Origin of the sequence: Salmonella sp. NW722 (genome assembly GCF_051702785.1) — a bacterium.
Taxonomy (GTDB): domain Bacteria; phylum Pseudomonadota; class Gammaproteobacteria; order Enterobacterales; family Enterobacteriaceae; genus Salmonella; species Salmonella enterica.
Genome location: NZ_JAMMIN010000009.1, coordinates 1 through 57671 on the forward strand (window position 1 = coordinate 1; position 57671 = coordinate 57671).

Sequence of the window (57671 nt, forward strand, 5' to 3'; positions counted from 1 at the left end):
TCTGTCGGTGAGCACTCTCCTGAGGAGGAGAAATCCGCCGGGAGCGGATTTGAACGTTGCGCAGCAACGGCCCGTAGGGTGGCGGGCAGGACGCCCGCCATAAACTGCCAGGCATCAATGTAGTGAAGAAGCCCATCCGTCAGGATGGGCTTTTTTGCGTGTGCGGCAACCGTAAAACCGTAGGCCTGATAAGCGCAGCGCCATCAGGCAACCTGCACCGCCGGATGGCGGCTCCGCCTTATCCGGCCTACAGGAATTATCCCGCCTACGAAGCTGGTGCTCTTGTAGAACCGATAAGAGCACAACCCACCCAATCGTTAACGATGAACTATCCTTTACACGTGCTTATATAAGCAGTGAGGATTTTCATTGGCTATCAAACCTTTTAACTACCAGCAGGACTTTTCCAGCATCGACTTCCGCCAGCAGCCTGAATTGTATCAGGTTGGACGAGGCGAGCAGGGGGGGCTACTGGTTGAACCCTACAAAAGCGAAATTCTTCCTTTCTGGCGCTATAAAGATGAAGCATCGGCGATGAAATCCGCAGAACAGATCTACCAGTTGTTCGAAGCTTACCGGCAGCAGGATGATTTCGTTGGTATGGACATGGCGCGTAAATTTATTCAGATGGGATACACCCGCGCCAGGCGATACGCTAACTATAAAGGCGGTAAAAAGTATGCAGAAGACGGCAGCCTGAATACACGGGGTAATGATCCTATTAAGGCCGCGGCGGCAACGGTTTTCAAAGGTTGGTGGGATAAAATCCGTCAGGACGAAGACTATCTGAAACGGAAACGCCAGCATCAGGCACGGTGGGGATAAAAATTAGCAAACAAATAATTAACACTTTATTTACTTTTGGGTCTCGCGTAATCTGAATCTCCAAAATAAAAGGCCGATTAAGCCTGGCAACAAGGAGAACAGTATGGCAGAAATTATTCAGCGTATAGATAAAAACAACGCTGAGGCTCCGGAGATGCGGCGACGCATATGGGCTATCGTGGGGGCCTCTTCCGGAAACTTAGTGGAATGGTTTGATTTCTACGTCTACTCTTTCTGCTCGCTCTATTTTGCACATATCTTCTTTCCTTCTGGTAATACCACTACTCAGCTTTTGCAAACGGCAGGCGTCTTTGCCGCCGGTTTTTTAATGCGGCCTATCGGTGGTTGGCTGTTTGGACGCATTGCCGATCGACGCGGGCGCAAAGCCTCAATGTTGATTTCGGTGTGCATGATGTGCATGGGGTCGCTGGTGATTGCCTGCTTACCTGGTTACGATACCATCGGCACCTGGGCACCGGCGCTGCTACTTATTGCAAGGTTATTTCAGGGGCTCTCGGTAGGGGGAGAGTATGGGACCAGCGCGACATATATGAGTGAAGTTGCGCTTGAAGGTCGTAAGGGATTTTTCGCGTCGTTTCAGTACGTTACGCTTATCGGTGGCCAACTACTGGCATTGCTGGTCGTTGTGATTTTGCAGCAGGTTCTGGAGGATGCTGAGCTTCGTGCCTGGGGATGGCGTATTCCCTTTGCGCTGGGCGCCGTGCTGGCGGTTGTGGCGTTATGGCTACGTCGCCAGCTGGATGAAACCTCGAAGCATGAGACTCGCGCATTAAAAGAAGCCGGTTCGTTGAAAGGTTTGTGGCGTAATCGCAAAGCCTTTTTGATGGTGCTTGGTTTCACCGCGGCAGGCTCGCTGTGCTTTTATACCTTCACCACCTATATGCAGAAATATCTGGTAAATACAGCAGGTATGCATGCCAATGTCGCCAGCGGCATTATGACGGCTGCGCTGTGTGTTTTCATGTTGGTGCAGCCGTTATTCGGCGCGTTATCCGATAAGATTGGCAGGCGCACCTCTATGCTATGTTTTGGCGCACTCGCGACGCTTTTCACCGTTCCAATTCTCTCCGCGTTGCAGAATGTGACGTCGCCTTATGCCGCATTTGCTTTAGTGATGTGCGCGCTATTGATTGTGAGTTTCTATACCTCGATTAGCGGGATCCTGAAAGCGGAGATGTTTCCGGCGCAGGTTCGCGCCCTGGGCGTCGGTTTATCTTACGCGGTAGCAAATGCGTTATTTGGCGGCTCTGCGGAATATGTCGCGCTGTCGCTAAAGTCTGTCGGTATGGAGAGTTCGTTCTTCTGGTATGTTACCGCGATGGCCGTTCTGGCTTTCCTGGTTTCGCTGATGTTGCACCGTAAAGGAAAGGGCTTACGCCTTTAGTATCGCGCCATTTGCCAGATAGCGTAACCGGTTGTCGCGCCAGCGACATCCCAGACAAAATCTTTCCAGCTCCAGCCGCTGCCTTCCGGGCGGCTGTCCCAGAGTTCTTTTGAGGCTCCGAGACTCAAAGAAAACATCAGCCCTATCGCTGCGCTGCGGTCAGGGCTTACTCCCTGGTGACGCGCATACTCATTACCGGCTGCCGATAGCATCGCTGATGCCATAAAATGTTGGGCTTTATCCTGACCGCTCCAGTGGTCGTTAGCCAGATGGCTGCACCCGGAGAGAAACAACACCGTAAAAGGAATCAACACGCGCACCAGTTCACTCCTAAGAGAAAACCCCGTACAGGACGGGGCTTCGATTACAGGATACGGCTAATTAATCTGTCGATGCGGATCCGGCGCAGACGGCGAATCAATTTACGCACTTTTATCGGATAGTCGGCAATGCTCTGCAGGTCACGATAATGTTTTACGATGGTTGTGTGCGTTCGGATAAGTTCCAGCTCTTTTTCCCGCTGAGGGGCAAGCTCTTGCTTAGGATCGTGGATCAGAATGGCGTTTTCCAGATCCAGACGCCAGGCGCGAGGATTCAGGTTGTTGCCGGTGAGTAGCATCCATTTATCATCTACCCACATCCCTTTCAAATGATAGGTATTGTCGTCATCTTTCCACAGACGCACCACAAGCTGATCGGTATTGACGTAATACTGTAAACGGCTCAGGAAGCGGCGCAGGTTAATCTCATAGAGATAGGGTAACGCGCCAATGATCTTGAACGGTTCATCTTCCGGAATGTAAAAATCATTCGCGGTTTTATCGCCAACAATGATTTCGACTTTCTTTCCGTCGCGCAGTAGCTGAATAATATTCCGCACCAGCACCGCTGGTAGATTGAAATAAGGGGTACAAATGGTGAGCTTATGCTCCGCACAGGGCATGAGATGGAAAATGGTTTTGTTCAGCAGACTGGATTTTCCAAGCCCGACCAGCGGCGTAACGGAGAGCTGCTCGTCATTAGCGTCACCCTGAAAATGATATGACGCATCACGCAGCTCCTGACGGTATAAGCGGATATCGTTTTTAATCTCCGGGCTTTTCGGCCGCTGGGTATTATCCAGACGATTCACACCACGACCATTCATCAGATTTTGCGTCACCCAGTCAAACATGATGTCTGCCATTTGCCGATTGCGAATCAGCTGGTAGCGATCGTAGCGATATTTGTCATGCTGATGGAGATAGACATCGTTCAGGCTGGCGCCGCTGTACAGGACGCTATCATCAATGATAAAGCCTTTAAAATGCAGTACGCCAAGCGCTTCTCGCGTATTAATCGGTACGCCGTAAACCGGGACATCAATGCCGGGGTTTTCCTGCGCCAGTCGGCAATACCAGTCTGCATTGGTATTCGAGGCCGCTGCGCCAATGCGCCCGCGTTGCGCGCGATGCCAGTCGACCAGCACCCTCACGTCCAGTTCAGGACGCTGCCGTTTAGCCGCATAGAGCGCGTCGAGTATACCTTTACCCCCATCGTCCTGTTCCAGATACAGGGCAACGATACAAATACGCTGCGTCGCGCTGGCGATTTTCTCCAGCAGTGTCTCCCGAAAAGTAGCAGGAGTATAAAAGAAATCTACATCATCAACTGACTGAGAAATCTTAGGGAGTTGGGCAAGGTGTTGTTGATGTTTATTACGCTTAAATTTTGACAACATCACAGTGCATTTCTTCTCTGTTCATTGAAGGGTCCTCTGTGCTATGCAGACGACATAAGCGAGCAATAATAACATCAGTACCCGTTAAAGTGGTCAACATTTCCAGTACATTACTCACGATTCATCACATTTGGCCAGATTCAGCGTCAATCCCACGATGCCCTCTTCGAGCTGAATATCGACCTGAAATCCCAGTTTTCTGGCCAGCGCGACCATGCCGCGATTGTTTGGCATCGTAATACCGTTCAGCCGCTTCAATCCGTGATCGCGAGTATAGGCAATCAATTTCTCCATTAAACGGCGTCCTAAACCCAACCCTTTAAGATCTGAACGCACCAATACGGCAAATTCGGCATCTACGTTGTCAGGATCGGAGATCGCGCGCGTTACGCCGAGGATCTCTTCAGCGTTGTCCATCCGCCTCACGGCCACAAAGGCCATTTCTCGATCGTAGTCGATCTGCGTCATGTTGGCTAAATCTTCATGGGTGAATTCGTTGATCTCGCTGAAATAACGGTAGTAAAGATCCTCTTTGGTGACCTGGGCGATGAATTGTTGCAGCTGGGGCTCATCTTCCGGCAGGATCGGACGGAACAGGCAGCGATCGCCGTTTTTCATCTCCACCCACTCTTCGAGCTGGTGAGGATAGGGGCGTACCGCAAGTCGACTTTCGTTATCGCCATCAAACGGGGCAATATCCAGCGTCACATCCAGCGCGGTAAACTCACTGGCGGAAGCCAGCAGCGGATGGATATCCAGACGCTGAATTTCCGGGCAGTCGACAATCAGGTTTGAAACCTGGACCAGCAGCTGGCTTAAACCGACAATATCCAGCGGACGCAGCGCGCTACGGGCGCGAATTTTCCGCTGTTTAATGCCCTGAATCACCAGATAGCGCGCCAGATTCATGTTGAGCGGCGGCAGCGCGACGACAGCCTGCTCTTCCGGACGCCACTCTACGCCGCCTTCACCCAACATAATCAAAGGACCAAACACCGGATCGTGCTCGACCACCACACGCAGCTCCTGTGCGCCGGCGCGGTTAGCCATGCTTTGTACCAGTAAACCGTGAATCCGCGCCTGCGGCCAGGCCATCTTTACACGATCGAAAATGGCGTTCGCGGCCTGTTGTACCTCGCTTGCGGTTCGCAGGTAAAGCATGACCCCCTGAACTTCAGATTTATGCGGAATGTCGGGCGAGCGCAGCTTGAGAGCTACCGGATAGCCTATCTGTTCGGCGATATGCACCGCTTCAGCGCTGTCGCTGGCAATCCAGGTTGGGAGCGTATGCAGCCCATAGGCGTGTAAAATCGGCTGTACTTCATGGGTATCCAGTGAGGTGGCGCCTTCCGCAATCGCCCGCTGTAACAGATTATGCGCCTCAGCGGTATTGGACGTCAGGTTACTCGGCAACGCTGGCGTTTCCCGCAGTTGCTTCTGGTTACGCCGGTATTCCACCATATGCATAAACGCGGTAATCGTGCCTTCCGGCGTACGGTAGGTTGGTAATCCGGCTTCGCTGAATAGCCGTCTTGCCTCCTGAGACGAGAACTCGCCGCACCAGTTTGTCAGCAGCGTAACAAACTTGCCTCTGGGGTGGCGCTTAATCGTCTCGATCAGAGCATGGGCGCTTTCCGTACCCGGCGCGGCAGCGCTGGGAGAGTGGATAACCATAAGCGCGTCAAAATCCTGACTGGCGAGCAGGATATCCAGCGTTTTGACGTAATGTTCGCTGCTGGCGTCATCACACAGATCCAGCGGATTGGCAATATCTATGTGCGCGGGAAGCGCCTGCCGTAGTTGCAGGCAGGTCTCTTCGCTCAACGTCGCCAGCTTGCCGTTACGCGACCACAACTCATCTAACGCCAGCGCGGCAGGCGCGGCGCCATTGCTGATGATCATCAGTCTGTCGCCGCGTAGCGGACGCATATGGCTCAGTGTTTCGACGGCGGAAAAAAGCTCGTGCGTATCCTGGACTCGCAGCAGGCCTGCGCGCTGGATGGCCGCATCCCACGCAGGGTCCATTCCCGCGCTGGTATTAAGTAAACGCTGGGCTGCCGGGCTTCGGCCGCTTTTAATCACCAGAATCGGTTTGTTACGTGAAGCGCTACGGGCGGCGGAAACAAAACGGCGGGCGTCGCTTAACTGTTCCAGATAGAGCAAAATCGCGCTGGTCTTGCTGTCGCGCGCCAGATAGTCCAGTAGTTCATCGACATCAATATCCAGGCTATCGCCCAGCGCGATAAAGTAGGAAAAGCCCATTTCACGCTGTTGCGCCCAGTCAAGAATAGTATTGGACACGGCGGCAGACTGGGAAATAAAAGCGAGCTTGCCCTGTTTAATCGGGACGGGAGAAAAGCTGGCATTCAGCCCTTGCCACGGCGCGAGGAGCCCAAGACTGTTTGGACCCAGCAGACGCATTTTATAATGCCGGGCACAGGCAAGAAGTTCTTCATGTTGCGACGTGGGAGCAGAAAGGATAATGCACGTTTTACACCCTTTCGCGCCAAGCGCGTCCAGTAACGCCAGGTTACGGCTGGCGTTAGTGCATAAAATAGCCAGATCGGGGGTGAAAGGAAGACTGGCGATATCCGGCCAGGCCATGACGCCTAAAACGGCTTTCCAGGCGGGCGTCACGGGAAGGACGGGGCCATTGAATCCGCCCGCCAACAAGTTACGCATCATCAGGTAACCCGCGCGGTGGGGCTTCATTGATGCGCCAATCACCGCGATCGATTTTGGTCGCAGTAGCGCTTCCAGTCCTTGCTGGCTCATACCGGTTTCCCTTACACAGAAGTGACCGGATAATTTTAAACGCTTTCGCTATTTTATGCTGTGACGTTTCCCGGATGTTGCGTTTTTCCTGCCAGATAGCGCGTTTTGAAACGGGTAAAATGTTCACCTAAACTGGTTGCCGCCTCGGTATCTCCCGCCAGATCTAACAACGCTATGGCGACTTCGGCGGTACAATATTGCCCTTCGGCATGGATTTCACGCAGACGATAAGCTGAAAGACGCGATAAATCGACGGAAATGACCGGCAGATGATCCAGATAAGGGCTTTTACGAAACATTTTACGTGCTTCGGGCCAGGTGCCGTCCAGCATAATAAACAGCGGCGGTTTCCCGGCGGGCGGGGTGGAAATGACCTCGCGCGCTTCGCCGGCGTAGGACGCAGGAAAGACCACTATCGGTTGATAATCCGGATGCTGTACCAGCTCCAGCAACGCCTGCGGCGGCTCGGTACGCGACCACTGAAACGCCGCGGTATCCGGCAAAATATCGGCTATCAGCCGGCCGGTATTGCTGGGTTTCATCGGTTCAGTGTCAAACATGACCAGACAAAAACGGCTTTTCGCCTGAGAAGGCGTTAACGTATCACACAGGCAAGATTTTAGCGGCAGCAGGCAGCGTTGACAGCGGCGAACCCGATTGCCTCTGGCAAGAAAAGGGCGAGTAGCGCGCGCAAGCCGTTCGGCGCGTAACTGAAGGACAGCGTTATTGGTCATAGAAAGCGTTTGCGGAGAAAAACGCTATTGTGGCAGAGGTGAAAACGGGGCACAAGATGCGCCCCGTGGCGTTTACAGCGCTTCGTTCAGCCAGCTGTCGAAAGGCGCTTTAGGCACTGCGCCATTAAGCATATCGACCACCTGTCCATGTTTAAAAATCATAATCGTCGGGATGCTGCGGATACCGAAACGGGCGCTGAGTTCCCGTTCCGCCTCGGTATTCACTTTGACGAAACGGACTTTACCGCTGCGCTCTTCTGCGACATCCTCGAAGATTGGCGCAAAGTTACGGCAAGGGCCGCACCAGGGGGCCCAAAAGTCGATCACCACTGGAAGATCGTCCTTCAACAGTTTGTCCAGCGTTTCGCCGGTCGCATTAATGACTTCTCCGTCAAACAACTCATGACCGCAGCGTCCACATTTTGCCGCATCCTGAAGCCGATCGTCGGGGATGCGGTTAATGGCCTGACAATGGGTACAAACGGTGTTCATAGCTAACCTCTGAATACGTCGGAAGACGTCCCGCTACGCGCGGGATGTTTCTATAATGTTACATATTATCGAGGAGTCTGTGCTAAACAACAATGTGTTTTATTCAATGAGTACAATAGTCGCAAGCTTTTAAACGAAATCATGGCTAACCGGATGCACATCGGGTAATCTTCGCGCTTCGCGCAGCGCTGGTGGAGAAAAGCATGAACGATGAATTAAAAAACAAAAGCGGCAAAGTCAAAGTGATGTATGTCCGTAGTGATGATGACTCTGATAAACGCACCCATAACCCGCGTACCGGGAAAGGGGGAGGCCGCCCAGCAAAGTCTCGCACTGACGGTGGACGTCGCCCCGCCCGTGATGAGCGAAATAATCAGAGCCGTGACCGTAAACATGAAACTTCGCCGTGGCGCACCGTGTCCCGCGCGCCAGGCGATGAAACGCCTGAGAAAGTCGATCATGGTGGTATTAGCGGTAAAAGTTTTATTGACCCTGAAGTTTTGCGTCGCCAGCGTGCGGAAGAGACGCGCGTCTACGGTGAAAACGCCTGCCAGGCGCTATTCCAGAGCCGTCCTGACGCCATCGTGCGCGCATGGTTTATCCAAAGCGTAACGCCGCGTTTTAAAGAGGCGCTGCGCTGGATGGCGGCGAATCGTAAAGCCTACCATGTGGTGGATGAAGCCGAACTGGCAAAAGCTTCCGGGACTGAGCACCACGGTGGCGTGTGTTTCCTGATTAAAAAGCGTAACGGTACGACCGTTAAGCAATGGGTAAAGCAGGCGGCGGATCAAGACTGCGTGCTGGCGTTGGAAGATGTCGCTAACCCGCATAATCTGGGCGGCATGATGCGTAGCTGCGCGCACTTCGGCGTGAAAGGCGTGGTGGTACAGGATGCGGCGTTGCTGGAGTCCGGCGCGGCGATTCGTACCGCGGAAGGCGGGGCGGAGCATGTCCAGCCGATCACTGGTGAAAGCATTGTTGACGTACTGGATGATTTTCGTCAGGCGGGGTACACCGTGGTGACGACGTCCAGCGATCGCGGTCAGGCGCTCTTTAGTACGACCCTGCCGGAAAAGATGGTGCTGGTCTTAGGCCGTGAATATGACTACCTGCCGGAAGCGGCGCGCGAACCCGACGATCTGTGCGTGAAAATTAACGGCACCGGGAACGTGGAAAGCCTGAATGTGTCGGTTGCGACAGGCGTACTGCTCGCCGAGTGGTGGCGACAGAATAAAGCGTAAGGGCTGCAGCCCGGTGACGCAACGCGCGCCGGGCCAATGATGTACTTTCTACCGCCCGGTCAGACAAGGCGCTTTCGCGCCGTTATCCGGGCGATAAAACGGCGAGTCGCCAACGTTATTCACTCTCAGCCGGTAATACTGGCGTCCAGTCGATAGTTTTCTCGCCGTGTTGTTCCAGCCATTGGTTCGTTAGCGCAAAATGGTTACAGCCAAAAAATCCGCGGTGCGCAGAGAGTGGCGAGGGATGCGGAGCTTTCAGAATATGGTGGCGCTGTGGATCAATAATCGCGCCTTTCTTCTGGGCGTGCGAGCCCCACAGCAGGAAGACGACCCCTTCGCGGTGTTGGTTAATCAGGCTTATCACTTTATCCGTAAAGGTTTCCCACCCCAGGCTGGCATGAGAATGCGCCTGGCCTGCCCGTACCGTGAGCACCGTATTCAGTAACAGTACGCCCTGGCGTGCCCAGCTTTCCAGATAACCGTGCGCGGGGCGGACAAAGCCGGGAATGGAGGCTTCCAGCTCTTTGTACATATTCACTAATGACGGCGGGGGAGCGATCCCAGGACGCACGGAAAACGCCAGACCATGTGCCTGGCCGGGGCCGTGGTAAGGATCTTGTCCCAGGATCACCACCTTAACGTCGCCCAGTTCCGTGAAGCGAAAGGCGTTAAACACATCTTTTTGCGGCGGGTAGACCGTGATACCCGACTGACGTTCGCCAGCAACAGTGTGAAGCGTATTGATAAAGTAAGGTTGCTGTTTCTCATCAGCCAGCACATCGTGCCAGGTTAACTCAGTCGCCATCTCGCTCTCCTGCGAATTTCCAGTTCCCTTAGCTTAACTGCTTCTTTCTGCAGTGCAAAATCCTGCGTGCTACAAAAACGGTTACCTACAAAAGATAGTTGAAAATTTATGTAAAAAGTTTATAGGTCTGAATGGTGTAAGTTGATGTAAAACAATAAATTCCCTTCATCACCCTTTTTATGGTGTGGTTTTTATTGATTTAAATCAAAGAATGAAGGGTGATCGAAGGGTATATATACACTCAAGCAACAATGGTTTTACCAATTGGCCGGGATTAGGCCGACCGAAATCAAATAATTTTGCCTGGGGAGGCATCACATGATTACAGGTATCCAGATTACTAAAGCCGCTAACGACGACCTGCTGAATTCCTTCTGGCTGCTGGACAGCGAAAAAGGCGAAGCGCGCTGCATCGTTGCAAAATCCGGCTTTGCTGAAGATGAAGTTGTGGCTGTCAGCAAACTGGGCGAGATTGAATACCGTGAAATTCCGATGGAAGTTAAACCGGAAGTACGCGTTGAAGGCGGTCAGCATCTGAACGTTAACGTTCTGCGTCGTGAAACTCTGGAAGATGCGGTTAAGCATCCGGAAAAATACCCGCAACTGACTATTCGTGTTTCTGGTTATGCGGTGCGTTTTAACTCCCTGACGCCGGAACAGCAGCGCGACGTTATCGCTCGTACCTTTACCGAAAGCCTGTAAGGCTTATCCGGTAATAACAAGCGGAAGAGGCCGGGCCTTTTCCGCTTTTGTTTTATTTGGGTCAGTAAAAAATCCGCACCGCGCAGTACACCAGCAGTAACGCCAGAATGATATTTAACTGGCGACCATAATGGCGAAACGCCCGCTGAAACAGATGTCCCGCCAGCGCCCAACACACATTACCGAACGTGCCGATCAATGCCAGCAATATACTGACGCCGATGACCCAGTTCAGCGCCTGCGTTTGCGGTAAAACAAATGTAGACAGAGCGGTAATGCCGTACAGAATAATTTTGACGTTCACAAACTGCAGGCCAAAGCTTACCCAAAAGCCAACCGGTTTTGGTCTGACCTTCTCATCCGCCGCTGGACTGGTGGCAATTTTCCACGCCAGCCACAGGATATACGCAGCCCCCACCCAACTGAGTAAATGAATGATTGCCGGATCGATAACCGCAAGGGAAAACGCGATCCCGGCGCACAGCAGCATGACGACCAAAAATCCCAGACTCATACCTGCCAGTACACGAATACTCTGCCGAAAACCATGTGCAGTTGCTGCGCTAAGCGCGAGAATATTGTTAGGGCCGGGGGTAAGGGCGGTGATTAATGTATAAGTCCAGAAAGCGCTTAAAAGCATCGGTGTCACTTGTCATCTCCTCTGTTTTAGCAGACAGTACCCGATATGAAATATTTAAAAAAATGAATGTTTTTTAATTCTGAATTCGAGATTTTCGATAGGTTGGTGGTTATGGATCTGCGTCGGTTTATTACGCTGAAAACGGTAGTGGAAGAGGGCTCGTTTCTGCGGGCTTCGCAAAAGCTGTGCTGCACTCAGTCGACAGTAACTTTTCATATTCAACAGCTTGAACGTGAGTTTTCCCTGCAACTGTTCGAGAAAATAGGGCGCCGAATGTGCCTGACCAATGAGGGGAAAAAGCTGATGCCGCATATCCATGAACTGACGCGTGTGATGGAGTCGATTCGTGAAGCCGCAAGACAGGATGCGGAACCCGGCGGAGAGCTGCGCGTGGCGACAGGTGAAACCTTACTGGCGTACAAAATGCCGCAGGTTTTACAACGTTTTAAGCTGCGAGCGCCGAATGTCAGATTGTCGCTACAGTCGCTGAATTGCTATGTGATACGTGATGCGTTGCTGAATGACGAGGTCGATCTGGGCGTTTTTTATCGCGTAGGTAATGATGACGCGCTCACGATGCAGCAACTGGGGGAGCAGTCGCTGGCGCTGGTGGCCTCTCCACTGCTACAGGATGCTGATTTTACGCAGCCAGATCAGCATATCCCCTGTAGCTTCATCATCAATGAACCGCAATGTGTCTTCCGCCAGCTGTTTGAAAGTACGCTACGGCAGAGGCGGATTACGCTGGAAAACACCATTGAACTGTGGAGTATTGAAAGCATTAAACAGTGTGTGGCTGCTAACCTGGGCATCAGCTTTTTACCACGTTTTGCCGTTGAACGAGAACTTAGTACCGGTCAGTTGAAAGAGCTGCCGTTTGGCGCGCCGTCGCTATCGATCATGGCGCTGTGCGCCCATCATGCCGGGAAAGCGGTCAGCCCGGCAATGCAGATATTTATGCAGTGTATGGAGGCGTGTTTTACCGTGGAAGATAAAAAAATGCCGGGTTAACGAACCCGGCATTATCATCACTCTTCGCTGGATTGCTCCTGCATTTTCGTACCGCTTGGCTTGCGGCGCTTACCGATATTTTTTGTATCGCGGTGACGTTTCTTCACGCGCGGCTTCTCTTTTTCTTTCTCTTTTTTCTTCTCGGCGCGTTTCGCCAGCACTTTTTTCGACGGTTTGCCGGTCAGCTTTTCGCTGGGCGCACGCGTGGTCGGGCGAAGCTCATCAATGACGCGCGCTTTTAGCGGCTCTTCGATGTAGCGACCGATTTTCAGCAGCAACAGATGGTCGTGGGCTTCTACCAGCGAGATTGCAGTGCCTTTGCGGCCAGCACGGCCTGTACGACCAATGCGATGCAGATAGGTATCGCCACTGCGCGGCATGTCGAAGTTAATGACGTGGCTGACGTCAGGAATATCAATCCCGCGTGCCGCGACGTCGGTCGCGACCAGCACGTTAACGCGGCCGTCGGTGAGACGCTTAATACCTTCGTTACGTTTGATCTGCGCCATCTCGCCTTCAAGATAGCAATTGTTGATCCCTGCCAGACGCAGCGTTTCAGCCAGTTCATGGACGCGTTCACGTTTACGTACAAACACGATAGAACGGGTTGCATCGTCTTGTTTTAGCAGGTGCTTCAACAGCGCAACTTTATGTTCGAAATTGTCGGCACGGTAGTACCACTGGTGAATTTTCTTACGCTCGCGGGTTGACGGATTGGCGGAAACCTCAACCGGGTCTTCCAGCAGACGCTCGGCAAAATCTTTAATCGCATCGCCTTCCAGCGTGGCGGAGAACAGCATCGTCTGTTTACGCCAGCGGGTCTCACCAGCGATATGTTCAATGTCCTGAGCGAAGCCCATGTCGAGCATCCGGTCAGCTTCGTCAAGGATCAGTGTTTCAACCGCCCGGCAGTCAAAGTTCTCTTCTTTTATATATTGCAGCAGACGGCCCGTCGTGGCGACCACGATATCCTGGTTTTCGCTAAACACTTCAGCATGGTTCATATAGGCCACGCCGCCGGTAATCGTGGCGATATCCAGATGAGTATGCTTAGCCAGTTCACGAGCGTGATCGGCAACCTGCATTGCCAGTTCGCGGGTTGGCGTCAGGATCAGAATGCGCGGCGGCCCCGATTTTTTACGCGGAAAGTCGAGCAGGTGCTGCAACGCCGGCAGCAGATATGCCGCCGTTTTACCGGTGCCTGTCGGCGCAGAACCGAGTACATCACGGCCATCGAGCGCAGGCGGAATGGCGGCAGCCTGAATGGCGGTCGGGCGAGTGAAACCTTTATCCTGGAGGGCATCCAGCAGGCTTTCGTCGAGTTCAAGTTCGGAAAAAGTCGTTACAGTCATGTTCTACCTCTGTGTGGGGCGCTGATTATAGACGTTACGGCCGCAATCTTCATCTGTTTGTATGGATATCCCTTCTCAGGTATTGTTTTCACCCGGCGCTGTCGCCGTTTTTTGCAAGGTTGTTTTTACATGTCTCAGTCTGGCTCCGTTCTTCGTCGTAACGGATTTACGTTTAAACAGTTTTTTGTCGCACACGATCGGTGTGCGATGAAAGTGGGAACTGACGGTATTTTACTCGGGGCGTGGGCGCCGGTCGCGGATGTAAAGCGAATTCTGGATATCGGTACTGGAAGCGGTCTGCTGGCGTTAATGCTGGCGCAGCGGACGGATGACAATGTGCCTATTGACGCCGTGGAACTGGATTCCGGGGCTGCCATGCAAGCGCAGGAAAACGTGGCTCACTCTCCCTGGCCGCATCGAATAACGGTGCATACTGACGATATTCAGCGTTGGGCGCCTCGCCAGACGGTACGCTTTGATCTTATTATCAGCAACCCGCCTTATTACGAACCCGGAGTGGAATGCGCCACGCCGCAGCGGGAGCAGGCGCGTTACACCGCTACGCTGGATCACCAGACGTTATTGGCTATTGCGGCGGATTGTATTACCGAAGATGGCTTTTTTTGCGTAGTCTTGCCGGAACAAATAGGTAACGCTTTTACGCAGCAAGCGCTCAACATGGGATGGCATTTGCGGTTACGTACTGACGTTGCGGAAAACGAAGCGCGCTTGCCGCACCGGGTTTTGCTCGCATTCTCCCCGCAAGCCGGGGAGTGCTTTAGCGACAGATTAGTGATTCGCGGGTCAGACCAGCATTATTCTGAAAGTTATACGGCGCTGACCCAGGCATTTTATCTGTTTATGTGAGGCGTTAACGGCGAAAGGATCGATGGGCCTGATTCAGCCAGTTGTTGCGGATAATCCAGCGTAAAGTGCAGCCCCCGGCTCTCTTTACGCATCATCGCGCAACGCACAATCAGTTCGGCCACTTGCACCAGATTGCGCAGCTCCAGTAAATTATTCGAGACGCGAAAGTTGGCGTAATACTCGTCAATCTCTTGTTGCAACATGGTAATACGCCGTAGGGCGCGCTCCAGCCGTTTCGTCGTGCGCACAATCCCCACATAGTCCCACATCAGCAGGCGCAGTTCATGCCAGTTATGCTGAATCACCACCCGCTCATCGGCGTTCTCCACGCGGCTTTCATCCCAGGCGGGAAGGACGTCAACGCTGTGGACAGAAGGCATTCGCCTGTCGATATCCATTGCTGCGGACCAGCCGTACACTAAGCATTCCAGCAACGAGTTGGACGCCATACGGTTAGCGCCGTGCAGGCCGGTGTAACTGACTTCGCCAATGGCATATAAGCCGTCTACATCGGTACGACCATAATCATCGACGACCACGCCGCCGCAGGTATAGTGTGCGGCAGGAACAACGGGAATCGGTTCTTTGGTTAAATCCATCCCCAAATTGAGCAGTTTCGCATAGATCATCGGGAAGTGCTGGCGGACAAAATCGTCAGGCTTGTGGCTGATATCGAGAAACATACAGTCTGCGCCGAGTCGTTTCATCTCATGGTCAATAGCGCGGGCGACAATATCGCGCGGCGCCAGTTCCCCGCGTTCGTCAACGTCCGGCATAAACCGTGAACCGTCCGGACGTTTAAGGTATGCGCCTTCGCCACGCAGCGCTTCGGTAAGGAGAAAATTACGCGCCTGCGGGTGATAAAGGGCGGTGGGATGAAACTGGTTAAATTCCAGATTAGCGACCCGACAGCCTGCGCGCCAGGCCATCGCGATACCGTCACCGGAGGAAATATCCGGGTTAGTGGTATATTGATAAACCTTTGAGGCGCCGCCGGTCGCCAGCACCACCGACTTCGCATGACAGGTTTCAACCCACTCTTTATTGCGATTCCAGATCCAGGCGCCGACGACCCGGCGAGGCCCCGGCAGACCCATTTTATCGGAGATAATTAAATCAACGGCGTTGCTGCGTTCCAGCACCTGAATATTAGGATGATTTTGCGCCCGACTGACCAACGTGGTTTCGACTTCCTTTCCGGTAGCGTCGGCGGCATGAAGGATACGGCGATGACTATGGCCGCCTTCACGCGTGAGATGATAGCTCTCCTTGCCGTTTGGCTGGACATGCGTATCAAACAGGACGCCCTGATCGATAAGCCACTGCACGCAGGTACGGGCGTTGCTGGCGACAAACTCCACCGCGTGGCGATCGCAAATTCCGGCGCCGGCAATCAGCGTATCTTCGACATGCGACGCAATACTGTCGGTTTCATCAAACACGGCGGCAATACCGCCCTGCGCATAAAACGTGGAGCCCTCGCTCACCGGCCCTTTACTCAGGACGATAACCTTATGTTTTTCAGCCAGACGCAGCGCCAGCGAGAGTCCGGCCGCGCCGCTGCCGATAATTAACACATCACAGGACAGTTCAGGAGTTGTCATCATGGTTTTGTTTAATTTACTAAACATGGTTGCGGCAGATTAGCACTATATGGTGCTAAAAAGCACGTTATGATTTCGCTGGTGTTGTGCTTATTAAACATAAAATAAAAATACGGCGAGAGATAAACGGCAAAAAATATTTTATAGGGCAGGGTGTTAGCGTCGGATTTTGTAGTGAAATAAAGATGCTGTTAGGTTACTCTGCAAACGACGAAATGGGCATTTCTGTACAGATAGTGCGTTGTTCAGCATCTGTAGACTTATAATGGAAGATAAGACCTGTCTACAACATGACAAACAAAAACAAATGCGTAACGGAACTTTACGAAACATAGACACTCTAACCTGTTGCTTGCTCATAGTGCGGCTTATGGAGTGGCGTTTCGAAAGCGCGTGGAAATTTGGTTTGGGGAGACATTACCTCGGATGAGCGAGCAGTTAACGGACCAGGTCCTGGTTGAACGGGTCCAGAAGGGAGATCAGAAAGCCTTTAACTTACTGGTAGTGCGCTACCAGCATAAAGTGGCGAGTCTGGTTTCCCGCTATGTGCCATCGGGCGACGTTCCCGATGTCGTACAGGAATCATTTATTAAGGCCTATCGCGCGCTGGATTCTTTCCGGGGGGATAGCGCTTTTTATACCTGGTTGTATCGTATTGCGGTCAATACCGCGAAGAACTACCTGGTTGCGCAGGGGCGTCGTCCGCCTTCCAGTGATGTAGACGCGATTGAAGCAGAAAACTTTGAAAGCGGCGGCGCGCTGAAAGAAATTTCGAACCCTGAGAACTTAATGTTGTCAGAAGAACTGAGACAGATAGTTTTCCGAACTATTGAGTCCCTCCCGGAAGATTTACGTATGGCAATCACCTTACGGGAGCTGGATGGCCTGAGCTATGAAGAGATAGCGGCTATCATGGATTGTCCGGTGGGGACGGTGCGTTCACGTATCTTCCGGGCGCGGGAAGCTATTGATAATAAAGTTCAACCGCTTATCAGGCGTTGACGATAGCGGGATACTGGAAAAGGTATTAGGCATGCAGAAAGAAAAACTTTCCGCTTTGATGGATGGCGAAACGTTGGATAGTGAGCTGCTCAAAGCGCTTACGCACGACCCGGAAATGCAGAAAACCTGGGAGAGTTATCACCTGATCCGCGATTCAATGCGGGGGGATACGCCTGACGTTCTCCATTTCGATATATCCGCTCGCGTGATGGCCGCTATTGAAAACGAGCCAGTACGTCAGGTGTCGCCATTAATCCCTGAGGCCCAACCCGCTCCGCAGCAATGGCAGAAAATGCCGTTCTGGAAAAAAGTGCGTCCGTGGGCGGCGCAGCTTACCCAAATGGGCGTGGCGGCGTGCGTTTCACTTGCAGTTATCGTCGGTGTCCAGCACTATAATGGGCAATCTGAAACATCCCAACAACCTGAAACGCCGGTTTTCAATACCCTGCCTATGATGGGGAAAGCCAGCCCGGTAAGTCTGGGAGTGCCTTCTGAAGCAGCGCCTGTCGGCAGTCAGCAACAGCAGGTACAGGAGCAGCGTCGTCGCATTAATGCCATGTTGCAGGACTATGAACTGCAGCGCCGACTGCACTCCGAACAGCTTCAGTTTGAGCAGGCGCAAACCCAGCAAGCCGCGGTACAGGTGCCAGGAATCCAAACTTTAGGAACGCAATCGCAGTAATGAAGCAACTTTGGTTTGCCATGTCCCTTGTGGCGGCTAGCCTGTTCTTCTCAGCAAACGCCTCGGCCGACCCTGCGTCCGGGGCGTTATTGCAGCAGATGAACATCGCCAGTCAGTCACTGAATTACGAGCTGTCATTCGTCAGCATCACGAAACAAGGCGTTGAATCTCTACGTTATCGACACGCACGCCTGGATGGTCGCCCGCTTGCGCAATTGCTACAGTTGGACGGTCCCCGCCGGGAGGTCGTACAGCGTGGTAATGAAATCAGTTATTTTGAACCGGGCCTTGAGCCGTTCACCCTGAACGGTGATTATATTGTCGATTCTCTGCCTTCCCTGATTTACACCGACTTTAAGCGCCTGGCGCCTTACTACGACTTTATTTCCGTCGGTCGCACCCGTATCGCAGACAGATTGTGCGAAGTTATCCGCGTTGTGGCGCGCGATGGTACGCGTTACAGCTATATCGTCTGGATGGACATGGACACCAAACTGCCGATGCGTGTTGATCTGCTGGATCGCGATGGCGAGACGCTGGAGCAGTTCCGCGTTATTGCGTTCACGGTGAGTCAGGATATCGGCAGCAACATGCAGGCGCTGGCGAAGGCGAATCTGCCGCCGCTGCTTTCTGTTCCCGGTGGCGAAAAAACGAAATTTAACTGGAGTCCATCCTGGGTGCCGCAAGGCTTTAGCGAAGTTTCCAGCAGCCGTCGTCCGTTGCCGACGATGGATAACCTGCCTATCGAATCGCGGCTTTATTCTGACGGTCTGTTTAGCTTTTCCGTCAATGTGAACCGGGCGACGCAAAACAGCAGCGATCAGATGCTGCGCACCGGGCGCCGAACGGTTTATAGCAGCGTTCGCGACAACGCGGAAATCACCATTGTCGGCGAGCTTCCGCCGCAAACGGCGAAGCGCATTGCCGACAGTATCAAATTCAGGGCAGTACAATGATTAAAGAGTGGGCAACCGTTATCTCCTGGCAGAATGGTCAGGCGGTGGTGAGCTGCGACGTTAAAGCGTCATGCAGCAGCTGCGCCTCCCGTGCGGGATGCGGCAGTCGCGTGCTGAATAAATTAGGGCCGCAAACCACGCATACCATTGTTGTGCCAAGCGCGGAGCCGCTGGCGCCGGGGCAGAAAGTCGAGTTGGGCATCGCCGAAAAAAGCCTTTTAGGTTCGGCGTTGCTGGTCTATATGTCGCCTTTAGCAGGGCTATTTCTTTGTGCGGCGCTTTTTCAGATGCTGTTTGGATCTGACTTTGCCGCATTAAGCGGGGCCGTGCTGGGCGGCGTGGGCGGTTTTCTGGTTGCCCGCGGTTATTCCCGAAAACTGGCGGAGCGCGACGCCTGGCAGCCGGTGATTTTAAACGTTGCCCTCCCGCCGGACCTTGTTCGCGTCGAAACTACCTCAATCGAAACGCGCCAGTAAACGTTTTGCCCAACGGTACACCTGCCGCGTTGGGTTGTTGTCCCGATAAGCATGCGCTTTTCCTGCGTTGCGGTGTTTTACAGGAAAAAAGCGAGGCGTTTTCCAGTTCCCGCTCTCCTTACACTATGAACATTTCCTCGCCTTAGCGTTGTAGTGTAGAATGCGGCGTTTCAGTTAAAACAGACGTTAAGCTCAGAACAGCGACCTCTAAAGTCTGGTCAACCAGGCGTAAGGCATAATAATTTATCTCTATGAAGAACATACGTAACTTTTCGATCATTGCTCACATTGACCACGGTAAATCGACGCTGTCTGACCGTATTATCCAAATCTGCGGTGGCCTGTCTGACCGTGAAATGGAAGCTCAGGTACTTGATTCGATGGATCTTGAGCGTGAGCGCGGTATTACTATTAAAGCCCAGAGTGTGACGCTGGATTTTAAAGCGTCTGATGGTGAAACTTATCAACTGAACTTTATCGACACGCCGGGACACGTTGACTTTTCCTATGAAGTTTCCCGTTCGTTAGCCGCCTGCGAGGGCGCGCTGCTGGTGGTGGATGCCGGCCAGGGCGTAGAAGCGCAAACGTTGGCGAACTGCTACACCGCGATGGAAATGGATCTTGAAGTGGTGCCGGTGCTTAACAAGATTGACCTGCCGGCCGCCGATCCGGAGCGTGTGGCGGAAGAAATCGAAGACATTGTCGGTATCGATGCGACGGACGCGGTACGCTGCTCCGCCAAAACGGGTGTCGGCGTGACGGATGTTCTGGAACGCCTGGTGCGCGATATCCCGCCGCCGCAAGGCGATCCGGACGGCCCGCTGCAGGCGCTGATTATTGACTCCTGGTTCGATAACTACCTGGGCGTGGTATCGCTGGTGCGTATTAAAAACGGCACCATGCGTAAAGGCGACAAAATTAAAGTGATGAGCACCGGGCAGACCTACAACGCTGACCGCCTGGGGATTTTCACGCCGAAACAGGTTGATCGTACCGAGCTGAAGTGCGGCGAAGTAGGCTGGCTGGTCTGCGCCATTAAAGATATCCTCGGCGCGCCGGTTGGCGATACCTTAACCTCAGCGCGTAACCCAGCGGAAAAAGCGTTGCCGGGCTTTAAGAAGGTGAAACCGCAGGTCTATGCAGGTCTGTTCCCGGTCAGCTCCGACGATTATGAAAGTTTCCGCGACGCGCTCGGCAAGCTGAGCCTGAACGATGCCTCACTGTTTTATGAACCGGAAAGCTCCTCGGCGCTGGGCTTTGGTTTCCGCTGCGGTTTCCTCGGCCTGTTGCACATGGAGATCATTCAGGAGCGTCTGGAACGCGAATACGATCTGGATCTGATCACCACTGCGCCGACCGTGGTGTATGAAGTAGAAACAACGGCGAAAGAGACTATCTATGTTGATAGCCCCTCCAAGCTGCCGCCGTTGAATAACATTTATGAACTGCGCGAGCCTATCGCCGAATGTCATATGCTGTTACCACAAGCCTATTTAGGTAACGTTATTACGCTGTGTATTGAGAAACGCGGCGTACAAACTAACATGGTGTATCACGGTAACCAGGTCGCGTTGACCTATGAAATCCCGATGGCGGAAGTGGTGCTCGACTTCTTTGACCGTCTGAAATCAACGTCGCGCGGCTATGCGTCTCTGGATTATAACTTCAAGCGCTTCCAGGCTTCCGATATGGTGCGTGTTGATGTGTTAATCAACAACGAGCGTGTCGATGCGCTGGCGCTGATCACGCACCGTGATAACTCGCAAAGCCGTGGTCGCGAGCTGGTGGAGAAAATGAAAGATTTGATTCCACGCCAGCAGTTTGATATCGCGATTCAGGCGGCGATTGGTACGCATATTATTGCCCGTTCGACGGTAAAACAGTTACGTAAAAACGTGCTGGCGAAGTGCTACGGCGGCGATATCAGTCGTAAGAAAAAACTGCTGCAGAAACAGAAAGAAGGTAAGAAACGCATGAAGCAGATCGGTAACGTCGAGCTGCCTCAGGAAGCGTTCCTCGCCATTCTGCATGTCGGTAAAGACAATAAATAATCCCTAAGGAGTTGGCATGGCGAACATGTTTGCCCTGATTCTGGTGATAGCCACACTGGTGACGGGCATTTTATGGTGCGTTGATAAGTTTGTTTTCGCGCCAAAACGTCGGGCGCGCCAGGCTGCCGCGCAAACGGCGTCGGGAGATGCGCTGGATAACGCTACGCTCAATAAAGTGGCGCCTAAGCCGGGCTGGCTGGAGACCGGGGCGTCGGTTTTCCCGGTTCTGGCGATCGTTCTGATCGTTCGTTCATTTCTTTATGAACCCTTTCAGATCCCGTCAGGCTCAATGATGCCGACACTGCTTATCGGCGATTTTATTCTGGTGGAAAAATTTGCCTACGGCATTAAAGATCCGATCTACCAGAAAACCCTGATTGAAACCGGTCATCCAAAGCGCGGGGATATTGTGGTATTTAAATATCCGGAAGATCCTAAGTTAGATTACATCAAACGCGCAGTCGGTTTGCCGGGCGATAAAATCACTTATGATCCGGTTGCAAAAGAGGTGACGATTCAGCCTGGCTGTAGCTCCGGTCAGGCGTGCGAAAATGCGCTACCGGTTACCTACTCTAACGTTGAGCCGAGCGATTTTGTACAGACCTTTGCCCGCCGTAACGGCGGAGAAGCGACCAGCGGTTTCTTTGAGGTTCCGCTAAACGAGACGAAAGAAAACGGCATTCGCCTGACCGAACGTAAAGAGACGTTGGGCGATGTGACGCACCGCATCCTGATGGTGCCGATAGCCCAGGATCAGTTGGGCATGTATTACCAACAGCCAGGACAACCGCTGGCGACCTGGGTTGTACCGCCGGGGCAATATTTCATGATGGGCGACAACCGCGATAACAGTGCGGATAGCCGTTACTGGGGATTTGTTCCGGAAGCGAATCTGGTCGGTAAAGCGGTCGCTATCTGGATGAGCTTTGACAAGCAGGAAGGGGAGTGGCCGACAGGCGTACGCCTGAGTCGTATCGGCGGTATTCACTAACTGTGACGAAATGATCGTTCACGCTGCCGTCTTTTTAGCGGCAGCGTGAATTATTTCCTGGATAAATTCCCTCAGACTAACGACATCCCCTGTCGTTGTGTATAGAATATTCCCCCGAAGTTTTAGGTTGGCGCCGTTTGGTCGCCACGGCACACGAAACAGCGTTGGTTATAGACAACCTTCTTTCCGCTGCAGCGATGCGGCAGGACAGATGACGTGTATCAGGTCTGTTTCGTGTGCTGGATTGTTGACGCATTCATTTATTGGTATCGCATGAACCCCATCGTAATTAATCGGCTTCAACGGAAGCTGGGCTACACTTTTAATCATCAGGAGCTGTTGCAGCAGGCATTAACTCACCGCAGCGCCAGCAGTAAACATAACGAACGCCTGGAGTTTTTAGGCGATTCAATCCTGAGCTTCGTTATCGCTAACGCGCTTTATCACCGTTTCCCACGGGTGGATGAGGGAGATATGAGCCGTATGCGCGCCACGTTGGTACGTGGTAATACGCTGGCGGAATTAGCCCGTGAGTTTGATTTAGGCGAGTGCCTGCGTTTAGGGCCGGGCGAATTAAAAAGCGGCGGATTTCGTCGGGAGTCCATTTTGGCGGACACCGTTGAAGCGTTAATCGGCGGAGTATTTCTCGATAGCAATATCCAGACCGTCGAGCAGTTGATCCTTAACTGGTATAAAACCCGTCTGGATGAGATAAGTCCGGGCGATAAACAAAAAGATCCTAAAACGCGCTTGCAGGAGTATTTGCAGGGTCGCCATCTGCCGCTGCCATCTTACCTGGTTGTGCAGGTGCGCGGCGAGGCGCACGATCAGGAATTTACTATCCACTGCCAGGTCAGCGGCCTGAGCGAACCGGTGGTTGGCACGGGTTCCAGCCGTCGTAAGGCGGAGCAGGCTGCCGCCGAACAGGCGCTGAAAAAACTGGAGTTGGAATGAGCACCGACAAAACTTACTGCGGATTTATTGCCATCGTTGGACGTCCGAACGTTGGCAAATCCACCTTGCTGAACAAACTGCTTGGGCAGAAGATTTCGATCACTTCCCGTAAAGCGCAGACCACGCGCCACCGCATTGTCGGTATTCATACCGAAGGCCCGTATCAGGCAATTTATGTCGATACCCCGGGACTGCATATGGAAGAAAAGCGCGCCATTAACCGTTTGATGAATAAGGCGGCGAGCAGTTCGATTGGCGACGTTGAGCTGGTGATTTTCGTTGTGGAAGGCACCCGTTGGACGCCGGACGACGAAATGGTCCTGAACAAACTGCGCGATGGCAAAGCGCCGGTTATTCTCGCCGTTAACAAGGTGGATAACGTGCAAGAAAAAGCCGATTTGCTGCCGCACCTCCAGTTCCTGGCAAGCCAGATGAACTTTCTTGATATCGTACCGATCTCTGCTGAAACGGGTATGAACGTCGATACCATTGCCGGTATCGTGCGTAAACATTTACCGGAAGCTATTCACCACTTCCCGGAAGATTACATCACCGATCGCTCTCAGCGCTTTATGGCGTCTGAAATCATTCGTGAAAAGCTGATGCGCTTTCTCGGCGCCGAGCTGCCGTATTCCGTTACCGTTGAGATTGAACGTTTTGTTACCAACGAACGCGGCGGCTATGATATCAACGGGCTGATCCTCGTCGAGCGCGAAGGGCAGAAGAAGATGGTGATTGGCAACAAAGGCGCCAAAATCAAAACCATTGGTATTGAAGCGCGTAAAGACATGCAGGAGATGTTTGAAGCGCCGGTACACCTGGAACTGTGGGTGAAAGTGAAATCCGGCTGGGCCGATGACGAACGCGCTCTGCGCAGTCTCGGTTACGTAGACGATCTGTGAGTTAACACAGCGTGGAAGGGTGGCAGCGCGCATTTGTCCTGCACAGTCGCCCCTGGAGCGAAACCAGCCTGATGCTGGACGTCTTCACGGAAGAATCGGGGCGCGTGCGCCTTGTCGCCAAAGGCGCGCGATCTAAACGTTCCAATCTGAAAGGCGCGTTACAGCCTTTTACGCCGTTATTGCTACGCTACAGCGGACGCGGCGAGGTGAAAACCCTGCGCAGCGCCGAGGCAGTTTCTCTGGCGCTGCCGTTAAGCGGTATTACGCTCTATAGCGGCCTGTACATCAACGAACTCCTCTCTCGCGTACTGGAATATGAAACGCGCTTCTCCGAACTCTTTTTTGATTATCTGAACTGTATTCAGGCGCTGGCGGGAACCACCGGCTCGCCTGAACCGGCGTTGCGACGTTTCGAACTGGCGTTGCTGGGTCATCTGGGGTATGGCGTCAATTTCACCCACTGTGCAGGCAGCGGCGAACGGGTGGATGACACCATGACCTACCGTTACCGCGAAGAAAAAGGCTTTTTCGCCAGCGTCGTCATCGATAACAACACCTTTACCGGACGGCACCTGAAAGCGCTGGAGGCGCGGGAATTTCCGGATGTAGATACCCTGCGTGCCGCTAAACGCTTTACCCGTATGGCATTAAAGCCGTATCTTGGGGGAAAACCGTTAAAAAGCCGGGAGCTGTTCCGGCAATTTATGCCCAAACGCACAGTAAAAACGAAGAAAGATTAACGAGGATTGTCATGGCTGAATTACTGTTAGGCGTCAATATTGACCACATTGCCACGTTACGTAATGCGCGCGGCACCGACTATCCGGATCCGGTACAGGCGGCGTTTATTGCTGAACAGGCAGGCGCGGACGGCATTACCGTACACCTGCGCGAAGATCGTCGCCACATTACCGATCGCGATGTGCGCATTCTGCGTCAGACGCTGCATACGCGTATGAATCTGGAGATGGCGGTGACCGAAGAGATGCTGGCGATCGCCGTAGAAACCAGGCCGCATTTCTGTTGTCTGGTGCCGGAAAAACGCCAGGAAGTCACCACCGAAGGCGGCCTGGATGTGGCCGGACAGCGCGATAAAATGCGTGATGCCTGTGCGCGCCTGGCGGCGGCTGGCATCCAGGTTTCGCTCTTTATCGATGCCGATGAAAGGCAAATCAACGCGGCGGCGGAAGTCGGCGCGCCGTTTATCGAAATCCATACCGGCTGCTATGCCAACGCAGAAACCGATGCGGAACAGGCAAAAGAGCTGGCGCGTATTGCCAGCGCCGCGACCCTGGCGGCCCGTCTGGGGCTAAAAGTAAATGCGGGTCATGGCCTGACCTACCATAACGTCAAAGCTATTGCCGCACTTCCGGAAATGCACGAGCTCAATATCGGTCATGCCATTATTGGTCGGGCGGTGATGACGGGGCTGAAAGAGGCGGTGGCTGAAATGAAACGTTTGATGCTGGAAGCGCGCGGCTAATGGCGATTCTCGGCCTGGGAACGGATATTGTAGAGATTGCCCGCATTGAGGCAGTGATCTCCCGTTCCGGCGAACGTCTGGCAAGGCGTGTGCTCAGTGACAACGAGTGGGCTATCTGGGAGACGCATCAGCAGCCGGTGCGTTTTCTCGCCAAGCGTTTTGCGGTCAAAGAGGCGGCAGCGAAAGCTTTTGGCACCGGCATCCGCAACGGTCTGGCGTTTAATCAGTTCGAAGTGTTTAACGATGAGCTGGGAAAACCACGTTTGCGGCTGTGGGGCGAGGCGTTAACGCTGGCGGAAAAACTCGGTGTGGCGCACATGCATGTCACGTTGGCCGATGAACGCCATTACGCCTGCGCTACGGTCATTCTGGAAAGTTAGATTTGCCGGATGGCGGCGTAAACACGTTACCTGACCTACAGGCCGATATATTGTCGGCCTGATAAGCATAGCGCCATCAGGCATTGTTGCGTTGGAAGTGCGTTAACCCGCTTACAGTTTATCTGCGTGATGCATCAGAACAAACTTATCCCACAACTGTTCTTCGGTTTCGACATGGGCGGGATCCTGCAAAATCGTATTGGGGATCGGACAGACTTTCTGACAGGTCGGCGTTTCGTAATGGCCTACACACTCGGTGCATTTGTCGCTGTTAATCTCATAAATGCTGTCGCCCATTGAAATCGCCTCATTCGGGCACTCCGGCTCGCACATATCGCAATTGATACATTTTTTGGTGATTAACAGCGCCATCAGGAAATTCTCAGAAACAACACAAATCGGGCGGGCATTATACGCCTATTTTCTGCTCGGGCCAGCTCTTTTCTGGCGCTGATTTGTTATCTACAGTGTAAAAATTTTTGATCTGCTTGAGCAGGCAGATGGTTGCGTTATCCAGTGAAAGGTCATTACTGTGCACCAGCATGACAGGAATAAAGAATGCGGGGATGCCCAGTGAAACCAGGCGAACATTTTTGGGTGTCGATAAATGGGTTAGCGAGCGGGTAATAAATGCGATGCCAATCTGCGCTTCGGCATACTCAAGGCATGAGTAGTGGTTATCCAGTTCGCAGATGACGTTAGGAACGACTTTGCGGTTATTAAATTCTGTGGTGATGATCCCTCTTAATAGCAGAGAGTCATTAAGCACGATAATGGGCTGGTCGTTTAAATCTTTTAAATGCAGACGTTCGCGTGTCGCCAGAGGATGAGAAAGTGGGATTGCAGCGATAATTTCATCTTCAAACAGCATGGTCGAGCTTAGCTGGGCAGGGAGCGCTGTTCGATAAACAATGCCAATATCAACGGCGCTATCCGTCAGCTTTTTAATGGTTTGCTCAGTTGAGAACTCTTTAACATTTAAAGATATTTCCGGATGGTGCGCCATAAAGTTGCGAAAAGCGGGCAGGACCAGGTAGCTGCCTGACACCCCGATTGAAATAGTATCGCGCTGTTGATCCTGATAGGGAAGAAGTTCATTTTCGGCATTTTTTAAATCCAGCATTATTTTGTTAGCGTGTCGTTGCAAAATAATGCCTGCTTTTGTTAATTTAATTCCTCTACCTTTTCGCTTAAATAATATTGTTTTAAGTGATGACTCAAGTTGTTTGATTTGCTGACTTAATGATGGCTGAGTGATAAACAGGCGACTGGCTGCCCGACCATAATGTAATTCATCACACAATATCAGGAAGGAGTGTAGTTGTTTGATATTCATTAAAATTTAATGCCAATCGATTGGGTTTTGTTATAACGATTATAAAAAATACCAAATTGTTTGCCTATTTTGCTTTTTTTAAACTGTGATCAGTACATTTTAAAAAGGGAAAATTATGTCGGCATCAATCAACCGCTGGGGAATGCTTGCCGCTCACGTGTGCATCAATTTTGTGCTCGGGGGCGTCTACGCATTTAGCTATTTCAAAACACCACTCATGGCGCAATATCACTGGGATCCGGCTACGCTGGCGTTAGCATTCTCTATCAACATGGGGATCATTCCTTTACCGATGATTTGGGGCGGGAGAATGATCGACAATGGTAAAGGAAAGCAGGCGATAGTTATCGGTGGTATCCTGTTTTCTTTAGGTTTTATCTTGTCCGGGTTTGTGGATAATTTGCCCATGCTGTTTTTAACCTACGGCGTCATTGCCGGGTTGGGATCGGGCCTGGCTTTTACGGGTAATCTTAATAATATTCTGAAATTTTTCCCTGACCGTCGCGGTCTTGCCAGCGGTATCGTACTGGCGGGTGTTGGCGTCGGGACGCTACTTTGCACCCGCCTGGCCGAATATTTTATGGCGCAAACTCACGATGTTAGTCGGGCGTTGTTATATCTGGGTATTGTTTATCTGGTGGTTATTTTTATCGTCCAGTTCTTTATTCGTAGCGCGCCAGCAAAAGATAGTGGAGGAATTAAAGCGTCGCCTCTGGATAAAGACTATCGGCACATGCTGAAAGATCTGCGCTTCTGGCTGCTGTTTATGATTCTGGCGCTGGGCGTGTTCTCTGGGATGGTAATTAGCTCAAGTTCTGCGCAAATTGGTATGACGCAGTACGGTTTACTGTCCGGTGCATTAGTCGTTAGCCTGGTCTCGATATTTAACTCGATCGGTCGCCTGTTCTGGGGAGGGTTGACCGATAAATTAGGCGGCTATAATACGCTGGTTATTGTTTACCTCTTTACTTGCTTGTGTATGCTGCTGTTATTTTTCTTCAATGGCAATACTTCGGTATTTTATTTCAGCGCTCTGGGCGTGGGCTTTGCTTATGCCGGTATATTAGTTATCTTCCCTGGCTTGACCAGCCAGAATTTTGGTATGCGTAACCAGGGGCTAAACTACGGCTTTATGTATTTTGGTTTTGCCGTCGGTGCGGTTATTGCTCCTTATGTAACGTCCGCTATTGCAAAATATACCGGAAGCTACAATACAGTATTTATTTTGACAACGGTGCTATTGCTTATTGGAGTCGTGTTGACCCTGATAACGAAAAAATATGTCGCAACGGTTTTAGCCAAAATTCATTAATCAGATAATAAGGAAATAAAAATGAAAATTGCAATCGCAGGTGCAGGCGCTATGGGATGTCGTTTTGGCTATATGCTGCTGGAGGCCGGGCACGACGTGACGCTTATTGATGGCTGGCAGGAGCATGTCGACGCTATTCGTAGCAAGGGGTTGTTTGTCGAAACGGAAACGACTCAGAAGTATTACCCCATCCCTGCTATGTTGGCTGATGAATCCCAGGGGGAGTTTGAGCTGGTTATTCTGTTTACCAAAGCCATGCAGCTGGATAGCATGTTACAGCGTATCAAGCCATTATTGCCAGCCGCGAAAGTGGTGATGATTTTATCTAACGGTCTGGGAAATATCGAAACGCTGGAGAAATATGTCGATCGGCAGAAAATCTATGCGGGTGTGACGTTATGGTCCAGCGAACTGGAGGGGGCTGGGCATATTATGGCCACCGGTACCGGAACGATTGAACTGCAGCCGATTGCCAGCCAGGATTCGGCTCAAGAGGCTAAGGTCATTGCCACTCTTAATAGCGCGGGATTGAATGCTGAAATAAGCCCTGACGTATTATTATCGATCTGGAAGAAAGCAGCCTTTAATAGCGTAATGAACACCTATTGCGCGCTACTGGATTGTAATGTCGGCGGATTTGGTCAGCGGCCTGGTGCTTTAGATTTAGCGCAAGCGGTAGTTGATGAGTTTGTATTGGTTGCTGCCAGCCAGAATATTCCGTTGACTGAGCAAATGGTGATGAATACGGTGAAGAAAGTGTTCGATCCGCGTGAGAGCGGCCACCACTATCCTTCTATGCATCAGGATTTACATAAAGGCCGACTGACCGAAATCGACTATTTAAATGGTGCGATTGCGCGAATCGGCGCTCAGAACAATATTGCCGTACCGGTTAACAAACTCCTGACGCAATTGATTCACGCTAAAGAAGCGCAATAAACTTGATAGCTCTTCTGCATGAGGCGGAAGAGCCATTTTCAAACCAGTTTTTTTACCAGCGCCTCGCTATGGCGAATACGCTCCGGCGCCCGCTCTAAATCCTGTTGTACCAGCGCCATAAACAGTAAGTCGGTCAACATCATTTGCGCATGTGTCGAGGAGATAGCGGCGCTACGCGTCGCTTGCTCTTCAGCAATCGTATACAGACAGCGGGTGGCGCGCTGCTGCAAGGCGTTGGGAGAAAAACCGGTAATGGCCAGGATTTTCGCGCCTGCGCGTAATGTTTCGTCCGCCGCCAGGTTCAGCTCGCGCCGCTCCCCGGAATAAGAGATCGCCAGCAGCAGATCCTCCGGTGCCAGCGCCTGCACCGTCGCCAGCAGGGCGTGCATATCGCGCTCAACCACCGCGTTAATGCCAATCTTCAGTAGCTTCCAGGCAAAATTTTGCGCCACCAGCCCAGAGGCGCCAATCCCGGTGATCACAATACGGCGGGCGTGGCGCAGCATCGTGACGCTTTCTAACAGTTTTTCTTCACTGTTAACGTCCAGCGTGGCGTGCATCGCCGCCACATTCTCTTTAATTAATTTTTCCCCGACCAGGCGCATCGGATCGTCGCCGCGAATCTGGTTATGAACGGGAACGGAATGCGGATTAGGATTGCTGGCCAACGCTTCGCTGATAGCCAGTTTCAATGCAGGAAACCCTTTAAACCCCAGTTTTTGCGCGAACTTGACTACGCTGGATTGGCTGACGCCCGCTTCGGCCGCCAGTTGCTGCGAGCTCAGATGCCGCGCCGTATCCGGTTGCGCGAGCAGATAATCCGCCAGTTTCCTGTCGCTTTGCGCGAGATCCGGATAACGCTGGCGAATACGAATCAAACAGTTCATGAGCAGCTCCTGCGAAACGTGATGGCGACGACAAAACGAAATTTCACTCGCCTGGGGGAATATTCTATTCCATCATGGACGCTTATTATGAATTAAAAATTCCAGAGGGACAAAAATGAATCTTGGTACCTTAGTGTCTGAAACCCGTAACCCGCAAACGATGGATCTGGATGCGTTGCCTACTCCTGAATTAGTTAAGCGTTTTAATGAACAGGATACGCTGGTAGCGGAAGCAGTAAAAGCCACTCTGCCTGACGTTGCGCGTGCGGTGGATGCCGCTGCGGCGGCGCTGAAGTCTGGCGGACGTATCATCTATATGGGCGCAGGCACTAGTGGTCGGCTTGGCGTACTGGATGCCTCAGAATGCCCCCCGACGTTTGGCGTTCCGCACGGTCTGGTCGTCGGGCTGATTGCCGGCGGGCCGGGCGCGTTGCTGAAAGCGGTCGAAGGCGCGGAAGACAGCCAACAGGCAGGCGAAGACGATCTTGTCGCACTAAATCTGCAAGAACAGGATCTGGTTGTGGGGCTCGCGGCGTCGGGTCGTACACCCTATGTGATTGGCGGTCTGCGCTATGCGCGACAGTCCGGTTGTACCACTGTTGCCGTCTCCTGTAATCCAGATTCGCCTATTGCGCGGGAGGCTAATATCGCCATTTCGCCCGTTGTCGGGCCGGAAGCGCTTACCGGCTCTACGCGGCTGAAATCCGGCACCGCGCAGAAAATGGTGCTCAATATGATTTCTACCGGCGCGATGGTGAGGTTCGGTAAGGTCTATCAGAACCTGATGGTGGATATGAAAGCCACCAACGTCAAACTGGTCGATCGCGCGTGTCGGATGGTCGTTGAAGCGACCGGGATAGGTCGTGAAGAGGCGGAAACGTTGCTGAAACAGACCGATTTTGAGGTTAAGCCCGCCATTTTGATGGCGCTTACGGGGCTGGATGCTGCAGCCGCCAGGGAAAAACTCGCTGCTCATCAGGGCTTTTTAAGGGCGGCGTTAGAACACTAAAGAGGTGTGTATGGATAAGACGGCAGCGCTCGCCAGCGACATTTTACGTGGTATCGGCGGAGAGCAAAATATTCTGCGCCTGGAAAACTGTATGACGCGAGTCAGGGTGGAGGTACAGGACGACAGCCAACTGGATATTCCGCGCTTAAAAGCGTTGCCTGGCGTCAGTGGATACGTAAAGCAAGGGGAGCAACATCAGCTGATCGTTGGGCCGGGGAAGGCTGCGCAGGTGGTTGATGCGATGCGCGTGCAGATTGCCGCAGGTGGTGTAAAGCCGGACGATGCTATGGCGCGTACCAAATCCGAGGCGAAAGCGAAGTATAAAGCGCCGATGAGCGATGCGTTGCGTAAGCTGGCGAATGTTTTTATACCGCTTATCCCCGCCTTTATCGCATCCGGCTTGATTACCGGCATTATCAACATTCTTAAACGTCCGGATATCGTCGGCGATGTTGCCGTCCACTATCCTAACCTGCTGGGCCTGATGGGGATATTTGGTAGCGCGGTGTTCGCTATCATGAACATTCTGGTTGGCGTCAATACCGCGAAAGTCTTTGGCGGATCGCAGGCGTTAGGCGGCGTGATGGCGGGGATCCTTTCCAGCCCGCAACTGGCGCAGATTACGCTCTTTGGCGAGGCGCTTCAGCCGGGACGGGGCGGCGTGATCGCCGTCCTGCTGGTGGTAGCGTTAATGTGCTGGATTGAGCGCCAGTTCCGTAAGCTGCTGCCGGGGTCGCTGGAGTTAATTCTTAACCCTTTATTGACGACTGTTATCACCGGCGCGGTAGCGATTGTCGCTCTGCAACCGCTTGGCGGCTGGATTTCAGACGCTATCGCTCACGGCGCGTCCTGGGCTATCGATCGCGGCGGTTTTCTGGTGGGCGCGGTGTTAGCCGGAACTTTCCTGCCGTTGGTACTGACCGGGCTGCATCAGGGGCTGGTGCCTATTCATGTGGAGCTGGTGCAAGCGCACGGCTATAACGCGCTGTTTCCCATCCTGGCGATGGCGGGCGTTGGTCAGATAGGCGCGGCCATTGCCGTACTGATGAAAACCCGCAATGCGCGGCTCAAAAAGGTGATTAAAGGCGCGCTTCCGGTCGGACTGCTGGGGATTGGCGAGCCGCTGATTTTTGGCGTCACGCTGCCATTGGGTAAGCCATTTATTGGCGCTTGCCTCGGCGGCGCGGTAGGCGGGGCGTTGATCAGCTACTGGAAAGTGGCGACGGTAATTACCTTTGGTATTTCCGGTTTGCCGCTGGCATTAACAATTGTTGCCGGAAAAGTCCTGTTCTATCTGTTAGGCTATTTAATAGCGGTAATTGCCGGGTTTATTTTTACCTGGCTGCTGGGGTTCAATGATCCAGAGGAGTAAGGTTTGGTCAGCCACGAGCGTCGTGTCGTCTTTTTTGATTTGGATGGAACGTTACATCAACAGGATATGTTCGGCAGTTTTCTGCGTTATTTGCTGTGCCGTCAGCCGCTAAATGCGCTGCTCGTACTGCCGCTGTTGCCCATTATCGGTATCGGTTTACTGGTAAAAGGGCGTGCGGCCCGCTGGCCGATGAGTCTGTTATTGTGGGGCTGTACTTTTGGCCATAGCGAAACGCGTTTGCAGGCGCATCAGGCGGATTTTGTCCGTTGGTTTCGCGCTAACGTCACGGCGTTTCCGGTTGTACAGGAGCGTCTGACCACCTATCTATTGAGCTCTGACGCGGATATCTGGCTTATTACCGGTTCTCCGCAATCATTGGTAGAGCAAGTCTATTTTGATACGCCGTGGCTGCCGCGCGTTAACCTCATCGCCAGCCAGATGGCGCGACGGTATGGCGGCTGGGTATTAACCGTGCGCTGTCTGGGCCATGAAAAAGTCGCGCAACTGGAACGTAAAATCGGTACGCCGCTGCGTCTTTATAGCGGCTACAGCGACAGCAAACAGGATAACCCGCTGCTTTATTTTTGCCAGCATCGCTGGCGGGTGACGCCGCACGGCGAGTTGCAGCAGCTCGAATAGTGAAACGCATAGCGTCTGTGTATAATGCCGCCCGCTTTCATTACCGGAGTTACCTCTTTGTCTGATGTCGAATTAGATCACGAATACTGGATGCGCCACGCGCTGACGCTGGCGAAACGCGCCTGGGACGAACGCGAGGTTCCGGTTGGCGCGGTATTGGTGCATAACCATCGCGTCATTGGCGAAGGCTGGAACCGACCCATTGGCCGCCACGATCCTACTGCGCATGCTGAAATAATGGCGCTGCGTCAGGGCGGTCTGGTATTGCAGAATTATCGGTTACTGGATACCACGCTGTATGTCACGCTGGAACCCTGTGTGATGTGCGCAGGCGCTATGGTGCATAGCCGCATTGGACGCGTTGTCTTTGGCGCGCGCGATGCAAAAACCGGCGCGGCCGGATCGCTAATTGATGTGCTGCACCATCCGGGAATGAATCACCGGGTCGACATTATTGAAGGGGTGCTGCGCGATGAATGTGCGACGCTGCTCAGTGATTTTTTCCGTATGCGTCGTCAGGAAATTAAAGCCCTGAAGAAAGCCGACCGTGCGCAAGGCGCGGGGCCGACAGTATAGCGCAATGCCGGATAAGAGGTTACGCGTCGCCATCCGATAAGACCATCGCGCTATTTTTCTTCTTTCTTCTGCGGCGTAAACAGTAAAGACGGCGAATGCGTCAGGTAGCCTGATGACTGCGATAAAAACGACAGGAGGGGGAAGGGCGCTTTATTCAGCTCCTCCGGCGACACCGCCGGGTAATCCTGCGCCAGTTTCATGGCTTCCGCTTCCTGCTTTTCTTTTTCCTGCAAATACCCCACCAAACTTATCTGGTATTTACGGATATTTTCCACATAAGCATAAGCCTCATGTCCACGCGCGTAACCGTAGGTTAGCTTACTGTAATACGGTTTTTGGCTTAATAGCGGCAAACGCTGCTTCACATCGGTCCAGCTATCCGGATTGCCTTTGGTTTTTACCGTCAGCGATCTGGCATCGAGCATGTGCGCATACCCCATATTGTAGGCGGCTAAGGCAAACCAGATACGCTCGTCTTCCGGAACGGTTTCGGGAACTTTAGCCATCATATCTTCAAGATAGCGAGCGCCGCCGCTGATGCTTTGCTCCGCATCGGTACGGTCGGTCAGCCCCAGACTTTGGGCGGTATTTTTAGTCAGCATCATCAGGCCGCGCACGCCGGTTGGCGAGGTCGCCAGCGGATCCCAGTGTGATTCCTGATAAGAAATCGCCGCCAGCAGGCGCCAGTCTATCTCTTTGGCATATTTTTTAAATAACGGCTCCAGCTCCGGCAGGACGTTATCCACCGCTCGCAGGAAAGAGCGGGTATCAACGTAGTCGAAATCATCGCCATGCCCCAGATATTTCTCTTCGATCCGCGCCAACGACCCGTCTTCATTGATCGAATTGAAAAAATCGAGCAGCGCGGCGGAGAGCGTATTATCGTCGTCCAGTCGGCTAAACCAGGTCACGGGCTGTTCATCCGTGACGTCCAGCGCCACGGCCAGTTCGGGATGGACGCGCTGAAACAGACTGATCGCCACTGAATCGGCAATGGTGTAATCCAGTTTGCCGCTGATGACCTCTTCCAGCAGCGTCGTCGAGCCTTTTTTATCATCCACTTTCCAGCTCAGATCGGGAAACTTTGTCTCTTTTAAACGCTGTAAATCATTGACCACGACGTGCCCTGGCGCAATGGTAAGCTGATTCTCGTTAACGGTCGCCAGCGAACGTGGGCGATATTGTCCGACCCGGTAGACGAGCTGTTGCGAAACTGAATAATACATGGGGCCGGGCTGATAGTTTTTAACGCGTGCGCTGTCGTAGACCAGCCCAGCCGCGAGCAGGTCGGCATTGCCGTTATCCAGATCGTCAAACAACTGGCTGATATTCTGGCGCACCGTCACTTTCAGCTTCACGCCGAGATAGTTGGCGAACTGCTGCGCCAGTTCATAGTCCAGACCATATTTTTTACCGTTGATAACGGAATAGGTTAATGGCGAGTCGATCGTACTGACGCGCAGTACCCCCCGGGCTTGAATCGCGGCGATATGGTTTTCGGTTTTACCGAACCAGGGGATTGAGGGCCAAAGGGCTGCTGCCAGCAGCAGCGTCAATATGCCGATGAACAGATAATTAATCTTTAATTTTTTCAATTAGTTAATTCTCTGGATCGTGCGTTGCCTCGGGCTGAAAAAGATGTTTTGCTGCAATAGATAAGTCATTAATGAGCGGCATTTTGCGTAACAATGCGCCAGTTGGCAACTTATTCGCAACGATAGCCGCACCGTATGACAAGAAAAAGCGGTGATTTTATTTCTACGCAAACGGTTTCGTCGGCGCGTCAGATTCTTTATAATGACGGCCGTTTCCCCCCTTGCGCACACCAAAGCTTAGAAGACGAGAGACTTATGATGGAAATTCTGCGTGGTTCGCCTGCACTGTCTGCATTCCGTATCAATAAACTGCTGGCGCGCTTTCAGGCTGCCAACCTCCAGGTCCACAATATATACGCTGAGTATGTCCATTTTGCTGACCTGAACGCCCCGTTAAATGATAGCGAGCAGGCGCAGCTTACCCGTCTGTTGCAATACGGCCCGGCGCTTAACAGCCATACGCCAGCGGGTAAACTTCTGTTGGTCACACCGCGTCCTGGTACCATCTCCCCCTGGTCTTCAAAAGCAACGGATATCGCCCACAACTGCGGCCTGCAACAGGTTGATCGTCTGGAGCGCGGCGTAGCGTACTATATCGAGGCTTCGACGTTGACGGCGGAACAGTGGCGACAAGTGGCCGCAGAGCTGCACGACCGTATGATGGAGACGGTGTTCTCTTCTTTAACCGATGCGGAAAAACTGTTTATCCACCATCAGCCTGCGCCGGTTTCCAGTGTCGATCTGCTGGGAGAAGGCCGTCAGGCGTTAATTGACGCCAACCTGCGTCTTGGTCTGGCGCTGGCGGAAGATGAAATCGACTATTTGCAGGAGGCGTTTACCAAACTGGGGCGCAACCCGAACGATATCGAATTGTACATGTTCGCCCAGGCGAACTCCGAGCACTGCCGCCACAAGATTTTTAATGCCGACTGGATTATCGACGGTAAACCGCAGCCGAAGTCGCTGTTTAAAATGATTAAAAACACCTTCGAAACCACGCCGGACTATGTGCTCTCTGCCTATAAAGACAATGCCGCGGTGATGGAAGGATCTGCGGTGGGGCGCTACTTCGCCGACCACAATACCGGCCGTTACGATTTTCATCAGGAGCCCGCGCACATTCTGATGAAGGTCGAAACGCATAACCACCCAACCGCTATCTCTCCGTGGCCGGGGGCGGCGACCGGTTCCGGCGGCGAAATTCGTGATGAAGGCGCCACCGGGCGTGGCGCGAAACCAAAAGCCGGGCTGGTGGGCTTCTCCGTTTCCAACCTGCGTATTCCGGGCTTTGAACAGCCGTGGGAAGAGGATTTTGGCAAGCCGGAACGTATTGTCACCGCGCTGGATATCATGACCGAAGGTCCGCTGGGCGGCGCGGCGTTTAACAACGAATTTGGTCGCCCGGCGCTGACCGGTTACTTCCGTACCTACGAAGAGAAAGTGAACAGCCATAACGGCGAAGAGCTGCGCGGCTACCATAAGCCGATCATGCTGGCGGGCGGGATCGGTAATATTCGCGCCGATCACGTGCAGAAAGGCGAGATCGTCGTGGGCGCGAAGCTGATCGTCCTTGGCGGCCCGGCGATGAATATCGGCCTCGGCGGCGGCGCGGCATCGTCAATGGCTTCCGGCCAGTCTGATGCGGATCTCGATTTTGCCTCTGTTCAGCGCGATAACCCGGAAATGGAACGCCGCTGCCAGGAAGTGATCGACCGCTGCTGGCAGTTGGGCGACGCCAACCCAATCCTGTTTATCCATGATGTGGGCGCGGGCGGTCTCTCCAACGCCATGCCGGAGCTGGTGAGCGACGGCGGGCGCGGCGGGAAATTCGAACTGCGCGACATTCTTAGCGACGAGCCGGGCATGAGCCCGCTGGAAATCTGGTGTAACGAATCCCAGGAGCGCTACGTACTGGCGGTCGCGGCTGACCAGTTGTCGCTGTTCGACGAACTGTGTAAGCGCGAACGCGCGCCGTATGCGGTCATTGGCGACGCTACCGAAGAACAGCATCTCTCGTTGCATGATAACCATTTCGACAATCAGCCGATCGACCTGCCGCTGGATGTCCTGCTGGGCAAAACGCCGAAAATGACCCGCGATGTGCAAACATTGAAGGCGAAAGGCGATGCGCTGAACCGCGCGGATATCACGATTGCCGACGCGGTAAATCGTGTTCTGCATCTGCCGACCGTGGCGGAAAAAACCTTCCTTGTCACTATTGGCGACCGTACCGTCACCGGTATGGTGGCGCGTGACCAGATGGTTGGCCCGTGGCAGGTCCCGGTGGCTGACTGCGCGGTCACTACCGCCAGCCTCGACAGCTACTACGGCGAAGCGATGTCGATTGGCGAGCGCGCGCCGGTGGCGCTGCTGGACTTTGCCGCCTCCGCCCGTCTGGCCGTCGGTGAAGCGTTGACTAACATTGCCGCGACGCAGATTGGCGATATCAAGCGCATCAAGCTTTCCGCTAACTGGATGGCGGCAGCCGGTCATCCTGGCGAAGATGCCGGTTTGTATGACGCGGTTAAAGCGGTGGGAGAGGAACTCTGTCCGCAGCTTGGCCTGACGATTCCGGTGGGCAAAGATTCGATGTCGATGAAAACCCGCTGGCAGGAAGGTAACGAACAGCGCGAAATGACCTCGCCGCTGTCGCTGGTGATTTCCGCGTTTGCCCGCGTGGAAGACGTGCGTCACACCCTTACGCCGCAGCTGTCAACGGAAGATAACGCCTTGCTGCTGATCGATCTTGGCAAGGGCCACAACGCGCTGGGCGCAACGGCGCTGGCGCAGGTCTATCGTCAGCTTGGCGACAAACCCGCGGACGTGCGTGACGTCGCGCAACTGAAAGGCTTCTATGACGCCATGCAGGCGCTGGTCGCTGCGCGTAAATTACTGGCCTGGCACGACCGTTCCGACGGCGGTCTGCTGGTGACGCTGGCCGAGATGGCCTTTGCCGGCCACTGCGGCGTGCAGGTCGATATCGCCGCGCTGGGCGATGACCATCTGGCCGCACTGTTCAACGAGGAGCTGGGCGGCGTGATTCAGGTACGCGCTGAAGACAGAGACGCGGTCGAAACGCTGTTGGCGCAGTACGGCCTTGCTGACTGCGTCCACTACCTTGGTCAGGCTCTGGCTGGCGATCGCTTTGTGATTACCGCTAATGACCAGACGGTATTCAGCGAAAGCCGTACTACGCTGCGTGTCTGGTGGGCGGAAACCACCTGGCAGATGCAGCGTCTGCGCGACAATCCGCAATGTGCTGACCAGGAACACGAGGCGAAAGCGAATGATGCCGATCCGGGCCTCAACGTGAAGCTGTCGTTTGATATTAATGAAGATATCGCCGCGCCGTACATTGCGACAGGCGCACGACCGAAAGTCGCTGTACTGCGCGAGCAGGGGGTGAACTCTCACGTGGAGATGGCGGCGGCGTTCCATCGTGCGGGCTTTGACGCGATTGACGTCCATATGAGCGACCTGCTGGGCGGTCGTATCGGTCTGGGCAACTTCCATGCGCTGGTGGCTTGCGGCGGCTTTTCCTACGGCGACGTGCTGGGGGCGGGCGAAGGCTGGGCGAAATCCATTCTGTTTAACCATCGGGTGCGCGACGAATTCGAAACCTTCTTCCATCGTCCGCAGACGCTGGCGCTGGGCGTGTGCAACGGTTGCCAGATGATGTCGAATCTGCGCGAACTGATCCCGGGCAGCGAACTGTGGCCGCGTTTTGTACGTAACCATTCTGACCGCTTCGAAGCCCGCTTCAGCCTGGTGGAAGTGACGCAAAGCCCATCGCTGCTGCTGCAAGGAATGGTAGGCTCACAGATGCCGATTGCGGTTTCCCATGGGGAAGGGCGCGTTGAGGTGCGGGACGATGCGCATCTTGCCGCGCTTGAGAGCAAAGGCCTGGTCGCCCTGCGCTACGTTGATAACTTTGGTAAGGTGACCGAAACCTATCCGGCTAACCCGAACGGTTCGCCGAACGGCATCACGGCGGTGACGACCGAAAATGGTCGGGTGACGATTATGATGCCGCATCCGGAGCGCGTATTCCGCACCGTCGCCAACTCCTGGCACCCGGAAAACTGGGGCGAGGATAGCCCGTGGATGCGTATCTTCCGTAATGCGCGTAAGCAGCTTGGTTAATTAGCCCGATAGCCATTAAGCCCCTCTTCACGAGGGGCTTTTTTGTAGACGGCGCTTATCAGGCCCACGGGGAAGCGCGGTTGAAGCTACCGTCTTGAACGTCAAGCGGTAGGTCGGATAAGGCGTTTACGCCGCCATCCGGCAATAAACTAGTGCTTATGCCGCAAGATTAAAGTGTCGGGAAATCCCGACATGAGTGGGGGATAGGTTGTCGCCAAAAAGAGACATTTAACTATTTGATTTTAAATTTTTTTATTTTTAGGTGTTACAGGTGTTGCTGATTGGCGACAGAAAGGGCAAAAAACAGACAGAGCCATTTTTAGCATGAATAACGATATTTTTCATATCTATCATTGTGTTAACAAAGTCTTTTGAATGTTGGCACAATTACTGCATAATGATAACCAGTGGCTCATTCACCTTCTTATGTCAGCCCCTTAGGGACGCGCTACATAAACTTCGAATGACGCACAACAAGGTGCCTGCCGTCCAACTTCTGATAATAGCGTAGCTTTATCAACCTCCGGGCGAAACGTCGAGTTAGGCACCGCCTTATTCCATAACAAAGCCGGGTTTAGCCCGGCTTTGTTGTATCTGGCGCTTCCCTCGGTTAGCATCTTTTTTATTCTTCTTTTATGTGAGCGACACGTTGAAGCGCTGGTCTGTTTTCCCCCGTTCTTTACGACAATTGGTCATGCTGGCCTTTTTGCTGATCCTGCTGCCGTTGCTGGTTCTGGCCTGGCAGGCGTGGCAAAGCCTTAACGCGTTAAGCGATCAGGCTGCGGTGACTAACCGCAGCACGCTTATTGACGCCCGGCGCAGCGAGGCGATGACCAACGTCGCGCTGGAGATGGAGCGAAGCTACCGACAGTATTGCGTGCTTGACGATCCGACGCTGGCAAAAGTGTATCAAAGCCAGCGTAAGCGCTATAGCGATATGCTGGACGCCCATGCTGGCGTCTTGCCGGATGATAAGTTGTATCAGGCGTTACGCCAGGATTTAAACGCGCTGGCGCAATTGCAGTGTAAAGATAGCGGCCCGGAAGCGGCAGCGGCCGCGCGTCTGGAGGCCTTTGCCAACGCTAATACGGAAATGGTACAGGCGACGCGTACTGTGGTTTACTCGCGCGGGCAGCAGTTACAACAAGAAATCGCCGAACGCGGACAATTTTTCGGCTGGCAGGCGCTGGTGCTATTTCTGGTGAGCCTGGCGATGGTGCTACTTTTTACCCGCATGATTATCGGGCCGGTGAAAGGAATTGAACGGATGATTAATCGCCTGGGCGAAGGCCGTTCTTTAGGGAATACCGTCACCTTTACCGGTCCGCGTGAATTACGATCGGTGGGGCAGCGCATTATCTGGCTGAGTGAGCGTCTGGCGTGGCTGGAATCCCAGCGCCATCAGTTTCTACGTCACCTGTCCCATGAGCTGAAAACCCCGCTGGCCAGTATGCGCGAGGGGACAGAGCTGTTGGCCGATCAGGTGGTTGGGCCGCTGACGCCGGAGCAAAAAGAGGTGGTCGATATTCTGGATGACAGCAGTCGTAATTTACAAAAATTGATTGAGCAATTGCTTGATTACAACCGGAAACTGGTAGACAGTGCCACAGAGCTGGAAGCGGTCGATATCGCGCCGCTTGTGGATATGGTGGTTTCCGCCCACAGTTTGCCTGCCCGCGCTAAAATGATGCATACCGATGTCGACCTGGAGGCCGAACGCTGCATAGCAGAGCCCATGTTGCTGATGAGCGTGCTGGATAATCTCTATTCCAACGCGGTGCACTATGGCGCTGAATCCGGTAACATTTGTATCCGTAGTCGCTCTCAGGGCTCCACGGTTTATATCGATGTGGTTAATAGCGGCGAACCGATTCCGCAAACCGAAAGAGAAATGATTTTTGAGCCTTTTTTCCAGGGAAGCCACCAGCGAAAAGGGGCGGTAAAAGGCAGTGGGTTAGGGCTGAGTATCGCCAGAGATTGTATTCGTCGAATGCAGGGAGAGATCCAACTGGTGGATGACAACGCGCAGGAAGTTTGTTTTCGCATCTCGCTGCCATTGCCTGCATCTGACAAACACTAATATGAATTTAAGCCTGGTGCGTATGTCACACGTTTTCGTCCAAACTATTAAACGATGCCTTTTGCGGTGGGGAATACCGGTGGGCATATCGTGTCTGGCGCTGACCGCATGTGTTCCCCATGCTGCACAGCAACTGCCCGGTAGCGCAGCGCAGGACACGCTCCCCCATTATCAACTGGCGGATTATCTCCCGACGGCGTGCGCGGATATCTGGTCGCTACGCGGGCAGGCGGTGGAGACGAATCCGCTGTACTGGCTACGCACGATTGACTGCGCCGATCGTCTGATGCCGGTTCAGTCGCGCGCAGAGGCGCGCGCGTTGACGGATGATAACTGGCAGAATGCCTTCAGGCGCGGGATCTTACTGGCGGATGCAAAAATTACGCCGCCGGAGCGGCGCGCCATAGTGACCCGTCTGGAGGCGTTAAGCGCGCAAATACCGGCTCAGGTACGGCCCGTCTACCAAATCTGGCATGACGGTCAGGCGCTGCAATTAGCACTTTCTGCCGAACGTCAGCGTTATAGCAAACTCCAGCAAACGTCAGATAGTGAGCTGGATGCGCTGCGCCAGCAGCAACAGGCCTTGCAAACGCAGCTCGATCTTACCACCCGTAAGCTGGAGAGTTTAACCGATATTGAGCGCCAGCTTTCGACACGAAAACCGGCAGGGAATTACAACGCCGATACGCCGCATACGAATGACAAACCCGCGACGTCTGAAGATGGCGCGGCGCCGTCGCCGTCACAAGATGAGGTAACGCCATGATAAGCCGTAAACCGGCGCACCTGCTGCTGGTCGATGACGATCCCGGATTACTGAAATTGCTCGGTATGCGCCTGACCAGTGAAGGATACAGCGTCGTGACCGCAGAGAGCGGCCAGGAAGGACTGCGGGTACTGCATCGGGAAAAAGTGGATCTGGTAATAAGCGACCTGCGCATGGACGAAATGGATGGTATGCAACTGTTCACAGAAATTCAGAAAGTACAGCCGGGAATGCCGGTTATCATTCTGACGGCGCATGGTTCTATTCCGGATGCGGTGGCCGCTACCCAGAAAGGCGTATTCAGCTTTTTGACGAAGCCGATCGACAGAGACGCGTTATATAAAGCGATAGATGAAGCGCTGGAGCAGTCCGCTCCCGCAACGGACGATAGCTGGCGCAACGCTATCGTTACCCGTAGCCCGCTGATGCTGCGACTGCTTGAACAGGCGCGCATGGTCGCGCAGTCGGATGTCAGCGTATTGATTAACGGACAAAGCGGCACCGGGAAAGAGATTTTCGCACAGGCGATTCATAATGCCAGCCCGCGCAGTAACAAGCCGTTTGTCGCCATCAACTGCGGCGCGTTGCCGGAACAGTTGCTGGAGTCCGAATTATTCGGCCATGCGCGCGGCGCCTTTACCGGCGCAGTGAGCAATCGTGAAGGGTTGTTCCAGGCGGCGGAAGGCGGCACGCTGTTTCTGGATGAAATTGGCGATATGCCCGCGCCGTTACAGGTGAAGCTGCTGCGGGTGTTACAGGAGCGCAAGGTCAGGCCGCTGGGCAGCAATCGCGATATTGATATCGACGTACGAATTATTTCCGCGACGCACCGCGATCTGCCGAAGGCGATGGCGCGGGGCGAATTTCGTGAAGATTTGTACTACCGGCTGAATGTCGTGAGCCTGAAAATTCCGGCGCTGGCGGAGCGTACCGAGGATATTCCGCTGCTGGCTAATCATCTGCTCAGACAGTCGGCACAGCGGCATAAACCGTTTGTTCGCGCCTTTTCTACTGATGCAATGAAACGGCTGATGACGGCAAGCTGGCCGGGCAACGTGCGCCAACTGGTCAACGTCATTGAACAATGTGTGGCGTTAACCTCTTCGCCGGTGATCAGCGATGCGTTGGTCGAGCAGGCGCTGGAAGGCGAAAACACCGCGCTGCCAACTTTTGCCGAAGCGCGAAACCAATTTGAACTGAACTATCTGCGCAAGTTACTGCAAATTACCAAAGGTAACGTGACGCACGCGGCAAGGATGGCGGGGCGCAACCGCACGGAATTCTATAAGCTACTCTCCCGTCACGAACTGGATGCGAATGATTTCAAAGAGTAGTTTTCATGCCGTAAAGTAGCGCGAAATATGTTACGTTTAACCGATCAAAACACAGGCGACCTTTTCAAGGAATAGCATGAAAAAGATTGATGCGATTATTAAACCCTTCAAGCTGGACGATGTCCGTGAAGCGCTGGCCGAGGTAGGTATTACCGGCATGACGGTCACTGAAGTCAAAGGTTTTGGCCGTCAAAAAGGCCACACCGAGCTGTATCGCGGCGCGGAATATATGGTGGATTTTCTGCCGAAGGTAAAAATTGAAATCGTTGTGCCTGACGACATCGTGGATACCTGTGTTGATACCATCATTCGTACCGCGCAGACGGGGAAAATCGGCGACGGTAAGATCTTTGTCTTTGATGTCGCCCGCGTTATTCGTATCCGTACTGGCGAAGAAGACGACGCGGCTATCTGATGTGCCGATTCGCTGCCCGTCTCCTCCTTGTGGGCAGCGAACCACCGTTTAATCGCCCTGCGGTAGCGCCGATGTAGTCCGGGTGCAAACCCATCTCAGGCCGACAATGGCGACGATCAGCGCCACGCAACTTAGCGTCCACTCGCCCATTTGCGAGAAAAAGTGTCCGTAGGCGGCTACCGCCGTATCACTAATTTGCGATTCCGTGGTTTGTTGCGCGACGACGCCAGCCAGCCAGTTAGCGACCGCGCCGGTCGCCAGCATATAAATACCGGTCAGCACGCCCGTGACGCCAGGCAGGTTGAGGCGGGTAATTTGCGCCATCGCGACCGGATCAATAAACAGCTCTGCAAAGCCCATCAGCGCCAGCCCTGCGATCATCATTCCCATTGATGCCTGCCCGTCTAACCGGGCCTGATGCGCGTTTAGCGCCAGCAGCATAAAACCGCCGCCCATTAATACCAGTCCCACGGCAAATTTAAGCCAGACGCGCAGCACCGAGCGGGCGCTCTCTTTCGGGCTGCTCAGCCACGCCAGCACCACGCCCGCCGCCATCACCGCAATCGCATTGACCGACTGGAACAATGCGGTGGGGACGGTCATGTTCAGCCAGTGGCGGTTGACAAAACGGTCGATGAATAAACTGATCGAACTTCCGCCCTGCTGCGCCAGAACCCAGAAGAGAGTGCCGGTGATCATTAACAGAACGATTTGCCACAAGGCGCGACGGTGTTCGGGAAATTTAACCATAATACGGGCAATAAGTTGCGCCGCGAAGACGCAGACAATGGCCAGCACATAGCCAGACCAGTTATTTTCCAGCAGGAGGGTGAAGAATACCGGCGCGATACACAGCATTAATACCAGCCAACCCCAGGTTGGAAGGGCGAATTTAACCGCCCGCAGCGCGGGGCGATTAACACCGCGCGTCTGCTGAAAGTGGCGATGACCGCTTAAAAAGATGAGCAGGCCGATGAACATTCCGACGCCCGCCAGCGCAAAGCCGACATGCCAGCCATACCACTGCGCCGCCAGACCACAGGCGATCGGCGCGGCTATCGATCCAATATTCCCGGCGGCGTAGAGCAGCGAGAATCCCCCGTCGCGGCGGTTGTCATCAGGGGCGTAAAGTTCGCCCAGCAGACAGCTAATATTGGATTTAAACAAGCCGTAGCCGCAGATAATAATGGCCAGCGCCGCATATAAACTCAGCGTTGAATCAGATTCTAAGCCCAATACCACATGACCCAGCGTCATCAATAAGGCGCCGGTGATAACCGCCACGCGGTTGCCAAGCAGGCGGTCGGCAAGCCAGCCGCCAAGAATAGGGGTAACGTAAACTAAAGAGGCGTAGGCGCTGAAGAGGTTGATCGCGTGGCTGTCATTAAAACCAAGCTGGTGGGTAAGATAAAGGATGAGTAAGGCACGCATGCCGTAAAAGCTGAAGTATTCCCAAATTTGAATCGCCACGATGTAAAAAATCGCGCGCGGTTGTGAGGGTGTTTTCATAAAGTCTCCTTGCTGCGTGAAAAAAGGGAAGTGGCAAGCCACTTCCCTTTGGTACTTATTTCGTATTTTCTTTCAGCACCTTAACGGTGTAACGTCCGTCTGCCTGACGATAGGCGCCGTGGATATCTGTTTCGAAGCCCGGATAGTGAGCGCCGATTTCGCACAGCATTTGCAGGAATTCCAGTACCGGACGGCTTTCCTCGGTGATCATTTCACCAGGCATCACCAGCGGCACTCCCGGAGGGTAAGGAAGGATCATGTTGGCGTTGACGCGTCCAACCATCTCTTCAAGATACACCTCTTCCGTTTCGCCATGCAGCTCTTTCTGGAACGCAGTATACGGCGTCATCACCATTTTCGGCAGCACTTCAAACGCACGGTACATTAAGTCCGGCAGATTATGATGTTCGACCAGTTTATGAATATTCTGCGCCAGTTCCTGGATGCGCATATTTTCATAAAACTCAGGCGCTTCGCGGTACAGTGCAGGCAGAATGTTTTTGACGCGCAGGTTCAGGTCAAAGGCGCGTTTAAATTCAGTGAGTGCGCGCAGCAGGCTCAGAGCTTTGGTTTTGTCGATACCAATGCTGAACAGGAACAGCAGGTTGTATGGACCGGTTTTTTCTACGATGATGCCGCGTTCATCGAGATATTTGGCGACCAGACTTGCCGGAATACCGAACTCATCCATCGTACCGTCTTTCTTCATCCCCGGCGTCAGGATAGTGACTTTGATCGGGTCGAGGTACATGTGTTCGTTATCGATATTTTTGAAGCCATGCCATGCGCTATCTGAACGCAGCGGCCAGCACTCAGCCCCATCGATATGTTCCGGCTGCCATACGTCAAAGAACCAGCCGTCAGATTCGCTTTTCAGACGTTTAATTTCTTTACGGAATTTAATCGCACGTTCAATAGAGCCGTTAATCAGGCGTTTACCCGCATTACCTTTCATCATCGCCGCTGCGGTTTCAGTAGACGCTACGATACCGTAGTGCGGAGAAGTGGTGGTATGCATCATGTAGGCTTCGTTAAAGGTTTCTTCGTTAATGTCGCCTTTAACATGAATCATGGATGCCTGTGAAAACGCCGCCAGCAGTTTATGCGTGGACTGGGTTTCATAAATGATTTTGCCTTCTACACGGTCGCCGCTCATACCGCATTTACCCTGATAAATAGGGGAGAAATTGGTATAAGGCACCCAGGCGGAGTCAAAATGAATGGACTTCACATCCAGAGTTTTCTTGATGTAGTCAGTGTTATACAACAGACCGTCATAGGTTGAGTTAGTAATAACAGCATGGACCGGCCAGGTTGCGTTAGGCGTCTCTTTTACCCGTTTAGCGATAGTGGCGTGCTGGAACTCGCTTTGCGGAATACCGCCAAGAATACCGTAGGCGTTACGGGTTGGGCGGAAATAAATCGGCGTAATGTCGCTCATCATCATCAGATGGGTCAGCGATTTATGGCAGTTACGGTCAATCAGTACCGTGCTGCCTGCCGGCGCGGAGTACATACCGACGATTTTGTTCGCCGTAGAGGTGCCGTTCGTCACCATGTAGCTACGTTCGGCGTTAAAGACGCGGGCGATATACTCTTCTGCTTCTTTATGCGGGCCGGAGTGGTCCAGCAGCGAACCCAGTTCGGAAACGGAAATCGAAATATCGGATTTCATCGTGTTCGGGCCGAAGAAATCATAAAAGATGCTGCCGACGGGGCTTTTCTGGAAAGCGGTCCCGCCCATGTGGCCAGGCGTACAGAAAGTATATTTCCCTTCGCGCACATATTTGAACAGTGCTTTTGTCAGCGGCGGCAGAATATTGTCGATGTATTCATCGGTATTCTGGCGAATTTTCGCCGCGATATCGGCTGCGGCGCCTAAAGCATATTCAAAGAAGCGAACCTGCATTCTCAGATCGTTGAGGCTGACGTCCAGCGTAGAGTAGCTGTTGGCGAAGGCGTACAGCGGCATATACTCGTTCAGCTTGCTAATCTCTTCGCAAAGCTCGAGGTTATATTTATCCCAGTCGAAAATGACGCCGCAAAGGCGGGAGTTATTTTCAATCAGCTTCAGCAGGTCTTCTCGGTCGTTTGGATAGACGATACGGAAATTTAAACCTTCCAGTGCACGATGCAGTTCACGAATAGGCTCTTCTTTAAAGTAGACGCCCATGTGGTTCATGATAGCAATAACGTTCATAGTCTTGTTCCTGGTAAAGTGGGCCCCTCCCGCTACGCTATAGCAGGTGACGAAAGGGGCTTTGAGAAAAAGGAGTTAGCGGTTAAAGCGCTTCAGCCGTATTGTTGTCGCTGTCGTTGTTCTGGCGCTGGTGCATTTTGCGACCGTAGAACATCAGGATGATCAGACTGACGATAAAGGTGCCGGAGAGTTCGAAGGAGCTGGCGCCCATCAGTGCGATGAAGCAAAATGCGCAGCCCAGTACAGAACAAATCAGGCTTACCGAGTTACGGATGTTGAACCCTTCGAAGCGAATCAGGTCAACACAGGAGTAGAAGTACGGCAGCATGGTAAGCAGTACGGCAATCCCGGTCAGTTCGCCGAACAGGTCGGACGCTTTACCGCCGCTGGAGTTCATGATGGTGATCAGAATCATCAGCGCCGTCATTTTCACCGCAGCCAACAGCAGACCTTTTTTCGGAATACCGTTTTTATCCATTTCACCGTAAATTTTCGGGAAGTTGCCGTCGTTGGCGGCGCGAACCCCAGCCTGGCCGACCAGCATCATCCAGGAGCCCAGAGACGTCAGGCAGGCGAAAGCGGTAAAGGCGGAAACCAGCGGCGCAGCCCAGCCACCCAGAATCGTGGAGGTACTGATAGCGAACGGCGCGCCGGAAGAGGCCATAACGGAAGCTGGGAACATCCCGGCGATAACCTGAGTCGCGGCGATATAGATGATGCCTGCCAGCGCGGTACCCAGCATGGTTGCCAGCGGTACGGTGCGTTTCGGGTTTTTCACCATGCCGGTGCTGACGGCGGCAGACTCAACGCCAACGAACGCCCACAGGCAGAGCAGAATACTTTTAACAATGGCGTGAGAGTCGGTCGTCGTGGACGTGTTCCAGTTCGCGTGATAGGTCGCGATATCGAACCAATGCCAGCCGGCGACTGCGGTCAAGACTACCGGGATCAGCACCAGGAATAGGCCAATCGTTGTCAAGCGGCTGACCCAGGCCCCACCCAGCATATTAATAAAGGTGAACAGCCAGACGATAGCAATACAGGCAATACCTGCCGGTATTGGATTATTTAATGCCGGGAAGAACGTAGAAAGATAAGAAACAGCGGTAATACCGATGGCTAAGTTACCAATCCAGTTTGCGTGATAATAAAGAACGCCGGTCTGGAAACCAAACGCCGGAGATATTTCCCCAGCATAAGCGATAGGGCCACCCTGTTGAGGGTTTTTGGTTGCCAGCCTCGCATAAACATAAGCCAGCGACATTGCCCCAATAATAGAAATTACCCAGCCCCAGATGGCAATGCCACCAATACTGGCAAGGTTGGCGGGTAATAATGCAATCCCGCTCCCCATCATATTACCGGCAACGACGCCAGTACAGGCAAATAGCCCGATCTTTTTGACAGAACTCATGTTCATTTCTCCTGAGCTGTATTTTTAAGAACCGGGCTTATGCTTCATATATGCTGCGTGCCCGTTCAACTGTCGACAAGATTAACGAATGGGTTGAGATAAGTCCTAAAGAAAAAGTGAAATAAACACAAACATGAAAAAACTGATAGATTGATTTTTTTGAATTAACATATAAATATCATGAAAAATATCATGAAAGGATAAACATCGTTTAATTACAAAGAGTTATATTTACATTTCTTTGCGATGAATATGTTGCCAAAATTAACATAAGCTATTTTTGGCAACATGTTTTTCACAAAATAAAAGCGAAAAATTTAATATCTTTTCGCTTTTATTCGTCATGGTTCAGCGTTAAATTTAGTCTTCTGCCAGAAAACTATTCAGATAAGGGACAATTTTCTGAACGGATGTCTGAAATACGCCATTTTCGATCCAGTACAGCGTGTTTTCACCTGGACGTAAATTAAAGGCGGTCAGATAGGCATCAGCGGCCAGACGATTCTCACCTTTCATTTCGTAAACTTTCCCCAGCAGGACATAGTTAAACCACGACATTTCAAGCTCGATGCTTTTATTGATTTCCTCATACGCTGCATCGATATCACCTTTGCCTAACAGATCGACGGTCTTGATTTTATAATAAACAGACGTTTTCTCAACGCCCGGAATTTGATCTATTTTTTTAAATTCTTCGTTCAGCGCAGCCACTTGTTCTTTATCAAACGGCTGTTGTGATTGCCGTAATACATCTACCAGCACTTTATATTCATAGGCATAGTTGAAATCAGGCGTTTCCTTAATAATGCCATTCAGAATATCGCTGGCTTTACTTAGCGCCTGCGCATCGCCGCTCAGAATAAGCTGGCGCGCCTCATAAAAACGCATCAGCGCGGTATTTTGCGGCGTTCTGAACAGGGCCAGTTGTTCTCGCATACGATTAGGCCAGGGCTGTGTTAAAACGAAAGACAGGCTATTAAACAGATCATCCTGGATGGACAACTGGTTAGTATTGGTGACGAAATAACGCTTATCCAGCATGGTTGAACCATCGGCGTTATCAATGAGCACCACAGACATAAAGCACTGCTGCGCCCGATAGTGGCGCTGATTGACAAACTGAATGGTTAACGTCTTACCGGAGCTGCTTGGCTCATTGACCCGGTAATTGGTTTTATCGTGCACCATAAAGGTCGAGTAGGTGTTCAGCAAGTCGGTGATTAAGCCGCCCAGACCGATGGCGTAGGACTCCTGCGAGACCCAGTTATTACAGGAATTGCCGCCTTCAAAACGAACATCTATATCTCGTGGGTTAAGTAATAACCGCGTTTTTGTTACCGCGGCATTATGATCTACCACCGACATCACGATAAACACCACCAGCGTCGCCAGCGAGAGCAGGAACATCACCCACGTCCAGAAAGCAGCGATACGCGGCTTTTTCGCCTTTTTAGTCGGCGTTTGCAAAGAGGCGGGCGGCACAGGCGTAGCGGCAGTAACCCCCTCCGTCGGTTCTGCATTCGTCGCTGCGATCGGCGGCGGCGGCGACGTTGATAAATTATCGATCTCATCGCTATTTTCTTCGCACCAGATAACCGGCGCCGTCAGCTTATAGCCGCGTTTAGGTACGGTAACGATGTATTCAGCATTGCTGTCTCCGCCATCTCTTAATGATTTGCGTAGTTCAGAAATGCTTTGGGTGACAACATGGTTGGTCACGATGGTGCGCATCCAGACATGATCAATAATGTTATCCCGGCTTAACACTTCATCCGGATGATGCGCAAAATACATCAGAAGATCGATCAGCCGTGGTTCAAGAGTAATCTGGCGTCCCTGACGACTGATCTGATTAACAGAAGGTGTAACCAGCCACTCTCCAATGCGTACAACAGGTTGCTGCATAAAAAGATGCCCTAACGAGCTAAGTCAAACGTTAATAATAACACGATTTGCACAGACTTTTTTTATTCCCCTTTTTTGTAAAAGAAAGGCATAAAAAGCAGCGCAATAAGCAGGAGAACGGGGAGGAAAACGGGCGTTCGCCTTAACGATAACGCCCGTTTTTTCAGAGGATTTCTTGCAATTACAGCACTTTATGCGGGCCGAAGCATTCGTAATGAATGTTTTCGTTATTCACGCCAAGTGAAACCAGTTGTTTTGCGGCAAACTGCATAAAGCCTACCGGGCCGCAAAGATAGAACTGCATTGCCGGATCGCTGATCGCGGCTTCCAGTTTGCTTAAATCCATCAGCCCTTCGCTGTCAAAGAGGCGTTGGGCGCGATCGGCCTCGGTTGGCTCGCGGTACCAGGTATGGGCAGTGAAACGCGGCAGTGTACGGCCCAGCTCGCTCACTTCGTCGGCAAACGCATGGACGTCGCCGTTCTCCGCCGCGTGGAACCAGTTCACCTGCGCGGTATGCTGTTCTTTCGCCAGCGTATCGAGCATCGCCAACATCGGCGTCTGGCCGACGCCAGCGGAAATCAGCGAAACGGGGGTATCAGCGGCGACATTCATAAAGAAGTCACCTGCCGGCGCAGCCAGATGCACCACATCGCCTACGCTGGCGTGATGGTGTAACCAGTTTGATACCTGGCCGCCGTCTTCACGCTTCACGGCAATACGGTACCCTTTGCCATCGGGTTTACGGGTCAGTGAATATTGGCGGATCTCCTGATGTGCAAAACCTTCCGGCTTCAGCCAGACGCCCAGATACTGCCCGGGACGGTATTCCGCCACCGTACCGCCGTCGACCGGTTCAAACTCAAAGCTGGTGATCAGTGCGCTACGCGGGGTTTTCGCAACGATGCGGAAGGGGCGCGTGCCTTCCCAGCCGCCGTCTTTGCTGGCGTTCTCGTGATAAATCTCGGCTTCCCGATGAATAAAGACGTTAGCCAGTACGCCATAGGCTTTGCCCCACGCGTCCAGCACTTCCTGGCCCGGGTTGAACATTTCATCCAGCGTCGCCAGCAGATGCGTCCCGACGATGTTGTACTGCTCCGGCTTAATCTGGAAGCTGGTGTGCTTCTGCGCGATTTTTTCTACCGCCGGCAGCAACGCCGGTAAATTTTCGATATTGCTGGCGTAGGCCGCGATAGCATTAAACAGGGCTTCGCGCTGATCGCCGTTACGCTGGTTGCTCATATTGAAGATTTCTTTGAGCTCCGGGTTATGCGTAAACATACGATCGTAGAAGTGGGCGGTCAGTTTCGGTCCTGTTTCAACCAGCAGGGGAATGGTGGCCTTTACTGTAGCGATGGTTTGTGCGTCAAGCATACGTGCTTCCTTTATGTGAAAATCTAATGATGTATATCAAATGCATCTTATAAAAATACCCTTGCATTGTAAATGGATCTTCTCTGCTTTACGTTATGGATGTAACAACGTGAAAAATCTGCATCACAAAGCTGAAAAGAAATCCGTTGAAATTCGTCAGGCTCTCGTTCAGGAAACCCTTATCTGACGCACAGGTAATCGTTTGCGTAAAAACCTTTGTCAAGACCTGTTATCGAAGAATGATTCGGTTATACTGTTGGCCGAAGTCCCACGGACTGCCTTTTCAGGCACAAATTTTATTGTTAGCTGAGTCAGGAGATGCGGATGTTAAAGCGTGAAATGAACATTGCCGATTATGATGCCGAATTGTGGCAGGCTATGGAGCAGGAAAAAGTACGTCAGGAAGAGCACATCGAACTGATCGCCTCCGAAAACTACACCAGCCCGCGCGTGATGCAGGCGCAGGGGTCTCAGCTGACCAACAAATACGCTGAAGGATATCCGGGCAAGCGCTACTACGGCGGTTGCGAATACGTTGATGTCGTTGAGCAGCTGGCTATCGACCGCGCGAAAGAACTGTTCGGCGCCGACTACGCTAACGTGCAGCCGCACTCCGGTTCTCAGGCTAACTTCGCTGTTTATACCGCGCTGCTGCAACCGGGCGATACCGTTCTGGGTATGAACCTGGCGCAGGGCGGCCACCTGACTCACGGCTCCCCGGTTAACTTCTCCGGTAAACTGTACAACATCGTACCTTACGGTATCGATGAGTCCGGTAAAATTGACTATGACGAGATGGCGAAGCTGGCCAAAGAGCACAAGCCGAAGATGATTATCGGTGGCTTCTCTGCCTACTCCGGCGTGGTTGACTGGGCAAAAATGCGTGAAATCGCTGACAGCATCGGCGCATACCTGTTTGTCGACATGGCGCACGTGGCGGGCCTGATTGCCGCAGGCGTTTACCCGAACCCGGTTCCGCACGCTCACGTTGTCACCACCACCACCCACAAAACCCTGGCGGGTCCGCGCGGCGGCCTGATCCTGGCGAAGGGCGGCGATGAAGAGCTGTACAAAAAACTGAACTCCGCCGTGTTCCCAAGCGCGCAGGGCGGCCCGCTGATGCACGTGATCGCGGGTAAAGCGGTAGCGCTGAAAGAAGCGATGGAGCCGGAGTTCAAAGTTTACCAGCAGCAGGTGGCGAAAAACGCCAAAGCGATGGTGGAAGTGTTCCTGAACCGCGGCTACAAAGTGGTGTCTGGCGGCACTGAGAACCACCTGTTCCTGCTGGACCTGGTGGATAAAAACCTGACCGGTAAAGAAGCTGACGCCGCGCTGGGCCGTGCTAACATCACCGTGAACAAAAACAGCGTGCCGAACGATCCGAAGAGCCCGTTCGTGACCTCCGGTATCCGTATTGGTTCTCCGGCGGTTACTCGTCGCGGCTTCAAAGAAGCGGAAGTGAAAGAGCTGGCTGGCTGGATGTGTGACGTGCTGGACAACATCAATGATGAAGCCACCATTGAACGCGTGAAAGCGAAAGTGCTGGATATCTGCGCCCGCTTCCCGGTTTACGCGTAAGCGCTTATGTTGTGAAAATGGCCCGATGGCGCTGCGTCTGTCGGGCATTACTTATGCGCCATAACGTGACGCCGCCGGAAGTCATTATCCGGCGGCGTTGTCGTTTGAACTTCTCCCTCCGCCTGTTAACCTTATGTTACCCTTGCCAGCGCAACCGTTTACCGCCAGACTATCGCCTCCAAACGGGAGGGAATCATGGCATTGCATTCCACGCGCTGGCTGGCGCTCAGTTATTTCACCTACTTCTTTAGTTACGGTATTTTTCTGCCCTTCTGGAGCGTCTGGCTCAAAGGTCTTGGGCTAACGCCGGAAACCATCGGTCTTCTTCTGGGCGTGGGTCTGGTCGCGCGTTTTCTCGGTAGTCTGCTCATTGCGCCTCGCGTAAGCGATCCTTCGCAGTTGATCTCCGCGCTGCGCGTACTGGCATTGCTGACGCTGGTATTTGCGCTGGCATTTTGGGCAGGAACGCATGTCGCGTGGCTAATGGTGGTGATGGTTGGGTTTAACCTCTTCTTTTCACCACTGGTGCCGCTGACCGATGCGCTGGCCAATACCTGGCAAAAGCAAATTACCCTGGACTATGGTCGGGTGCGGCTGTGGGGGTCCATCGCCTTCGTGATAGGGTCGGCGCTGACCGGTAAGCTGGTGAGTTTATACGATTACCAGGCGATTCTGGCGCTACTGACGCTCGGCGTCGCCTCGATGTTGCTGGGTATGTTGTTACGTCCCAGCGTGCCGCCGCAAGGGGAAAGCCGTCAGCAGGAGAGCGCAGGCTGGCCCGCCTGGCGTACGCTGGTGGCACAAAGTTGGCGTTTTCTCGCCTGCGTCTGCTTGCTGCAAGGGGCGCACGCCGCCTACTACGGTTTTAGCGCCATCTACTGGCAGGGGGCTGGCTATTCAGCATCGGCGGTCGGCTATTTATGGTCGTTGGGCGTGGTGGCGGAAGTGATCATTTTCGCACTGAGTAAAAAGCTATTCCGCCGGTTTAGCGCCCGCGACTTGCTGTTGCTTTCCGCTGTGTGCGGCGTGGTACGCTGGGGACTGATGGGCTGGAGTACGGCGTTGCCGTGGCTGATTGTGATACAAATCCTGCACTGTGGCACGTTTACCGTTTGCCATCTGGCCGCCATGCGCTATATCGCTGCGCGTCAGGGAAGCGAGGTGATTCGTTTGCAGGCCGTCTATTCCGCTGTGGCGATGGGCGGCAGTATCGCGATTATGACGGTATTTGCCGGTTTTCTGTATCAACATCTGGGCGGCGGCGTATTCTGGATTATGGCGCTGGTGGCATTGCCCGCTATCTTCCTTCGGCCCAAAGTGGTTGCCGCGTCATGATTCCAGGATCTTGCGGATCTGCTGCTGCTGGTGCTCTGTGAGGGTGCGATCCGCATGAATTAATGGCGGTGAGAAGAGCGGTAGCGGCGTGGCGTAAGGGGTAACAATCAGCGCTACGCCGCGCGGGCATCCCTCTTTTTGAAACGCCTGGAGCGATATCCGTCTGATATTCAGCGGCAATAAGGTCAGTTCACGCAGTTGCTGCTCAATATGCGTCTCCAGCGCATCATTTTTATCCGCTAACAATACGATCTGTCTCTCATGCAAATCGTTATCCTGCATTAGCCAGGCGCCGAAAATCACTGCCACCAGCCCCGTCTCTTCCTCGGAAAAGTGGATACCATATTCGGCTTCAAACCCGGCGAGCGCCTCACGTGTGGTGCGAACCAGACGCGGATAAAGACGGTTAAACTCTTCCGGAAGCGTATTATCGATGCCAATCGTGAATAAACTTCGGTTCAGCGCCTGGGCGAGATGGACATACAGCTGATCGTTAAGCCCTTGTTCGTCGCTGAAGCGTACGTTCCCTTTTTCTCGAAAGCGCAGCACCAGCCGCGCCACCTCCAGTCGCAGTTGCTGCGCCCGTTGATGCGTGTCGCGAATCGGGTCGGGGAGGCGAATCATTGAAAACAGTAACGCCATAAACAGCGCTTCATTGAGCGGTGCGGCCTGCATCACGTGGCGCTGCCAGTGACGACCAATTTCCTGGGCGAGTGGATATTCCGCGCACGACTGCGCCCAAATCTGCTGTACAGGGTTGAACTCCGGGGTGATGCCGGCATGGTGTTGTAGTAGACAATACTGTAAAAAGAGACGCAGGAACTGCACGTCGCGATGTTCAAATGGTTTTTGCAACCGGCGGGCGCACAGATTGATGAGCGCGTGCAGATTAATATCGTCATACAGCGGACGCGCGATACCGCGCTGCTTTAGCGCGTTTTTTAAGGCCGGGGTAAACTGTTGCGTGACGAAGGTCGGGCATAAACGCAGGCCGCGCCTGAGCCAGTGTAAAAGGCAAAGGCGCTGATCGAGTGCTGTACCTTCGATCCGATAGCAACCGTTCTGGCATGTTGTGATGGCAAGGCGATGATAGCGCTGGATCTCCAGGCTTGTCTCAGTGATATCCTCACGGGCAGTATCATCATCAACGCCATTAAGCGCGCTGAAGATTTCCACCGTGGCAATTGGCTCCGGCTGGAAAAGCGTCAGCAATACCTGACAGCGGCGCTGGGGAGCGGAAAGTACAGATGGTGGGGCAATTGTCGGCATCATCTGTCAGGTCTCCCGTTAGTTTGTCTGGTAAGGATAGCTAAAGTTTGCGCGTGAAAAATGTGATAAGCGTGCTTTTAGGCCAGGAATGCTGAGGAGCGTCACAGAATTTTTATCGCGAGGAACAGATGAAGTCAGTGAAACGCAGCGCCTTAACACTATTTCTTGCCGTTTTATCTTTCGTGGCGGCGGCGCATCCGCACAGCTTCATCCGTCTGCAAACGCAGGTGGTCAGTGAAAATGAGCAGTTTGTGGCGTTAAAAATGCGCTGGACAATGGACGCGCTGACGTCCGCAGATCTGCTGTATGACGCCGGAAACGCGGCACCGGGGTCAGAAATATGGAAAAAGTTGGCGGCGGAAGTGATGGCTAACGTACTTGGGCAGCACTACTTTACAGAAGTGTGGCGCAATGGCGCGAAAGTGAAGTTTAAAAACAGGCCGACAGAATACGGTATGACGCGTGACGCGCATCAGGCGGTATTGACCTTTACGCTGCCGCTGGCTGAACCGCAGCCGTTAAGCGGACAGACTTATACCTTTTCAACGTTTGATCCCTCTTATTATGTCGATATGCATTATGACCAGGACAGCGATATCACGATGCCGGAACCGCTGCGCGAAAAGTGTCGGATTC

The 57671-nt window shown here is 53.1% G+C and carries 52 protein-coding genes (1 of these 52 running past the window's edge); 32 read left to right on the plus strand and 20 right to left on the minus strand.

Annotated elements, in window-relative coordinates:
- The first annotated feature begins 369 nt into the window (after positions 1-369).
- Both NA330_RS19480 and NA330_RS19485 read left to right on the plus strand, forming a co-directional pair.
- Positions 370-825, plus strand: coding sequence for a DUF4385 domain-containing protein (locus NA330_RS19480; RefSeq protein WP_000985648.1), 456 nt, complete (start codon positions 370-372; stop codon positions 823-825).
- A 103-nt stretch (positions 826-928) separates the two neighbouring features.
- Positions 929-2230: an MFS transporter gene (locus NA330_RS19485; protein WP_000807814.1), complete on the plus strand. Its 1302-nt coding sequence runs from the start codon at positions 929-931 to the stop codon at positions 2228-2230.
- Here the strand turns inward: NA330_RS19485 and NA330_RS19490 are convergent.
- The 5 genes from NA330_RS19490 to trxC form a co-directional block, all read right to left on the minus strand.
- A complete protein-coding gene (locus NA330_RS19490) occupies positions 2227-2550 on the minus strand; it encodes a YfiM family lipoprotein (protein WP_001264473.1) in 324 nt (107 codons plus the stop codon). The genes NA330_RS19485 and NA330_RS19490 overlap by 4 nt on opposite strands.
- 44 nt (positions 2551-2594) lie before the next feature.
- Positions 2595-3950 (minus strand): CDP-diacylglycerol--serine O-phosphatidyltransferase, encoded by a 1356-nt coding sequence (gene pssA, locus NA330_RS19495; RefSeq protein ID WP_000949286.1) that lies wholly within the window; start codon positions 3948-3950, stop codon positions 2595-2597.
- 114 nt (positions 3951-4064) lie between these two features.
- Positions 4065-6725 carry a protein lysine acetyltransferase gene (gene pat / locus NA330_RS19500; RefSeq protein WP_023241596.1) on the minus strand — a complete coding sequence of 887 codons (2661 nt, stop codon included), beginning with the start codon at positions 6723-6725 and terminating at the stop codon, positions 4065-4067.
- Between the two features lie 53 nt (positions 6726-6778).
- Positions 6779-7459 (minus strand): tRNA-uridine aminocarboxypropyltransferase, encoded by a 681-nt coding sequence (tapT, locus tag NA330_RS19505; protein WP_000183642.1) that lies wholly within the window; start codon positions 7457-7459, stop codon positions 6779-6781.
- A gap of 72 nt (positions 7460-7531) precedes the next feature.
- Positions 7532-7951, minus strand: a complete 420-nt coding sequence (gene trxC, locus NA330_RS19510) for a thioredoxin TrxC (protein WP_001098732.1) — start codon at positions 7949-7951, stop codon at positions 7532-7534.
- Positions 7952-8154: 203 nt separating this feature from the next.
- Between trxC and NA330_RS19515 the strand changes: the two genes are divergently transcribed.
- On the plus strand, positions 8155-9192 hold the full coding sequence (locus NA330_RS19515) for a tRNA/rRNA methyltransferase (RefSeq protein WP_000997368.1): 1038 nt from the start codon (positions 8155-8157) through the stop codon (positions 9190-9192).
- A gap of 115 nt (positions 9193-9307) precedes the next feature.
- On the opposite strand, the gene ung is transcribed toward NA330_RS19515, so the two are convergent.
- On the minus strand, positions 9308-9997 hold the full coding sequence (gene ung / locus NA330_RS19520) for a uracil-DNA glycosylase (RefSeq protein WP_000179978.1): 690 nt from the start codon (positions 9995-9997) through the stop codon (positions 9308-9310).
- A 318-nt stretch (positions 9998-10315) separates the two neighbouring features.
- On the opposite strand from ung, the gene grcA reads away from it, so the two are divergent.
- On the plus strand, positions 10316-10699 hold the full coding sequence (grcA, locus tag NA330_RS19525; RefSeq protein WP_000627811.1) for an autonomous glycyl radical cofactor GrcA: 384 nt from the start codon (positions 10316-10318) through the stop codon (positions 10697-10699).
- A 61-nt stretch (positions 10700-10760) separates the two neighbouring features.
- Here grcA and eamB read toward each other — a convergent pair whose 3' ends face one another.
- Positions 10761-11348 carry a cysteine/O-acetylserine transporter gene (eamB, locus tag NA330_RS19530; protein WP_000188410.1) on the minus strand — a complete coding sequence of 196 codons (588 nt, stop codon included), beginning with the start codon at positions 11346-11348 and terminating at the stop codon, positions 10761-10763.
- 102 nt (positions 11349-11450) lie between these two features.
- Between eamB and NA330_RS19535 the strand changes: the two genes are divergently transcribed.
- Entirely contained in the window at positions 11451-12350 is a 900-nt protein-coding gene (locus tag NA330_RS19535; protein WP_001521114.1) for a LysR family transcriptional regulator, read from the plus strand.
- Positions 12351-12367: 17 nt separating this feature from the next.
- On the opposite strand, the gene srmB is transcribed toward NA330_RS19535, so the two are convergent.
- Positions 12368-13702, minus strand: coding sequence for an ATP-dependent RNA helicase SrmB (gene srmB, locus NA330_RS19540; protein ID WP_000219174.1), 1335 nt, complete (start codon positions 13700-13702; stop codon positions 12368-12370).
- Positions 13703-13831: 129 nt separating this feature from the next.
- On the opposite strand from srmB, the gene trmN reads away from it, so the two are divergent.
- Positions 13832-14569: a tRNA(1)(Val) (adenine(37)-N(6))-methyltransferase TrmN gene (gene trmN, locus NA330_RS19545; RefSeq protein WP_000083347.1), complete on the plus strand. Its 738-nt coding sequence runs from the start codon at positions 13832-13834 to the stop codon at positions 14567-14569.
- Here trmN and nadB read toward each other — a convergent pair.
- Positions 14554-16176, minus strand: a complete 1623-nt coding sequence (gene nadB, locus NA330_RS19550; protein ID WP_023182380.1) for an L-aspartate oxidase — start codon at positions 16174-16176, stop codon at positions 14554-14556. The two genes, trmN and nadB, sit on opposite strands and share 16 nt — an antisense overlap.
- A gap of 262 nt (positions 16177-16438) precedes the next feature.
- Between nadB and rseD the strand changes: the two genes are divergently transcribed.
- The 12 genes from rseD (at position 16439) to acpS (ending at position 26050) form a co-directional block, all read left to right on the plus strand.
- The gene (gene rseD / locus NA330_RS19555) at positions 16439-16603 is read left to right on the plus strand and encodes a rpoE leader peptide RseD (RefSeq protein ID WP_014344135.1); all 165 of its coding nucleotides are present in this window, start codon (positions 16439-16441) and stop codon (positions 16601-16603) included.
- Entirely contained in the window at positions 16600-17175 is a 576-nt protein-coding gene (gene rpoE, locus NA330_RS19560; RefSeq protein WP_000003307.1) for an RNA polymerase sigma factor RpoE, read from the plus strand. Before rseD ends, rpoE begins: the two co-directional genes overlap by 4 nt.
- Before the next feature lie 31 nt (positions 17176-17206).
- Positions 17207-17857 carry an anti-sigma-E factor RseA gene (gene rseA, locus NA330_RS19565; RefSeq protein ID WP_001168374.1) on the plus strand — a complete coding sequence of 217 codons (651 nt, stop codon included), beginning with the start codon at positions 17207-17209 and terminating at the stop codon, positions 17855-17857.
- Positions 17857-18813: a sigma-E factor regulatory protein RseB gene (gene rseB / locus NA330_RS19570; protein ID WP_000812017.1), complete on the plus strand. Its 957-nt coding sequence runs from the start codon at positions 17857-17859 to the stop codon at positions 18811-18813. The genes rseA and rseB overlap by 1 nt, the downstream gene beginning before the upstream one ends.
- Positions 18810-19289, plus strand: coding sequence for a SoxR-reducing system protein RseC (gene rseC / locus NA330_RS19575; RefSeq protein WP_023241595.1), 480 nt, complete (start codon positions 18810-18812; stop codon positions 19287-19289). The genes rseB and rseC overlap by 4 nt, the downstream gene beginning before the upstream one ends.
- A 251-nt stretch (positions 19290-19540) precedes the next feature.
- Complete coding sequence (lepA, locus tag NA330_RS19580; RefSeq protein ID WP_000790154.1) at positions 19541-21340, plus strand: translation elongation factor 4; 1800 nt, start codon at positions 19541-19543, stop codon at positions 21338-21340.
- A 16-nt stretch (positions 21341-21356) separates the two neighbouring features.
- On the plus strand, positions 21357-22331 hold the full coding sequence (gene lepB / locus NA330_RS19585; RefSeq protein WP_000002559.1) for a signal peptidase I: 975 nt from the start codon (positions 21357-21359) through the stop codon (positions 22329-22331).
- A 273-nt stretch (positions 22332-22604) separates the two neighbouring features.
- The gene (rnc, locus tag NA330_RS19590; RefSeq protein WP_001068341.1) at positions 22605-23285 is read left to right on the plus strand and encodes a ribonuclease III; all 681 of its coding nucleotides are present in this window, start codon (positions 22605-22607) and stop codon (positions 23283-23285) included.
- Entirely contained in the window at positions 23282-24187 is a 906-nt protein-coding gene (gene era / locus NA330_RS19595; RefSeq protein WP_000102230.1) for a GTPase Era, read from the plus strand. Before rnc ends, era begins: the two co-directional genes overlap by 4 nt.
- An 11-nt stretch (positions 24188-24198) precedes the next feature.
- Complete coding sequence (gene recO, locus NA330_RS19600; protein ID WP_000399380.1) at positions 24199-24927, plus strand: DNA repair protein RecO; 729 nt, start codon at positions 24199-24201, stop codon at positions 24925-24927.
- An 11-nt stretch (positions 24928-24938) separates the two neighbouring features.
- Entirely contained in the window at positions 24939-25670 is a 732-nt protein-coding gene (gene pdxJ / locus NA330_RS19605) for a pyridoxine 5'-phosphate synthase (protein WP_000818969.1), read from the plus strand.
- Positions 25670-26050, plus strand: coding sequence for a holo-ACP synthase (acpS, locus tag NA330_RS19610; protein ID WP_000986043.1), 381 nt, complete (start codon positions 25670-25672; stop codon positions 26048-26050). The genes pdxJ and acpS overlap by 1 nt, the downstream gene beginning before the upstream one ends.
- A 111-nt stretch (positions 26051-26161) precedes the next feature.
- Here acpS and NA330_RS19615 read toward each other — a convergent pair whose 3' ends face one another.
- A complete protein-coding gene (locus tag NA330_RS19615) occupies positions 26162-26422 on the minus strand; it encodes a YfhL family 4Fe-4S dicluster ferredoxin (protein ID WP_001196291.1) in 261 nt (86 codons plus the stop codon).
- 37 nt (positions 26423-26459) lie between these two features.
- Positions 26460-27386: a LysR family transcriptional regulator gene (locus NA330_RS19620; RefSeq protein WP_001022463.1), complete on the minus strand. Its 927-nt coding sequence runs from the start codon at positions 27384-27386 to the stop codon at positions 26460-26462.
- 115 nt (positions 27387-27501) lie between these two features.
- Between NA330_RS19620 and NA330_RS19625 the strand changes: the two genes are divergently transcribed.
- Both NA330_RS19625 and NA330_RS19630 read left to right on the plus strand, forming a co-directional pair.
- Positions 27502-28698 carry an L-lactate MFS transporter gene (locus tag NA330_RS19625; RefSeq protein WP_001276364.1) on the plus strand — a complete coding sequence of 399 codons (1197 nt, stop codon included), beginning with the start codon at positions 27502-27504 and terminating at the stop codon, positions 28696-28698.
- Between the two features lie 21 nt (positions 28699-28719).
- Positions 28720-29637: an oxidoreductase gene (locus NA330_RS19630; protein WP_000684022.1), complete on the plus strand. Its 918-nt coding sequence runs from the start codon at positions 28720-28722 to the stop codon at positions 29635-29637.
- Between the two features lie 38 nt (positions 29638-29675).
- Here the strand turns inward: NA330_RS19630 and NA330_RS19635 are convergent, their stop codons facing one another.
- Positions 29676-30524: a MurR/RpiR family transcriptional regulator gene (locus tag NA330_RS19635; protein ID WP_000995694.1), complete on the minus strand. Its 849-nt coding sequence runs from the start codon at positions 30522-30524 to the stop codon at positions 29676-29678.
- A 115-nt stretch (positions 30525-30639) separates the two neighbouring features.
- Between NA330_RS19635 and murQ the strand changes: the two genes are divergently transcribed.
- The 4 genes from murQ to tadA are packed head-to-tail and all read left to right on the plus strand — an operon-like array spanning position 30640 to position 34120.
- Positions 30640-31533, plus strand: coding sequence for an N-acetylmuramic acid 6-phosphate etherase (gene murQ / locus NA330_RS19640; RefSeq protein WP_023241594.1), 894 nt, complete (start codon positions 30640-30642; stop codon positions 31531-31533).
- A 10-nt stretch (positions 31534-31543) separates the two neighbouring features.
- A complete protein-coding gene (locus tag NA330_RS19645; RefSeq protein ID WP_000361660.1) occupies positions 31544-32905 on the plus strand; it encodes a PTS transporter subunit EIIC in 1362 nt (453 codons plus the stop codon).
- Between the two features lie 3 nt (positions 32906-32908).
- A complete protein-coding gene (gene yfhb, locus NA330_RS19650) occupies positions 32909-33544 on the plus strand; it encodes a phosphatidylglycerophosphatase C (RefSeq protein ID WP_000253554.1) in 636 nt (211 codons plus the stop codon).
- 24 nt (positions 33545-33568) lie between these two features.
- Complete coding sequence (tadA, locus tag NA330_RS19655) at positions 33569-34120, plus strand: tRNA adenosine(34) deaminase TadA (RefSeq protein WP_001134565.1); 552 nt, start codon at positions 33569-33571, stop codon at positions 34118-34120.
- Between the two features lie 50 nt (positions 34121-34170).
- Here tadA and mltF read toward each other — a convergent pair whose 3' ends face one another.
- Both mltF and NA330_RS19665 read right to left on the minus strand, forming a co-directional pair.
- The gene (gene mltF, locus NA330_RS19660; protein ID WP_000734249.1) at positions 34171-35715 is read right to left on the minus strand and encodes a membrane-bound lytic murein transglycosylase MltF; all 1545 of its coding nucleotides are present in this window, start codon (positions 35713-35715) and stop codon (positions 34171-34173) included.
- Positions 35716-35949: a hypothetical protein gene (locus tag NA330_RS19665; protein WP_001747289.1), complete on the minus strand. Its 234-nt coding sequence runs from the start codon at positions 35947-35949 to the stop codon at positions 35716-35718.
- 21 nt (positions 35950-35970) lie between these two features.
- On the opposite strand from NA330_RS19665, the gene purL reads away from it, so the two are divergent.
- The 5 genes from purL to glnB all read left to right on the plus strand — a co-directional run bounded on the left by purL (position 35971) and on the right by glnB (position 44453).
- The gene (gene purL / locus NA330_RS19670; protein WP_024149223.1) at positions 35971-39858 is read left to right on the plus strand and encodes a phosphoribosylformylglycinamidine synthase; all 3888 of its coding nucleotides are present in this window, start codon (positions 35971-35973) and stop codon (positions 39856-39858) included.
- Between the two features lie 649 nt (positions 39859-40507).
- Positions 40508-41938 carry a two component system sensor histidine kinase QseE/GlrK gene (qseE, locus tag NA330_RS19675; RefSeq protein WP_001670672.1) on the plus strand — a complete coding sequence of 477 codons (1431 nt, stop codon included), beginning with the start codon at positions 40508-40510 and terminating at the stop codon, positions 41936-41938.
- Position 41939: 1 nt separating this feature from the next.
- Positions 41940-42704, plus strand: coding sequence for a two-component system QseEF-associated lipoprotein QseG (gene qseG / locus NA330_RS19680; protein WP_001054234.1), 765 nt, complete (start codon positions 41940-41942; stop codon positions 42702-42704).
- Positions 42704-44038, plus strand: coding sequence for a two-component system response regulator GlrR (glrR, locus tag NA330_RS19685; RefSeq protein WP_024131115.1), 1335 nt, complete (start codon positions 42704-42706; stop codon positions 44036-44038). Before qseG ends, glrR begins: the two co-directional genes overlap by 1 nt.
- A gap of 76 nt (positions 44039-44114) precedes the next feature.
- On the plus strand, positions 44115-44453 hold the full coding sequence (glnB, locus tag NA330_RS19690) for a nitrogen regulatory protein P-II (protein WP_000717694.1): 339 nt from the start codon (positions 44115-44117) through the stop codon (positions 44451-44453).
- 48 nt (positions 44454-44501) lie between these two features.
- Here glnB and dtpD read toward each other — a convergent pair whose 3' ends face one another.
- From dtpD to hmpA, 5 genes are all read right to left on the minus strand, one after another.
- Positions 44502-45962, minus strand: a complete 1461-nt coding sequence (gene dtpD / locus NA330_RS19695; protein WP_000856793.1) for a dipeptide permease DtpD — start codon at positions 45960-45962, stop codon at positions 44502-44504.
- A 55-nt stretch (positions 45963-46017) separates the two neighbouring features.
- Positions 46018-48162 (minus strand): lysine decarboxylase CadA, encoded by a 2145-nt coding sequence (gene cadA, locus NA330_RS19700; protein WP_001100652.1) that lies wholly within the window; start codon positions 48160-48162, stop codon positions 46018-46020.
- A gap of 82 nt (positions 48163-48244) precedes the next feature.
- The gene (cadB, locus tag NA330_RS19705; protein ID WP_000100008.1) at positions 48245-49576 is read right to left on the minus strand and encodes a cadaverine/lysine antiporter; all 1332 of its coding nucleotides are present in this window, start codon (positions 49574-49576) and stop codon (positions 48245-48247) included.
- Between the two features lie 360 nt (positions 49577-49936).
- Positions 49937-51481: a lysine decarboxylation/transport transcriptional activator CadC gene (gene cadC, locus NA330_RS19710; RefSeq protein WP_023241642.1), complete on the minus strand. Its 1545-nt coding sequence runs from the start codon at positions 51479-51481 to the stop codon at positions 49937-49939.
- A gap of 181 nt (positions 51482-51662) precedes the next feature.
- A complete protein-coding gene (gene hmpA, locus NA330_RS19715; RefSeq protein WP_000883146.1) occupies positions 51663-52853 on the minus strand; it encodes an NO-inducible flavohemoprotein in 1191 nt (396 codons plus the stop codon).
- A gap of 324 nt (positions 52854-53177) precedes the next feature.
- Between hmpA and glyA the strand changes: the two genes are divergently transcribed.
- Both glyA and NA330_RS19725 read left to right on the plus strand, forming a co-directional pair.
- Positions 53178-54431, plus strand: a complete 1254-nt coding sequence (glyA, locus tag NA330_RS19720) for a serine hydroxymethyltransferase (RefSeq protein WP_000919178.1) — start codon at positions 53178-53180, stop codon at positions 54429-54431.
- Between the two features lie 195 nt (positions 54432-54626).
- On the plus strand, positions 54627-55766 hold the full coding sequence (locus tag NA330_RS19725) for a 3-phenylpropionate MFS transporter (protein ID WP_001173721.1): 1140 nt from the start codon (positions 54627-54629) through the stop codon (positions 55764-55766).
- Here NA330_RS19725 and csiE read toward each other — a convergent pair.
- Positions 55761-57038, minus strand: a complete 1278-nt coding sequence (csiE, locus tag NA330_RS19730; RefSeq protein WP_000982963.1) for a stationary phase inducible protein CsiE — start codon at positions 57036-57038, stop codon at positions 55761-55763. The two genes, NA330_RS19725 and csiE, sit on opposite strands and share 6 nt — an antisense overlap.
- A gap of 125 nt (positions 57039-57163) precedes the next feature.
- On the opposite strand from csiE, the gene NA330_RS19735 reads away from it, so the two are divergent.
- Positions 57164-57671, plus strand: the 5' portion of a protein-coding gene (locus tag NA330_RS19735; protein ID WP_000843762.1) for a DUF1007 family protein. It continues 131 nt past the right edge of the window; 508 of the gene's 639 nt are visible here — the first part of the coding sequence; its start codon is at positions 57164-57166; the stop codon falls past the right edge of the window.

What these genes read in the sequence shown, in the direction of transcription:
- lepB (WP_000002559.1), top strand. Translation starts at nt 21,357, where the DNA reads ATGGCGAACATGTTTGCCCTGATTCTGGTGATAGCCACACTGGTGACG.
- cadB (WP_000100008.1), bottom strand. Translation starts at nt 49,576, where the DNA reads ATGAGTTCTGTCAAAAAGATCGGGCTATTTGCCTGTACTGGCGTCGTT.
- acpS (WP_000986043.1), top strand. Translation starts at nt 25,670, where the DNA reads ATGGCGATTCTCGGCCTGGGAACGGATATTGTAGAGATTGCCCGCATT.
- tapT (WP_000183642.1), bottom strand. Translation starts at nt 7,459, where the DNA reads ATGACCAATAACGCTGTCCTTCAGTTACGCGCCGAACGGCTTGCGCGC.
- NA330_RS19645 (WP_000361660.1), top strand. Translation starts at nt 31,544, where the DNA reads ATGGATAAGACGGCAGCGCTCGCCAGCGACATTTTACGTGGTATCGGC.
- csiE (WP_000982963.1), bottom strand. Translation starts at nt 57,038, where the DNA reads ATGATGCCGACAATTGCCCCACCATCTGTACTTTCCGCTCCCCAGCGC.
- trmN (WP_000083347.1), top strand. Translation starts at nt 13,832, where the DNA reads ATGTCTCAGTCTGGCTCCGTTCTTCGTCGTAACGGATTTACGTTTAAA.
- rseB (WP_000812017.1), top strand. Translation starts at nt 17,857, where the DNA reads ATGAAGCAACTTTGGTTTGCCATGTCCCTTGTGGCGGCTAGCCTGTTC.
- hmpA (WP_000883146.1), bottom strand. Translation starts at nt 52,853, where the DNA reads ATGCTTGACGCACAAACCATCGCTACAGTAAAGGCCACCATTCCCCTG.
- NA330_RS19635 (WP_000995694.1), bottom strand. Translation starts at nt 30,524, where the DNA reads ATGAACTGTTTGATTCGTATTCGCCAGCGTTATCCGGATCTCGCGCAA.
- NA330_RS19625 (WP_001276364.1), top strand. Translation starts at nt 27,502, where the DNA reads ATGTCGGCATCAATCAACCGCTGGGGAATGCTTGCCGCTCACGTGTGC.
- NA330_RS19615 (WP_001196291.1), bottom strand. Translation starts at nt 26,422, where the DNA reads ATGGCGCTGTTAATCACCAAAAAATGTATCAATTGCGATATGTGCGAG.
- rseA (WP_001168374.1), top strand. Translation starts at nt 17,207, where the DNA reads ATGCAGAAAGAAAAACTTTCCGCTTTGATGGATGGCGAAACGTTGGAT.
- srmB (WP_000219174.1), bottom strand. Translation starts at nt 13,702, where the DNA reads ATGACTGTAACGACTTTTTCCGAACTTGAACTCGACGAAAGCCTGCTG.
- NA330_RS19620 (WP_001022463.1), bottom strand. Translation starts at nt 27,386, where the DNA reads ATGAATATCAAACAACTACACTCCTTCCTGATATTGTGTGATGAATTA.
- cadA (WP_001100652.1), bottom strand. Translation starts at nt 48,162, where the DNA reads ATGAACGTTATTGCTATCATGAACCACATGGGCGTCTACTTTAAAGAA.
- NA330_RS19515 (WP_000997368.1), top strand. Translation starts at nt 8,155, where the DNA reads ATGAACGATGAATTAAAAAACAAAAGCGGCAAAGTCAAAGTGATGTAT.
- nadB (WP_023182380.1), bottom strand. Translation starts at nt 16,176, where the DNA reads ATGATGACAACTCCTGAACTGTCCTGTGATGTGTTAATTATCGGCAGC.
- NA330_RS19485 (WP_000807814.1), top strand. Translation starts at nt 929, where the DNA reads ATGGCAGAAATTATTCAGCGTATAGATAAAAACAACGCTGAGGCTCCG.
- rseD (WP_014344135.1), top strand. Translation starts at nt 16,439, where the DNA reads ATGGAAGATAAGACCTGTCTACAACATGACAAACAAAAACAAATGCGT.
- era (WP_000102230.1), top strand. Translation starts at nt 23,282, where the DNA reads ATGAGCACCGACAAAACTTACTGCGGATTTATTGCCATCGTTGGACGT.
- dtpD (WP_000856793.1), bottom strand. Translation starts at nt 45,962, where the DNA reads ATGAAAACACCCTCACAACCGCGCGCGATTTTTTACATCGTGGCGATT.
- trxC (WP_001098732.1), bottom strand. Translation starts at nt 7,951, where the DNA reads ATGAACACCGTTTGTACCCATTGTCAGGCCATTAACCGCATCCCCGAC.
- pssA (WP_000949286.1), bottom strand. Translation starts at nt 3,950, where the DNA reads ATGTTGTCAAAATTTAAGCGTAATAAACATCAACAACACCTTGCCCAA.
- glyA (WP_000919178.1), top strand. Translation starts at nt 53,178, where the DNA reads ATGTTAAAGCGTGAAATGAACATTGCCGATTATGATGCCGAATTGTGG.
- grcA (WP_000627811.1), top strand. Translation starts at nt 10,316, where the DNA reads ATGATTACAGGTATCCAGATTACTAAAGCCGCTAACGACGACCTGCTG.
- cadC (WP_023241642.1), bottom strand. Translation starts at nt 51,481, where the DNA reads ATGCAGCAACCTGTTGTACGCATTGGAGAGTGGCTGGTTACACCTTCT.
- pdxJ (WP_000818969.1), top strand. Translation starts at nt 24,939, where the DNA reads ATGGCTGAATTACTGTTAGGCGTCAATATTGACCACATTGCCACGTTA.
- ung (WP_000179978.1), bottom strand. Translation starts at nt 9,997, where the DNA reads ATGGCGACTGAGTTAACCTGGCACGATGTGCTGGCTGATGAGAAACAG.
- qseG (WP_001054234.1), top strand. Translation starts at nt 41,940, where the DNA reads ATGAATTTAAGCCTGGTGCGTATGTCACACGTTTTCGTCCAAACTATT.
- purL (WP_024149223.1), top strand. Translation starts at nt 35,971, where the DNA reads ATGATGGAAATTCTGCGTGGTTCGCCTGCACTGTCTGCATTCCGTATC.
- NA330_RS19535 (WP_001521114.1), top strand. Translation starts at nt 11,451, where the DNA reads ATGGATCTGCGTCGGTTTATTACGCTGAAAACGGTAGTGGAAGAGGGC.
- tadA (WP_001134565.1), top strand. Translation starts at nt 33,569, where the DNA reads ATGCCGCCCGCTTTCATTACCGGAGTTACCTCTTTGTCTGATGTCGAA.
- lepA (WP_000790154.1), top strand. Translation starts at nt 19,541, where the DNA reads ATGAAGAACATACGTAACTTTTCGATCATTGCTCACATTGACCACGGT.
- NA330_RS19725 (WP_001173721.1), top strand. Translation starts at nt 54,627, where the DNA reads ATGGCATTGCATTCCACGCGCTGGCTGGCGCTCAGTTATTTCACCTAC.
- NA330_RS19630 (WP_000684022.1), top strand. Translation starts at nt 28,720, where the DNA reads ATGAAAATTGCAATCGCAGGTGCAGGCGCTATGGGATGTCGTTTTGGC.
- glnB (WP_000717694.1), top strand. Translation starts at nt 44,115, where the DNA reads ATGAAAAAGATTGATGCGATTATTAAACCCTTCAAGCTGGACGATGTC.
- rnc (WP_001068341.1), top strand. Translation starts at nt 22,605, where the DNA reads ATGAACCCCATCGTAATTAATCGGCTTCAACGGAAGCTGGGCTACACT.
- pat (WP_023241596.1), bottom strand. Translation starts at nt 6,725, where the DNA reads ATGAGCCAGCAAGGACTGGAAGCGCTACTGCGACCAAAATCGATCGCG.
- rseC (WP_023241595.1), top strand. Translation starts at nt 18,810, where the DNA reads ATGATTAAAGAGTGGGCAACCGTTATCTCCTGGCAGAATGGTCAGGCG.
- rpoE (WP_000003307.1), top strand. Translation starts at nt 16,600, where the DNA reads ATGAGCGAGCAGTTAACGGACCAGGTCCTGGTTGAACGGGTCCAGAAG.
- murQ (WP_023241594.1), top strand. Translation starts at nt 30,640, where the DNA reads ATGAATCTTGGTACCTTAGTGTCTGAAACCCGTAACCCGCAAACGATG.